General features: G+C 42.2%; 54 protein-coding genes and 3 riboswitches (1 of these 57 only partly in view). Of the genes, 23 read left to right on the plus strand and 31 right to left on the minus strand.

Annotated elements, in window-relative coordinates; translation table 11 throughout:
- Window positions 1-32: 32 nt before the first annotated feature.
- Window positions 33-224 carry a hypothetical protein gene (locus BMZ58_RS17445; protein WP_075037827.1) on the plus strand — a complete coding sequence of 64 codons (192 nt, stop codon included), beginning with the start codon at window positions 33-35 and terminating at the stop codon, window positions 222-224.
- Between the two features lie 227 nt (window positions 225-451).
- On the opposite strand, the gene BMZ58_RS17455 is transcribed toward BMZ58_RS17445, so the two are convergent.
- The 7 genes from BMZ58_RS17455 to BMZ58_RS17485 form a co-directional block, all read right to left on the minus strand.
- Complete coding sequence (locus tag BMZ58_RS17455; protein ID WP_075037829.1) at window positions 452-898, minus strand: YueI family protein; 447 nt, start codon at window positions 896-898, stop codon at window positions 452-454.
- A 63-nt stretch (window positions 899-961) separates the two neighbouring features.
- Complete coding sequence (locus tag BMZ58_RS17460; RefSeq protein ID WP_075037830.1) at window positions 962-1,843, minus strand: diacylglycerol/lipid kinase family protein; 882 nt, start codon at window positions 1,841-1,843, stop codon at window positions 962-964.
- 28 nt (window positions 1,844-1,871) lie between these two features.
- Window positions 1,872-2,330, minus strand: a complete 459-nt coding sequence (locus BMZ58_RS17465) for a GNAT family N-acetyltransferase (RefSeq protein WP_075037831.1) — start codon at window positions 2,328-2,330, stop codon at window positions 1,872-1,874.
- Between the two features lie 14 nt (window positions 2,331-2,344).
- Window positions 2,345-2,620, minus strand: a complete 276-nt coding sequence (locus BMZ58_RS17470; RefSeq protein WP_075037832.1) for a GNAT family N-acetyltransferase — start codon at window positions 2,618-2,620, stop codon at window positions 2,345-2,347.
- Window positions 2,621-2,986: 366 nt separating this feature from the next.
- The gene (locus BMZ58_RS17475; RefSeq protein ID WP_075037833.1) at window positions 2,987-4,429 is read right to left on the minus strand and encodes a carbon starvation CstA family protein; all 1,443 of its coding nucleotides are present in this window, start codon (window positions 4,427-4,429) and stop codon (window positions 2,987-2,989) included.
- Between the two features lie 207 nt (window positions 4,430-4,636).
- A complete protein-coding gene (locus BMZ58_RS17480) occupies window positions 4,637-5,362 on the minus strand; it encodes a LytR/AlgR family response regulator transcription factor (protein ID WP_083412868.1) in 726 nt (241 codons plus the stop codon).
- Window positions 5,362-7,107 (minus strand): sensor histidine kinase, encoded by a 1,746-nt coding sequence (locus BMZ58_RS17485; RefSeq protein WP_075037835.1) that lies wholly within the window; start codon window positions 7,105-7,107, stop codon window positions 5,362-5,364. Before BMZ58_RS17485 ends, BMZ58_RS17480 begins: the two co-directional genes overlap by 1 nt.
- A gap of 149 nt (window positions 7,108-7,256) precedes the next feature.
- Here BMZ58_RS17485 and BMZ58_RS17490 point away from each other — a divergent pair, with 149 nt between their 5' ends.
- Entirely contained in the window at window positions 7,257-8,039 is a 783-nt protein-coding gene (locus BMZ58_RS17490; RefSeq protein ID WP_075037836.1) for a carbon-nitrogen family hydrolase, read from the plus strand.
- A gap of 118 nt (window positions 8,040-8,157) precedes the next feature.
- Here BMZ58_RS17490 and BMZ58_RS17495 read toward each other — a convergent pair whose 3' ends face one another.
- Together BMZ58_RS17495 and BMZ58_RS17500 are read right to left on the minus strand one after the other, a co-directional pair.
- Window positions 8,158-9,252, minus strand: coding sequence for a nitric oxide synthase oxygenase (locus BMZ58_RS17495; RefSeq protein ID WP_075037837.1), 1,095 nt, complete (start codon window positions 9,250-9,252; stop codon window positions 8,158-8,160).
- A gap of 66 nt (window positions 9,253-9,318) precedes the next feature.
- Window positions 9,319-10,647 (minus strand): FAD-dependent oxidoreductase, encoded by a 1,329-nt coding sequence (locus BMZ58_RS17500; RefSeq protein WP_075037838.1) that lies wholly within the window; start codon window positions 10,645-10,647, stop codon window positions 9,319-9,321.
- Window positions 10,648-10,780: 133 nt separating this feature from the next.
- Here BMZ58_RS17500 and BMZ58_RS17505 point away from each other — a divergent pair, with 133 nt between their 5' ends.
- A complete protein-coding gene (locus BMZ58_RS17505) occupies window positions 10,781-11,953 on the plus strand; it encodes a pyridoxal phosphate-dependent aminotransferase (RefSeq protein ID WP_075037839.1) in 1,173 nt (390 codons plus the stop codon).
- A gap of 41 nt (window positions 11,954-11,994) precedes the next feature.
- Here BMZ58_RS17505 and BMZ58_RS17510 read toward each other — a convergent pair whose 3' ends face one another.
- On the minus strand, window positions 11,995-12,318 hold the full coding sequence (locus BMZ58_RS17510) for a hypothetical protein (protein WP_075037840.1): 324 nt from the start codon (window positions 12,316-12,318) through the stop codon (window positions 11,995-11,997).
- A gap of 266 nt (window positions 12,319-12,584) precedes the next feature.
- Between BMZ58_RS17510 and BMZ58_RS21250 the strand changes: the two genes are divergently transcribed.
- Window positions 12,585-12,752, plus strand: coding sequence for a hypothetical protein (locus BMZ58_RS21250; RefSeq protein ID WP_167360110.1), 168 nt, complete (start codon window positions 12,585-12,587; stop codon window positions 12,750-12,752).
- Window positions 12,753-13,021: 269 nt separating this feature from the next.
- Here the strand turns inward: BMZ58_RS21250 and BMZ58_RS17515 are convergent, their stop codons facing one another.
- Both BMZ58_RS17515 and BMZ58_RS17520 read right to left on the minus strand, forming a co-directional pair.
- Window positions 13,022-14,476, minus strand: coding sequence for an aldehyde dehydrogenase family protein (locus BMZ58_RS17515; protein WP_075037841.1), 1,455 nt, complete (start codon window positions 14,474-14,476; stop codon window positions 13,022-13,024).
- A 68-nt stretch (window positions 14,477-14,544) separates the two neighbouring features.
- Window positions 14,545-14,991 carry a GNAT family N-acetyltransferase gene (locus BMZ58_RS17520; protein WP_075037842.1) on the minus strand — a complete coding sequence of 149 codons (447 nt, stop codon included), beginning with the start codon at window positions 14,989-14,991 and terminating at the stop codon, window positions 14,545-14,547.
- A gap of 196 nt (window positions 14,992-15,187) precedes the next feature.
- Here BMZ58_RS17520 and BMZ58_RS17525 point away from each other — a divergent pair, with 196 nt between their 5' ends.
- On the plus strand, window positions 15,188-16,516 hold the full coding sequence (locus BMZ58_RS17525) for a DUF2254 domain-containing protein (RefSeq protein WP_244151642.1): 1,329 nt from the start codon (window positions 15,188-15,190) through the stop codon (window positions 16,514-16,516).
- A 67-nt stretch (window positions 16,517-16,583) separates the two neighbouring features.
- Entirely contained in the window at window positions 16,584-16,718 is a 135-nt protein-coding gene (locus BMZ58_RS21660; protein ID WP_279626145.1) for a hypothetical protein, read from the plus strand.
- A gap of 186 nt (window positions 16,719-16,904) precedes the next feature.
- Here the strand turns inward: BMZ58_RS21660 and BMZ58_RS17530 are convergent, their stop codons facing one another.
- Window positions 16,905-17,330: a pyridoxamine 5'-phosphate oxidase family protein gene (locus BMZ58_RS17530; RefSeq protein ID WP_075037844.1), complete on the minus strand. Its 426-nt coding sequence runs from the start codon at window positions 17,328-17,330 to the stop codon at window positions 16,905-16,907.
- 381 nt (window positions 17,331-17,711) lie between these two features.
- Here BMZ58_RS17530 and BMZ58_RS17535 point away from each other — a divergent pair, with 381 nt between their 5' ends.
- A complete protein-coding gene (locus BMZ58_RS17535) occupies window positions 17,712-18,554 on the plus strand; it encodes an alpha/beta fold hydrolase (RefSeq protein ID WP_075037845.1) in 843 nt (280 codons plus the stop codon).
- Between the two features lie 92 nt (window positions 18,555-18,646).
- Here BMZ58_RS17535 and BMZ58_RS17540 read toward each other — a convergent pair whose 3' ends face one another.
- Window positions 18,647-19,330 (minus strand): class I SAM-dependent methyltransferase, encoded by a 684-nt coding sequence (locus BMZ58_RS17540; protein WP_075037846.1) that lies wholly within the window; start codon window positions 19,328-19,330, stop codon window positions 18,647-18,649.
- Window positions 19,331-19,503: 173 nt separating this feature from the next.
- A riboswitch (cobalamin riboswitch) is annotated at window positions 19,504-19,678 on the plus strand.
- 143 nt (window positions 19,679-19,821) lie between these two features.
- Here BMZ58_RS17540 and BMZ58_RS17545 point away from each other — a divergent pair.
- From BMZ58_RS17545 to BMZ58_RS17580, 7 genes are all read left to right on the plus strand, one after another.
- Entirely contained in the window at window positions 19,822-22,035 is a 2,214-nt protein-coding gene (locus tag BMZ58_RS17545) for a ribonucleoside-diphosphate reductase subunit alpha (protein ID WP_083412870.1), read from the plus strand.
- Between the two features lie 16 nt (window positions 22,036-22,051).
- Window positions 22,052-23,089, plus strand: coding sequence for a ribonucleotide-diphosphate reductase subunit beta (locus BMZ58_RS17550; protein WP_075037885.1), 1,038 nt, complete (start codon window positions 22,052-22,054; stop codon window positions 23,087-23,089).
- Between the two features lie 290 nt (window positions 23,090-23,379).
- Window positions 23,380-23,712 carry a P-II family nitrogen regulator gene (locus tag BMZ58_RS17555; protein ID WP_075037847.1) on the plus strand — a complete coding sequence of 111 codons (333 nt, stop codon included), beginning with the start codon at window positions 23,380-23,382 and terminating at the stop codon, window positions 23,710-23,712.
- Window positions 23,713-23,741: 29 nt separating this feature from the next.
- Window positions 23,742-25,154, plus strand: coding sequence for an ammonium transporter (locus BMZ58_RS17560; RefSeq protein ID WP_075037848.1), 1,413 nt, complete (start codon window positions 23,742-23,744; stop codon window positions 25,152-25,154).
- Between the two features lie 236 nt (window positions 25,155-25,390).
- Window positions 25,391-25,486 carry a putative holin-like toxin gene (locus BMZ58_RS17565; protein WP_075037849.1) on the plus strand — a complete coding sequence of 32 codons (96 nt, stop codon included), beginning with the start codon at window positions 25,391-25,393 and terminating at the stop codon, window positions 25,484-25,486.
- Window positions 25,487-26,063: 577 nt separating this feature from the next.
- Window positions 26,064-26,630: a sigma-70 family RNA polymerase sigma factor gene (locus BMZ58_RS17575; protein ID WP_167360111.1), complete on the plus strand. Its 567-nt coding sequence runs from the start codon at window positions 26,064-26,066 to the stop codon at window positions 26,628-26,630.
- Entirely contained in the window at window positions 26,623-27,261 is a 639-nt protein-coding gene (locus BMZ58_RS17580; protein ID WP_075037852.1) for a hypothetical protein, read from the plus strand. The genes BMZ58_RS17575 and BMZ58_RS17580 overlap by 8 nt, the downstream gene beginning before the upstream one ends.
- Window positions 27,262-27,445: 184 nt before the next feature.
- On the opposite strand, the gene BMZ58_RS17585 is transcribed toward BMZ58_RS17580, so the two are convergent.
- From BMZ58_RS17585 to BMZ58_RS17630, 10 genes are all read right to left on the minus strand, one after another.
- On the minus strand, window positions 27,446-28,087 hold the full coding sequence (locus BMZ58_RS17585; protein ID WP_075037853.1) for a uracil-DNA glycosylase: 642 nt from the start codon (window positions 28,085-28,087) through the stop codon (window positions 27,446-27,448).
- Between the two features lie 211 nt (window positions 28,088-28,298).
- The gene (locus tag BMZ58_RS17590; RefSeq protein ID WP_075037854.1) at window positions 28,299-29,285 is read right to left on the minus strand and encodes a sodium:calcium antiporter; all 987 of its coding nucleotides are present in this window, start codon (window positions 29,283-29,285) and stop codon (window positions 28,299-28,301) included.
- Window positions 29,286-29,443: 158 nt separating this feature from the next.
- Window positions 29,444-30,949: a phytoene desaturase family protein gene (locus tag BMZ58_RS17595; RefSeq protein WP_075037855.1), complete on the minus strand. Its 1,506-nt coding sequence runs from the start codon at window positions 30,947-30,949 to the stop codon at window positions 29,444-29,446.
- 716 nt (window positions 30,950-31,665) lie between these two features.
- Window positions 31,666-31,887: a hypothetical protein gene (locus tag BMZ58_RS17600; RefSeq protein WP_075037856.1), complete on the minus strand. Its 222-nt coding sequence runs from the start codon at window positions 31,885-31,887 to the stop codon at window positions 31,666-31,668.
- 312 nt (window positions 31,888-32,199) lie between these two features.
- Window positions 32,200-33,438: a dicarboxylate/amino acid:cation symporter gene (locus tag BMZ58_RS17605; RefSeq protein WP_075037857.1), complete on the minus strand. Its 1,239-nt coding sequence runs from the start codon at window positions 33,436-33,438 to the stop codon at window positions 32,200-32,202.
- A 443-nt stretch (window positions 33,439-33,881) separates the two neighbouring features.
- Window positions 33,882-35,567, minus strand: a complete 1,686-nt coding sequence (gene acsA / locus BMZ58_RS17610) for an acetate--CoA ligase (protein WP_075037858.1) — start codon at window positions 35,565-35,567, stop codon at window positions 33,882-33,884.
- Window positions 35,568-35,782: 215 nt separating this feature from the next.
- Window positions 35,783-37,561: a PLP-dependent aspartate aminotransferase family protein gene (locus BMZ58_RS17615; RefSeq protein ID WP_075037859.1), complete on the minus strand. Its 1,779-nt coding sequence runs from the start codon at window positions 37,559-37,561 to the stop codon at window positions 35,783-35,785.
- A gap of 269 nt (window positions 37,562-37,830) precedes the next feature.
- Window positions 37,831-37,941, minus strand: a riboswitch (SAM riboswitch).
- Window positions 37,942-38,015: 74 nt separating this feature from the next.
- Window positions 38,016-39,161, minus strand: coding sequence for a trans-sulfuration enzyme family protein (locus tag BMZ58_RS17620; protein ID WP_075037860.1), 1,146 nt, complete (start codon window positions 39,159-39,161; stop codon window positions 38,016-38,018).
- Between the two features lie 58 nt (window positions 39,162-39,219).
- Window positions 39,220-39,822 (minus strand): NUDIX hydrolase, encoded by a 603-nt coding sequence (locus BMZ58_RS17625; protein WP_075037886.1) that lies wholly within the window; start codon window positions 39,820-39,822, stop codon window positions 39,220-39,222.
- Between the two features lie 260 nt (window positions 39,823-40,082).
- On the minus strand, window positions 40,083-42,230 hold the full coding sequence (locus BMZ58_RS17630) for a bifunctional diguanylate cyclase/phosphodiesterase (RefSeq protein ID WP_075037861.1): 2,148 nt from the start codon (window positions 42,228-42,230) through the stop codon (window positions 40,083-40,085).
- A 112-nt stretch (window positions 42,231-42,342) separates the two neighbouring features.
- Here BMZ58_RS17630 and BMZ58_RS21255 point away from each other — a divergent pair, with 112 nt between their 5' ends.
- On the plus strand, window positions 42,343-42,513 hold the full coding sequence (locus tag BMZ58_RS21255) for a hypothetical protein (RefSeq protein WP_167360112.1): 171 nt from the start codon (window positions 42,343-42,345) through the stop codon (window positions 42,511-42,513).
- 99 nt (window positions 42,514-42,612) lie between these two features.
- Window positions 42,613-44,076 (plus strand): hypothetical protein, encoded by a 1,464-nt coding sequence (locus tag BMZ58_RS17635; protein ID WP_167360113.1) that lies wholly within the window; start codon window positions 42,613-42,615, stop codon window positions 44,074-44,076.
- Window positions 44,077-44,162: 86 nt separating this feature from the next.
- On the opposite strand, the gene BMZ58_RS17640 is transcribed toward BMZ58_RS17635, so the two are convergent.
- A complete protein-coding gene (locus BMZ58_RS17640) occupies window positions 44,163-44,927 on the minus strand; it encodes an alpha/beta fold hydrolase (RefSeq protein WP_075037863.1) in 765 nt (254 codons plus the stop codon).
- A gap of 189 nt (window positions 44,928-45,116) precedes the next feature.
- Here BMZ58_RS17640 and BMZ58_RS17645 point away from each other — a divergent pair, with 189 nt between their 5' ends.
- Window positions 45,117-46,127, plus strand: a complete 1,011-nt coding sequence (locus tag BMZ58_RS17645) for a DUF3231 family protein (protein WP_075037864.1) — start codon at window positions 45,117-45,119, stop codon at window positions 46,125-46,127.
- A 196-nt stretch (window positions 46,128-46,323) separates the two neighbouring features.
- Here BMZ58_RS17645 and BMZ58_RS17650 read toward each other — a convergent pair whose 3' ends face one another.
- Complete coding sequence (locus tag BMZ58_RS17650; RefSeq protein ID WP_075037887.1) at window positions 46,324-47,100, minus strand: acetoin reductase; 777 nt, start codon at window positions 47,098-47,100, stop codon at window positions 46,324-46,326.
- Between the two features lie 284 nt (window positions 47,101-47,384).
- Between BMZ58_RS17650 and BMZ58_RS17655 the strand changes: the two genes are divergently transcribed.
- Complete coding sequence (locus tag BMZ58_RS17655; RefSeq protein WP_075037865.1) at window positions 47,385-47,963, plus strand: SCO family protein; 579 nt, start codon at window positions 47,385-47,387, stop codon at window positions 47,961-47,963.
- A gap of 113 nt (window positions 47,964-48,076) precedes the next feature.
- Here the strand turns inward: BMZ58_RS17655 and BMZ58_RS17660 are convergent, their stop codons facing one another.
- Window positions 48,077-48,979, minus strand: coding sequence for a DUF1002 domain-containing protein (locus tag BMZ58_RS17660; RefSeq protein WP_075037888.1), 903 nt, complete (start codon window positions 48,977-48,979; stop codon window positions 48,077-48,079).
- 810 nt (window positions 48,980-49,789) lie between these two features.
- Here BMZ58_RS17660 and BMZ58_RS17665 point away from each other — a divergent pair.
- Together BMZ58_RS17665 and BMZ58_RS17670 are read left to right on the plus strand one after the other, a co-directional pair.
- Complete coding sequence (locus tag BMZ58_RS17665) at window positions 49,790-50,176, plus strand: DoxX family protein (RefSeq protein WP_075037866.1); 387 nt, start codon at window positions 49,790-49,792, stop codon at window positions 50,174-50,176.
- A 43-nt stretch (window positions 50,177-50,219) separates the two neighbouring features.
- Complete coding sequence (locus BMZ58_RS17670; RefSeq protein ID WP_075037867.1) at window positions 50,220-50,744, plus strand: type 1 glutamine amidotransferase domain-containing protein; 525 nt, start codon at window positions 50,220-50,222, stop codon at window positions 50,742-50,744.
- A gap of 43 nt (window positions 50,745-50,787) precedes the next feature.
- On the opposite strand, the gene BMZ58_RS17675 is transcribed toward BMZ58_RS17670, so the two are convergent.
- Window positions 50,788-51,954: an acyl-CoA dehydrogenase family protein gene (locus tag BMZ58_RS17675; RefSeq protein WP_075037868.1), complete on the minus strand. Its 1,167-nt coding sequence runs from the start codon at window positions 51,952-51,954 to the stop codon at window positions 50,788-50,790.
- A gap of 463 nt (window positions 51,955-52,417) precedes the next feature.
- On the opposite strand from BMZ58_RS17675, the gene BMZ58_RS17680 reads away from it, so the two are divergent.
- The 3 genes from BMZ58_RS17680 to BMZ58_RS17690 all read left to right on the plus strand — a co-directional run bounded on the left by BMZ58_RS17680 (window position 52,418) and on the right by BMZ58_RS17690 (window position 55,574).
- Window positions 52,418-53,275, plus strand: coding sequence for a dimethylarginine dimethylaminohydrolase family protein (locus BMZ58_RS17680; RefSeq protein WP_075037869.1), 858 nt, complete (start codon window positions 52,418-52,420; stop codon window positions 53,273-53,275).
- A 190-nt stretch (window positions 53,276-53,465) separates the two neighbouring features.
- A riboswitch (purine riboswitch) is annotated at window positions 53,466-53,567 on the plus strand.
- 127 nt (window positions 53,568-53,694) lie between these two features.
- Window positions 53,695-54,285 (plus strand): xanthine phosphoribosyltransferase, encoded by a 591-nt coding sequence (locus tag BMZ58_RS17685; protein WP_075037870.1) that lies wholly within the window; start codon window positions 53,695-53,697, stop codon window positions 54,283-54,285.
- The gene (locus BMZ58_RS17690; protein WP_075037871.1) at window positions 54,282-55,574 is read left to right on the plus strand and encodes a nucleobase:cation symporter-2 family protein; all 1,293 of its coding nucleotides are present in this window, start codon (window positions 54,282-54,284) and stop codon (window positions 55,572-55,574) included. The genes BMZ58_RS17685 and BMZ58_RS17690 overlap by 4 nt, the downstream gene beginning before the upstream one ends.
- An 84-nt stretch (window positions 55,575-55,658) precedes the next feature.
- Here BMZ58_RS17690 and ytvA read toward each other — a convergent pair whose 3' ends face one another.
- The 3 genes from ytvA to BMZ58_RS17705 form a co-directional block, all read right to left on the minus strand.
- Window positions 55,659-56,456, minus strand: a complete 798-nt coding sequence (gene ytvA, locus BMZ58_RS17695; protein ID WP_075037872.1) for a YtvA family blue-light photoreceptor — start codon at window positions 56,454-56,456, stop codon at window positions 55,659-55,661.
- Between the two features lie 93 nt (window positions 56,457-56,549).
- Window positions 56,550-57,119, minus strand: coding sequence for a nucleotidyltransferase family protein (locus BMZ58_RS17700; RefSeq protein WP_075037873.1), 570 nt, complete (start codon window positions 57,117-57,119; stop codon window positions 56,550-56,552).
- Window positions 57,116-57,671, minus strand: the 3' portion of a protein-coding gene (locus tag BMZ58_RS17705; RefSeq protein WP_075037874.1) for a LysR family transcriptional regulator. 296 nt of this gene lie beyond the right edge of the window; 556 of the gene's 852 nt are visible here — the last part of the coding sequence; its start codon lies off the right edge, out of view; the stop codon is at window positions 57,116-57,118. The genes BMZ58_RS17700 and BMZ58_RS17705 overlap by 4 nt, the downstream gene beginning before the upstream one ends.

A 57,671-nucleotide genomic window follows, 5' to 3' on the forward strand; every position in this document is an offset into this window, starting at 1 on the left:
TATATTGAAAGTACAAAGGAGGTGGAACAGAGATGGATTTCAACAACCGTGTGTTCCTGTTTTTGGCCGCTTTACTGTCGGGTTACGCCCTCTACAACCTTGGTGACACAGCTGGAAACTTTTTCGATCAATTCTTGTTCTATGCCGGCTACATTGCAATGATTCTATTTTCTTTTGCTATTATTATCGTCGGGCTGGCAAGATTCTTAAGTCAGTATAAGTAAAGAATGGCTCCCTCTAGGGGGGACGTGTTTGAAAAAGGCTGCGGAGTCCGCAGCCTTTTTTATGCTCTCGAAAGTTATAAAGTTCAATAATCTTGGATATTTTCCAGAAGGCGGAAACCGAATCCAGTGCTCAGCCAATCACATCATAAGAAAACCATCTTGCGAAAGGGAAGGTCGCCATAAATTTACATATGCATTCTTGTCTACTGGTGCGTCCTATTCCTTACTTATTCTGAAGGTTTGAAAAGTGATTTGAAGAAACCTTTCATCCCGTTCTCTCCGGTAGAATCTTTCTTCTCTTTTTCCTCCACCTCAATAGTGACTGTTTCTTTCTCGATGGCATAGTCGAGCGTTAATACAGCGCCAAGATCCGTTTCTGATTCTTGATTCGAAATAGTAGTGTGATGAATATTATATTTATCAGCGATATCCATATAGGGCGATAAAAAACGATAGCTCACATTCCCGTTCAATAGCAATTTAGCCTCCGGATATTGCTTCATATTTTCAGCCAGTTCCTCGTTCCCCAGTTCTTGCATGACTTGCCCTTTGGTTAACGTTAGCAAAGCCCGTTCCCTCAAGGTGCCAAGGAACTTTTTTCTTTCTCCTGGTTTTGTTTCTCTGCTTCCATATATACCTTCTTGTAAGTAATCTTCCATATTTGGTTTCTTCATAAATTCACCTCATTCCATCCTAGTATGACACAGAAAAAAGGCTGCAACCTTGGCAGCCTTTTCCTATTCTACTACGACCCTAATATGGGAAGGAAGGACAGATAACTCCACAGGTAAGGAATCCCCCTCTTCCCCATCCACGTTTGTTACTAAGTTCTCTTCAGAAGAAAGTTTGATATGGTCTGCCTTAAAATATTCGACATCTTTTTCGTTTTTCAATTCTCCTCTTAGTATCGCCGACACAATAGAGGCGAGACGGATCATATTCACCTGGGTAACAACATAGCAATGAATTTTTCCGTCATTCACCTTTGCTTCAGGGGATAATTTCTCAAAACCACCTGCTGAATTAGTCAGAGCCGCTAGAAAAAGAAATGAACCTCCTTCCCAAACCTTCCCGTCATACTCAATACGGATAGGATAACTACTATTATTGGATATGGTTTTCATCCCTTCCATAATATAGGCCAATGGTCCGAATTTTGTTTTTTGTTGAGGCTTCACCTCGTAGGTGGCTTCCGCAATCGCTCCAGCTGCTACGATATTGACGAAATATTGGTCATTAAAACGCCCGATGTCTACTTCTTTCGCACGATTTGATTTGAGAATATCAATTGCTTTTTCCACATCAAGAGGAATATCGAGGGCTCTGGCAAAATCATTGACCGTCCCTAAAGGTATAATACCTAACAAGGGACGGTGTTTTTGATCGACCATACCATTAATTGTCTCATGGAGAGTTCCGTCCCCACCTAAAGAGACAACAAGGTCAAACTCATCTTTACAGGCGTTTTGACAATATAGCGTTGCATCCAATTCTTTTTCCGTCTGAGCAACGTTTACATCATACCCTTTATCAAACAGGATTTTTTCGATTTTTTCAACATGATCCAATGCTTCTTCTTTCCCTGAGGAGGGGTTAACGATAAGCATGGCCTTTTTCATTAGAATTCCTCCCCTAAGCCTGGTGACTTCATTCCTTTTGTTTATGTTCAAAAAGCGTGCTGACAGGAGTGAACCCGCTCTTCCGAATAAATTCGCTTATTCCGTTATGATAGTCGTCCAGATTCACCTGGATGGCCTCAACCCCCTGACTATGCATCCAATTCATTAATTGCTGAAAAAGCTCTGTTCCGATGCCTTCACGACGATAAAACTCATCAACAAAAACTTCCCTTACGTATCCATATTCGTCTGGACCCCCATGTTGATCGATAACTCCAAGCACATATCCAATCATACGTCCGTCCATGTCTGCAACAAGTAGTTTCTGCTTTGGGTTATTCGCTAAAAGTTGATCTGCCGCCCAATATTTGCGATCTCTAAGTTGTTCATTCCTCTGGCGGCTGGTTTTGATGGAATGTAGAAAATCGATGCTATACCTCGTGAAATGCATGAGATCCTTCTCTTCAGGTTCCCTGATTTTCACCATCAGAAACTCCTCCTCTACTTGTTTAACACCACACGGTACTCTGGGGTTTGTTCCATCACTTCCCTAGCGAAAGAGCAAACGGGGTCGATTTTCCATTTATTTTTTCTAGCGTGATTGACAGCATAATCGACCAACTCACGCCCTAGCCCTTGTTCACGTTCGGAAGGGTCAACAAATGTACTAGTAATAATCATCGTATTATTTTCCTCTTCAAATAGAAGTTGAGCTTTGGGATCTTCTTCATCCCCTATATATAATTTACCTTTTTTCACGTTAATTTCTTGTTCCATAATCGATCTCTCCTTTCTTTATAAAGGATACCCTCTCACTCTTAAGAAAAACCTTCCCTCAAATACAGATTTTATAATCTCCCCTTTTGGATTATGACTCCTGCTGGAAAGTGTTCAAATCGCCATGGTGACACGACTGGCATAAGCAAAACACATAATGTGCCTTTTCGGATCTTGGATGTTTTGCTTATGATGCGAGTGTCTGGGCGATGGAGCTAGACGAGTAGCTTCCAAGGTCCCTTTCGCACTCTCCCATATGTCTCGATACCGGCTCTTCTAGAATAGGGAGCTTTTTGGGAAGCAGAATTCAGGATTGTTCACCTATAAAAAAAGCACCCAACGCTATGGCGCAGGGTACTTTTGGCATTATGCCGTTTGTTTCAAATCTTCTTCCAATGGAATATCTTTTTGTAAACCGCGGCGGGCGGCGATAAAGAACACAGTCACTACAACGACAGTCAAGACAGCAGCAATGACATAGGACACGTCCAACGGTAGACCGAAACCGATCGGTGCATTAATGATATAGGTGAATGTCGCCATTGTCATGAATGTTGCTGGTATAGCGGCAATGAAATAATTTTTACGAGACAAGAACAAGTACATAGCTCCTACCCATAGTGCAATAACAGCTGTTGATTGGTTCGCCCAGGAAAAGTACCTCCAAAGCAATGTAAAATCAATCCGCGTCAATACAAAAGAGATGACAAACATAGGAACAGCAATCCAAACACGACTCATCACTTTTTTCTGAGGAATTTTCAGATAATCAGCAATGATCATACGGGCACTGCGGAAAGCTGTATCACCGGAAGTGATTGGAAGAATAATTACTCCCAGCACCGCTAATGTCCCTCCTACTGCTCCAAGCATAGCAATGGATACTTCACTGACGACAGCAGCTGGTCCACCACTAGCCAGCACCTCGTTCAGTCCTGTAGAACCATTGAATAGGCTCATGGCAGCCGCAGCCCAAATCATAGCGATAATTGCTTCTGCTATCATCATGCCGTAGAAAATACGACGTCCTTGTTTTTCCTTTTGTGTCGTTCTTGAGATAATTGGTGATTGTGTTGCGTGAAAACCAGACAAAGCACCACAAGAAATCGTTAAGAACAACAGCGGGAAAATCGGTGCATTATCGGGATGCATGTTTGTCAGGCTCAATTCAGGAATCGGCGCACCCGTAACTACTAGAGAAACCCCAACTCCGATGGCACTGATTAATAGAAGTGCTCCGAAAATCGGGTAAAAACGTCCGATGATCTTATCAATTGGCAGCATCGTAGCTAAGAGATAATAAGCAAAAATAACAAGCAAAATAATCGGAAGAGATAACCAGCTGCTTGTCATGTTGTGAAGTAGGTCCGCCGGGGCTGTCACGAACACGGTTCCAACTAGAACAAGCAATAAAATAGCAAAAGCATTGACAACATGTTTCATCACTTTCCCTAAAAACTTTCCGGCAAGTTCAGGCAAGTGAGCCCCACGGTTGCGGATCGAAATCATTCCTGTCAAATAATCGTGAACAGCCCCGGCAAAGATAGATCCGAGCACAATCCATAAAAAAGCTACAGGACCATACAGGGCACCCAAAATAGGACCAAAAATCGGACCTACCCCCGCTATATTCAAAAGTTGAATCAGTGAGTTTCTTTTTTCTCCCATCGGTAAGTAATCGACTCCATCACCGTGAGAATAGGCAGGAGTTTGGCGATCCGTATTAACACCAAACGTTTTCTCCACATATTTACCGTACGTAAGATAACCAACTATTAACAGTACTATACTAACTAAAAATGTAATCATGGTATATCCTCCTTCATTGCATTTGCAACCGCTTACAAGAAATATACCAAGATACCGCTTTCATTAGGGAGGTTTCTGTTCAACATGTAAGATCTCATGTCTAACATGTTGAATATACGGATTGAAAAACATAGAGTTATAAGAGAAAAACCAAATTAAGAGAACGCCAAAGAAGGAAACCTGGTCTATTAACTACACCTTACGTTTTTATAATTCCAGTTTATTCCTCAAATCTCTCACATAATTCCTGCTGACAGAAAGTTTCTCATCAGTACTTTTAAGCTCCAGTTGATATGCCCCATTGAACCATGGAGAGAGGCGATATATATAATCGAGATTTACGAGATAACTTTTATGAATGCGAAAGAAGGAAAAACCTCGGAGACGTTGTTCCACATCTTTAAGCGCATCCTTCGTTTCGTACACTTTTTCTCTTCCGACAATTTTGGTGACACGTCCTTCTCTATACACATAAATGATTTTGCCAGGGTCAATATATTCAATGGTACCGTCTACTTCGACCGCAAATTTGGAAGGAGTGTAATCAGGCTTCCTTTCATATGGATGTAATTTTTTCTGGATTCTCTCGATTGTTTCCCCCGACTGCTCTTCATCAAAAGGTTTCAGTAAGTAATCAACTGCTTGCTGGCGGAAGGCTTCGACTGCAAAATCCGGATATGCCGTCGCAAATACGATTTCCGGCACTTTCTTTAATTCTTGCACCGCCTTGGCAACAGCCATGCCATCCATCTTTGGCATTTCTACATCTAGAAAAAGGACATCGGGCTGTAACTTCAATGTCTCCATGACAGCTTCCTCCCCAGACTTTGCCTGTCCAATGACTTCGATGTTTTCATATGGTTCTAATAAAAAAATCAGCTCTTCTCTGCTGAAACGCTCATCATCGACGATGAGCGTTTTTATTTTTTCCATCAACCCTCTTCCTCCTCTTTTTGCATTGGAAGTGTAAAGAAGACTTTCGTTCCTTTTCCTTCATCACTTACAAAGTGCAGCTTTGAATTTTCTCCGTGCATATGTTCCAACCGTTTATTAACATTATACAAACCGAAACCAGTCCCTTGTTTTGATTCTACTGACTGTTCACCCAAAAGAGTGATCCGTTCTTGGTCAATCCCTTTTCCATTATCTTTTACTACCACTTCAACCTCGCCATCACGCATTTTTATCATGATTTTAATTTCTGCATAGGCATCTTGATCTTTAATCCCATGTTTTATGCTGTTCTCCACAAGCGGCTGTAAGGTAAGGGGAGCAATTTTGGCAGACAATGCTTTCTCATCAATCTCATAGTCTACATGCAACCGATCAACAAAACGGGTTTCTTCAATTAATAAATAAGATTTCACATGCTTCAATTCTTCTTTTAAGGATGTCCATGTTTTCGTTGTAGCCCCTAAATTTTGGCGAAAAAATTTCGATAGTGCCATGAGTAAAGTCCGCGCTCGATCAGGTTCTGTACGTGTCAAAGAAACGATGACATTCAAAGAGTTGAAAAGAAAATGCGGGTTCACCTGGGCCTGTAATGCCTTCACTTCAGCCTCCCTGGCAAGCTCTTCTGCTTTTTCTGCATCCGCGAGTTCCAGCTGCTGACTCAAGAGAGCACTTAAGCCTTGAATCAACTCCAGCAAGACATTGGAGATTTCTTTTTCTGTCGTCACATAGAACTTTAATGTCCCTACCACTTTTTGCCGTTTTTTCAATGGTACAATCACTGCGGCCCCAAGCGGACAATTTGGATGCTGACAATGAATCTCTTCGTGACGGACGACCACCCGTTTTCCTGTATTGATGACTTCTCTTGTTGCATCTGTTTGAATCGGTTCTCCGGATTTATGATGATCATCAGCTTGACCAACATGAGCCAGAATATGTTGCTCATCGGTCATTGAAATGGCACTCACTTGAACCTCACTAAAAATGATCTGACATGCTTTTTCAGCAGATTCTTTCGTTAAGCCTTTCCTCAAGTGAGAGACCGTATATTCTGCAAGTTTGAGAGCTTTCTGGGCTTGCAGTGCTCCCACTTTCTCCTCTTCATGCAAGACATTACGGATAATCAATAAAAAAAGCGCCGAACCCACACCATTTGCCACAATCATCGGTAACCCAATTTCCTGGACAAGTGCCCACGCACGGGAAAATGGACTTGAAACAAGTAGAATAATGCCCATCTGAACTGTTTCTGCAAGTGCACCGACGAAGAGTGCTGTCTTCAACTTCAGCGGCTTCCCTTTTTTATGGAATATACCTGCAATCACTCCAGCCACCACGGCAGATATGCCGCAAGCAACCCCGGTAAAGCCACCTAATGAAACCCGATGCACTCCAGCAATGATACCCGCACCGATACCAATCCGATAACCACCAAACAGCCCTGCTGCTACAATTCCGATGACTCTGGAGTTTGCAAGAGCTTCCGATTCCACGAGGTTGTACGCCCACCGGCCGAAATCTAATGAAGTTGTATTATAGGTGATTCCTGTGTATGTACCGATAATTCCAAACAAACCAAAAAATCCGATAGCCATATAGCGTTGCCTGTGGTCCAAAGTCTTCTGATCGATTAACTCCCTGAAAAAGCGGAAGCGGGTGATAATAAAAGCCACTGTAACAATAATGCCTAGCCGCTCCAGCATAGGAAGAAGCAATTCAAACATAGCTTCCCCTCCCTTTACTCACGATATATAGTCGAACCTTTTATGGAATCATATTCATTAACTCTTATTGTAGCATGGTAGCAGAGAATGATACGAAAGGAGAAAGCGTCATAATTTTCTGATACAATGTAAGGTAATGAGGTGATAGAATGACAAATAAACTAGCGATTATACAAATGGATATCGCATTTGGAAACCCTGAAACGAACCGGAAACGAGCGACAGAAAAAATAAAAGAAGCAGCAGCAAATGGTAGTGAATTCATCTTGTTGCCCGAACTTTGGACGACAGGCTATGACCTATCCCGCTTCGATGAAATCGCCGAAGACATGACAGGTCCGACACACCGATTACTGCTCGACTTGGCTCGTGAACATAAAATAACCATCGCAGGGTCGATAGCGGAAAAGGATGGAGGGAATTTTTACAACACTTTTATAGCCTACGACAAGGATGGCGAACTCCTGATAAAGTATAGGAAAGTGCATCTCTTCCGCTTGATGAATGAGGAGAAATTTTTAGAATCAGGAAACACGAAAGGAAATTTCAAGCTTGGGAGCTTTCCTGTGGCTGGAGTGATTTGTTATGACATCCGCTTTCCTGAATGGATGCGCACCCATATGCTGGACGGATCACGTGGGTTGTTCGTTGTCGCTGAATGGCCGAAGCCTCGTGTAAACCATTGGCGTAACCTGTTGATTAGCCGAGCGATTGAAAACCAATGCTTTGTTATCGCTTGTAACCGGGTTGGCTCTGACCCAGGCAATGAGTTCGGCGGACACTCCATCGTCGTCGACCCGTGGGGAAATGTTGTATCGGAGGGTGGATTTGAGGAAGAAATTGTTTATGCAGAGGTTGATTTCACTGCGGTAGAATCCATCCGGCAACAGATTCCGATTTTCCAGGATCGCCGTCCCGACCTCTATGAATGATAAGACCTAGAGGGACGAAGAACAGAACCTGGATGATAACAGATAAAGACAACAATAATCACCACCATTTATTAATCACCGTAAAATATGCCTAATACGAAAAAAGCTTCCAGCTGGATCACCAGTTGGAAGGCTTTTTTTCATATACGGGTGTTTGATAAAAGTAATTCGGTGTATCCATTCGATTTTCGTAGGACGCATGGAAAATGTGTGTCGCAGCCGGAGAAACGGGGGGAATAAGCCACGTCCAGTCTCCAGTTGTCTGGCGCCCGCAAGCCTGTTCCTTTTTCTCAAACTGTCGGAACTGTTGAGCGGCGGTATGATGATCGACGAGACTCACTCCTTCCGACTGGTATGAATAGAGGACCGCTTGATTCACTTCGATCAGCGCACGATCTTTCCACAATGAATTATTACGTTTCGTGTCAAGTCCCATCGCTTTTGCTACCACAGGCAAAAGATCGTACCGGAAATCATCTGCAAGATTCCGTGCCCCGATTTCTGTTTCCATATAAAATCCATTGAATGGCGCAGCCGTGTATTCCAATCCACCGATTTCAAGGCACATATCAGATATGATAGGTACCGCGTACCAACGAAGGTCCAAATCTTCAAACCAATCATATTCTGGATGACGGAGCGGGACTTCGAGTATCTTTTCCTTTGGTATATGGAACCATGCTGGCTCATGATCACCAACCTGGATTACTAGAGGCAGAACATCAAAAGGAGTGCCATCCCCTTCCCATCCTAACCGCCGACATTGTCGGGTGAACTCGATGGAAGCAGGATCTCCGATAACCTTTTCTCCCTCTTGATACCCCGCATATCGGATGAGTTGATGGTTCCAAATGCGAACGGCTTTTTCTGGTGTTTTCGGTTTGAATATGGTGATAGTAGAACGGATCCGACCTCCATTGGTGGCGAACTCCAAATGGTCGAACATCGCATCACGAATTTCCTCTTCTGTTTCCAAGTGACGAGCATCGAATACGTTCAGACTGTTCCAAAACAAGCGCCCAATACAACGATTACTGTTTCGCCATGCCACTTTAGCACCGTATTCAAGCTCTTCATAGGTGTGTGTATAACTCCCCGTTTCAAAGATTTCACGCTCGACCGCGATAAGCCTTTCCTCTACAGAGGGAACGTTTTCCTCTGTATGATACTGACGGATGAATGCCTCTGCCTCTTTATATAAATGTGTCTTCACAGTACGAATCCTCCTGTATGGTGCTTCACTCTTATCCTACCATACAAACGTACTATTCTCCGCGTATCAATCTGCCTTTCGGGCTGCCTGTTGAACCGGATCCCAAACACTGTTATATGGAGGAGCATAGGCAAGATCCAAATCTTCCAGCTCATCTATCGTCATCTCATGGAAGAGAGCTGTGGCAAGAACATCAATGCGCTTATCCGTCCCTTGCTTCCCAATGATCTGAGCGCCGAGTATTTGACGTGTTTCTTCATGATAAATCATCTTCAATGTCATCGGATCATCTTTTGAATAATATCCTGCTGCGTGCGTCGAGTCGATGGTTATTTTATTATACGGAAGCCTTTCCTTCTCCGCCTCCCGTTCAGATAAACCGGTACGAGCAAGAGTTAAATTGAAAAATTTCAAAATCGCGGTTCCTACGATGCCCCTGAATGAGCGCTTCTTGTCAACCATATTCAGACCGGCAATCTGCCCTTGTTTATTGGCGTGTGTTCCTAAGGGAATATAATCATCCTTCTTCTTGATTCGATGATATTGCATGGCACAGTCGCCAGCTGCGTATATATCGAGGATGCTCGTTTCCATGAAAGCATTAACCGTTATGGCGTCATTCAGCCCTTTATAGATACCCGTCCCTTTCATAAAAGACGTGTTCGGCGTGACACCTACAGCCACAAGGACAAGATCTGTTTCATACTTCCCTTGATCAGTGATCACTTTTTCTACTTTTCCATCCCCTTCAAAACCTTCCACTGATTCTCCTAAATGCACTTCCACACGGTTCCTTTCAGCTTCCTCAAGAATTAATTCTCCCATATCTTCATCAAAATTCTTCGCAAGCTGTGGCCCACGATCAATCAGTCGGACTTGTTTCCCGGCTTGTCTAAAACTTTCGGCCATTTCAAGCCCAATATAACCTCCGCCGATGATGGTAACGTGATTTACGTTTTCGGTTGTAGCATTGATAATCTCCTCTATATCAGGAATGGTTTTTAAAGAATAGACACCTTCAAGGTCACTCCCTTTCCACGGCGGCATGACCGGCGCGGCCCCAGAAGCTACGAGAAGACGATCATATTTCAATTCATAAACTTGTCCTTGCGAATCTTTTGCATACACAAGTTTTTGCTCACAGTCTACTTCGGTAACCATATTTTTTGTCCGAACGTCGATACCATATTTATTCCGGAAAGTCTCCGGTTTACGAGCGATCAGGTCATCTGTCGACTCTACGTCCCCGCTCAAAACATAAGGAAGCCCACATTGCCCATAGGAGGTTATTTCGCCTTGCTCCAAAACAGTAATATCGTGGCCTTCACTATTTCGTACAATCTGCATTGCAGCACTCATGCCAGCCGCATCTCCCCCGATGATGACAAAATTCATTCCAAACACTCCTTCGTCTAGCATCTATTCTTTTATTCTTTGCCTTTATGGTTCCCACTCAAACTTCTATCATGTTACACTATCGTTATTACTTTTGTTCGACTTTTCAAAAAAATACGTTGAGGTGAAGATTATGAAGCAGTTTAATACATCCAAAGCATTACAGCGATTGCCAGATCAGTTTTTCGCAACTATGATTGATAAATTAGATCTATATAAAGAACGCGGTTATGACACCGTGAATTTAGGTCAAGGGAATCCAGATCAGCCGACACCCGACCATATCGTCGATTCACTTAAAGAAGCAGCCGAAAACCCTGTTTATCATCAATACCCACCTTTCCACGGTTTTGATTTTTTCAAAGAAGCTGTCGCTGAATTTTATAAACGGGAATATGATGTCACTCTTGATCCAAAGACGGAAGTAGCGATTATGCCAGGCAGCAAAACAGGTCTTGTGGAACTGAGCCAATGCTTCCTCGACCCCGGTGATATCGCCCTTGTTCCAGACCCTGGTTATCCAGATTACTGGTCAGGGATTGAAATGGTCGGAGCTGAAATGAAATCCATGCCTCTACGAGAAGAAAACCAATTTTTGCCGAACTATGAGGAAATTGATTCGGAAAGTTGGGAGAAAGCGAAGCTTATGTTCCTGAATTATCCAAATAATCCTACAGGCGCAATTGCAGATGCTGCATTTTTCGAAAAAACGATTGAAGAAGCAGAAAAACATGACGTCTGTGTCGTCCATGATTTTGCATATGGAGCGATCGGATTTGATGGTACTAAACCACTGAGCTTCATGCAGATGGAAGGTGCTAAAAACGTGGGTGTCGAAGTTTATACAATGTCTAAAACCTACAATATGGCCGGATGGCGTGTCGCTTTCGCCGTCGGCAACCCTAGTGTAATCCAAGCTCTTGAGGTGATACAGGATCACTATTTCTGCAGCATTTTCGGCGGCCTGCAAAAAGCATCAGCCACCGCCCTGCTAAGCTCCCAGCAATGTGTTACAAATCTAGCGGAAACATATGAAAAAAGACGCGACCTCCTTGTCGGCGGATTACAGGAAGCAGGATACCACGTGGCACCATGTAAGGGGTCATTCTTCGCCTGGCTTCGAGTACCTGAAGGCTTCACCTCACAAGGATTTGCGGATGAACTATTAGAGGAGACCGGTTTATTCGTGGCCCCCGGGATCGGTTTCGGTAAACATGGAGAAGGTTATGTGAGGATCGGGTTAAACAATTCCGAAGAAAACCTTCGTGATGCCTTGAGAAGATTCAAAGCTTTTGCGGAAAAATGACAAAAGAGGGACTTTCCTATAAACAGGAAGTCCCTCTTTCTTTAGCCAACATATGACTTCAAAAATATGATTGCCTCATCTTCAGACTGAAATTTGAATGAGTACCCGTAATGGATCAGATCTGAACCAGTATTGTGCCTTTTAGGGAATTTAATAAAAGAAGTATTGTGGTTTAACCCCGAAGATTGTTCCATAAGCTTTTCACTCTCTTCCACCCTCTTTGGATTCAGGACAGTCGTAATTTCTTTGTTTGGTAACAAATAGAATACTTCCCCAGTAGATTTCCCCACTAATTCCACGGATTTCGTACTTTCTTTTGTGATGATATAGCCGTTATTTATTAGTTCTTGTTTTAATCTTTCCATAAACAACCCTCCGCTTCCCTTTCATTAGTACTCTTTTATTTTACACCAAGGGGTGATTTATTGGAGTGTTAGATTGATCGACATCAAAACAAGTCCCTAGAATGTAATTTTTTCCTTCAAATGGACAGAAAAATTGTTCACTTTTCGAAAGTAAACTAATAAAGTGAGTTTTTTCCTAAAATAAAAATATATATTGAATACTTGCTCCATTTGTATTTTAATTATCATATACAAACATACTACATAGGTTGTACAGGAGGGATTACATGTACGCATTGGTAAGAAAAGATCAACATAAGATAGAGTTTTTAAAAGACCCAATCGATCGTCGTGACAAGATTTTCCCCCATGAAGAAGAGGCAGCAAAATATGCCCAAAAGTTAAACCTATATATACAAACGGGAGCGAAGTGGGAAGTCGAAAAGTATATATAACCCCCTCAATAAAGGTCCCTATTCTTAAAGATCAGTTCGAGATATCCGGGGCAGTGCGAATGGGGTCTTGGAAGCTACTCGCCTAGCTTCATCGCCCACCCTATAAAAAGCGAACCTTTTCCCCTAGCCCCTAAAACACTCCCGATATCTCGGAATCGTGTCTTCCAGAATACTGCCATATTGTTGAATAATTGTACTGCAGCGACAGAAGAACATTAACTAAAAAAGGGAAGCTACCCTGAGTTGGGTGGCTTCCCTTTTTGGTATTATTAAAACGGAAATTCACGATAGCCGTTCATGACACCAACCGTTTTAACGGTGGTGAATTTATCTAACGCCCATTCTCCACCAAAACGGCCGATGCCGGAGTCTTTTTCACCACCGAAAGCGACGTGGGCTTCATCGTTGACGGACTGGTCATTTACATGTACCATACCCGTTTCCATTCGTTTAGCAACTTCCACCCCGCGATGCACATCCTGGGTGAAAACAGAGCCACTCAATCCATAAGGGGAACTGTTGGCCAATTCAATCGCTTCTTCTTCCGACGAAACACGAATAACCGCAGCAATAGGACCGAAGACCTCATTATTTGCAATCGGCATGTCTGTTGTAACACGTGACAAAACGGTTGGTTGCATCACAGTCCCATCTGCCTCCCCGCCTGTCAGAATTTCAGCACCTTGGTCAATACTCCCCTTCAAGTCTTCCTGAATCCGTTCGACAGCATCCATATTAATAAGAGGGCCAATCACTGTATCCTTTTCTGAAGGATCACCTGCCTTCAGGCTTTCTACTTTTTCTTTAAACCTCTCAATGAATCTCTCATGTACCTGCTGGTGGACGATGATTCGATTCAATGACATGCAAATCTGTCCCTGATGGAGAAATTTCCCGAATGCCGCTGCTTCTACCGCTTGATCGATATCGGCATCTTCGAGGACAAGCATGGCGTTATTACCTCCCAATTCAAGGGCTGTATCCTTGATGTACTTGCCTGCAAGTTCTCCAATATGACTACCTACTTCCGTAGACCCTGTAAAGGATATTAACTTTGGAACAGGATGGGTGACGAATGCATCACCGATTTCTGAACCACGGCCCACCACTACATTTATGGTACCTTCAGGAAAACCCGCTTCCTCAAACAGATCAGCAATTAAAAGGCCGGATGTAACTGGTGCATCAGAGGCCGGTTTGACAACGACCGTGTTTCCTGTGGCAAGAGCTGGTGCAATCGAACGCATCGCCAAGTGAAACGGGAAGTTCCACGGTCCAATCACCCCGATGACACCTTTAGGAGAACGATAGACTCGATTTTCTTTCCCATTTGTATTCGATGGTAAAATCTGTCCACTCATCCTCGTCGTAAAGCTTGATGATTCACGGATAATCCCAATTGCTGCCTGAAATTCAACTTCCGCTTTTACGACCGTACTTCCTGCTTCCTTCACAAGCCAATCTATGATTTCATCTTTCCGTTCATGGATGACTTTCAAAAGCCGATCAAAATAGGCCTGTTTTTTGACAGGGACTGTCGCCATCCAGGACTTTTGTGCATCATTCGCTGCCTTGTATGCTTCCTCCAGATCCTCTTCATTAGCAGAAGGGATCTGAGCGATTGTCTGCTGTGTAAAAGGATTGATATTATGGACAACTTTCTCACTCGAGCCATTTTTCCACTGGCCATTAATATATTGTTTCGTAAATGTACTAGGACTCAATTTTCAAACCTCCATTCGGAAATTATAAACAAAGTTCTCATTCCCGCTTTCAGAGGCTGCAAAACGAATCACTGAACATCCATCAGCATATCTACGTGAGGAATTCCATCTTCCAGGTACACCTCGGAAACTTCTTTGAATCCGAATGATCCATAGAAATGGCGCAAATGTTCCTGGCCGTGAAGCCAAATATGGTCGACCTTATAACCTGTATGCAAAACTTCTATTGCCTTGTTCATCACTTCTCTAGCGTAACCTCCTCCCCGGTACTCTTCCATAACAAGTACACGGCCGATACTATAGTACTCCTCTCCATCTGCCGGCGGAACAATCCGGCAATAAGCAGCCAACTTCCCTTCGTCTTCCAGCCAAATATGTAAACACTCTTCATCACGGCCATCCACTTCTGGATAAGGGCATTCTTGTTCCACTACAAAAACGGCTACCCTGACTTGGAGAATTTCATATAATTCTTCCTTAGTTAATTCTTGAAACGTCTTTTGAACCCACTTCATAAATGAATCCCCTCCTCTACTTACATTTCAATATAACCTAACAAAAAACCAAAAACAAAACTTTAATAGAATAGTATTTTCGGTTTTGAAACAAGGAGATTAGGGGAAAATACGACTATGCTCAACACATAGAAGAGAGGAGGAAAACAAGATTTTCATTAAATTATTGCCCGTTTCACTTAGAAAATATCTACAAATGTCTAAGCGACAACGGAAACACGAAATGCAGATGACACTATGGTATATGCCTTTGTTATATATATCGATGTCTGTATTGGTTGTGATTATCACTTTGTTGCTTGACATTGTTTTTCAAATAGAACAATATACATTTGAATTTTTCAGGATTAATGCGGAAATTACACGAATGCTTGTCAGTACATTAATTGGAGGTATTTTGACACTGAGTGCCTTCACTTTAAACTCCTTGCTCGTTGTTTTGACAACGTTCAGCGGCCAATTTTCTCCACGTATGCTATTGAACTTTGTGGCAGATAAAAGAACCCAGCATGCACTTGGTATTTTTAATGGAAATTTCGTCTATGTGCTTCTTGTCTTTCTTTTCATCGGAAATACCGAATACGAATCTTTCGTTGCTGTACCGATTGTAACTATTTTCCTTGCTTTCACTTCATCGGTCACGTTCATTTACTTCATTAATCATGCGACTACATGGATGCAAGTCCATAATATCACCGACACGATGAAGAAATCTTCCCAGCAAATCATCAATCAGACGTTACGAAAAGACTTGGAACAATATCGAACAAAAGAGCCTGGAGATCTAATGGAAGAATATAAATCAGAGGCTCAGCAAGTCGAAGCTATCACATCAGGTTATATTCAACTCATCGATTACCGAGCCATGATTGAAGAAGCGCGCAAAGATAACATCCTTATCCAGTTCCATTCTCAAGTCGGGGATTACATCTTAAAGGGAAATAATCTGTTCAGTTTCTGGGGGCCTGATGCCCACAAAGTGGACGAAGAAAAATATTGCAAGATGGTATCCATTGATTATAAAGAAACAGAATTGCAAGACATTCAAATGGGGATGCACAAGCTTGCAGAAATCGGGATCAAGTCCCTTGGTAATGATGACCCGAAATCTGCTATCAATACCATTCATCAAATGGCTGAATTAATGCTTACAGTGGAAGATTTCATCACTTTCACCCCATATTTAGTGGACAACGAGAAACAAGTACGCATTGTCCTTTTGTCAGAGTCATTTGAATCTTATATTTACCGCGGTTTCGGTTTTATACGGCACTATGCGCGCGACAACCATTTAATTATCACAGAACTCGTTGATTCTCTCGCCATGGTCGCAGCATCCATCGATGAATCCAAACACCAAATGCTCTGGGAGTTCGCTTGTAATACGCTCGATCATATTGAAACAAAAGTCATTTATCAGCTCGATAAATCCATTTTATTGGAGTCCCTGGAACGATTAGCGAAAATCACAGGGAATAAACTGGATTATTATGCCATCTACCGCCGATTCTACCCCGTTAATTAAAGGTGAGATTTACCATTTTCCTTAAGAGGGAAATATCCGATGGAAGAGGGTTTCCACACATGTTGTCGTGCCAGCGAATGCCTCGAAAGATACCATCTGTAATGTAAAATCTGAAGTGAAAGACATCTTGCAAAACATCCAGTTTGAGCATGTGACTATTCAAGTTGAATATGAAGATGAAAAGTGTTCATTGGATCAATAAAGGATTTTAAGCTCGTTATATTGGCTCCCAAACAACCCATTTATTTAAAAAATTCATTTCAATGCTTTTTTGGGGATAGGGGGTCGGGGGATGACTCGTTTTCCCACCGACCATTCTCTCGTAAAAATGCCTTGAAAATGAGAAAAGCAAAAAAGTGGTCAGCCGGGAAGCTGACCACTTTTCATATTAAAGATCCAATTGTTCTGGAGTGTTCGAATCCGCATTCATATAGCGTATATATTCCGGCATGATCTCTAAGACAATGTATTCCGGGTCTTCTTTCCCCTCGAACCAGCGATTCATCTGATCACTCCAAAGTTTATCCTTGATTTCCTGGTCCTCACGGATTTTAGCCTGACCTTGAACTTCCAAGTATGTGTCCCCATACCCTGTCCCTTCATATCCAATAAGAATATGGACATGAGGATTTGCCTCAATCTCTTCCGCTTTATGCGTCTCACGGTTGGTCGGAGTGTAAAAAGTGAACTCATCATCTTTCCAGAACGTCATATATCGTGTATGTGGTTTATTGTCTTTGACTGTAGCTAGTGTCCCTATTTTATGTTGCTCCATGACTTCATAAATCTTCTTTTTCAATTCTTCTTGGGTCAAAGAAAAGCTCCTTTCCATAATCCTTTTTGTACTATTAGAGTTTTCCCTGAAATATGGGAGATAAACCATACAATGTTTAAACAAAAGGCGCAAGCGCCCCGGGAGACACGAAATGCATAAGCAAAACATCTGACGGAGGATGATCTCCCCTTCCACAAGACAGATCGCTTATGTCGCGAGCTGCCGGGCGCTGGAGCTGTATAGGATCACCTGTGTCTATTTCCTTTCTACACCGCCAATTTTTACTTTTTTATCTTCTGAGTAAACGCGGGCATCATAAAAAAGACACATTGTCATTATTTCTTCATAAAGATATCAAAAAGTAACACCATATGTCCTTTACACTAATAAACAGATCAATTTTTTCAGGAGGAACACCTTATGCTAACAAGAAAATGGACGCCAATTTTAGTAGGGTCCCTTTTGATCGTATTAATTTTCTTCCTATTTAATTCAAGACTAGGAAGTTCTGAACCCATCGACCGTGAAGACCTTACTCCCACTTTATTTGTGCACGGGTTCAAGGGGGGGCCAAGAAGCTTTGACACGATGATTGATCGAATGCAGAGTCTCCAGTGGGGAGAAAAACATGTGAAAATATATGTATCAGCAAGAGGGGATGTGACCATACGTGGTAATTTCACTGGATCCTTTAACCCTTTTGTGCAAGTACTTTTTGAAAACAATCGGGCCAGCATTAACAATCAGACCCTTTGGCTTTCTGACATTATGCGCCGTTTGAAAGCCGACTATGGCATACAGCAAGTAAACCTTGTCGGTCACTCCATGGGCGGGCTTGCTTCGGTGAACTATTTACTGAATGAACATCACTATTCGGTACCACGAGTGGAGAGGCTTTCTGTCATTGCAAGCCCCTTCAAAGGTATTAAAAAAGAAGGCTATTTTGCCTCCAATTATGGTGCAGCAACCACAGACTTACATCCAGGTTCTGAAGCACTCGATCAGATGGTCGCTAAAAAAGATCAATTTCCAAATGATATTGATGTCTTCGGGATAGCTGGCGTAATCAATAGGGATGATCCCGAATCCGAACACTGGGATGGACTCGTCCATGCCTCAAGCGTAAGTGGGTTAGAGGAAATTGTTCCGTTTGGTCAATATAAGGAAAAACGTCTCTATAACCCACTGGCTACACATTCTGGCCTTCACGAGTTAGAAGAAGTCGACCTCCTTTTAAAAGAATTCCTTTGGGGGGAAGAATGAAAAACAGAAAGCGGAAAGAAAAAAATGTATGACCAGGTCATACATTTTTTTCCAATTGAAAAGCACCTTCCGTAACTAAGGTGCTTTTTGGTTTATTTATTTTTCTCGAAAATGAAAATCCACATGAATGTTAATGCCTGTTGCAACTCCTCGTCAAGCGAAGACAAATGAGTTTCCATGACCCCTCGTTTGTATACTCCTTGCCCATTCACATACGTCCAACCTGTCTCCTCTGCCATTTTTTTCAATTCCCACGGCATCATTGTATTACAGATTACTTTTTCTCCATAAAGCCTCCGATAACTGTTGATTCTAGGCATCGCGGTCGGGCCAAGTAATCCAATACATAAACGCCCTCCTGGCTTAAGAATTCGTTTCATTTCTTCAAGTCCTTTATAAGGAACTTCCGTCCATTCCAGGGAGTTTATGGCCATTGCTGCATCAAAAGTTCCCTCTTCAAAAGGGAGAGCTGTCAAATCTCCTTGCACAAAGGAAATCCCTTCTTCATTAATACGAGAGGTGGCACGATCGACCATGTCGGAGGACAAATCAAGCCCTGTGACTTTAAATCCTTCTTGAAATAATCGATATGCTCCATACCCATCTCCACAACCAAGGTCTGCTATAGCACCAGTTTCAATATGCTTTTTCAAAAAAGGAATAATGGTACATCTGCTTCCTTCATCCCACATCTCCCGACTTTTTGAACTCCACATTTCTGCTCTATCATTCCATTGCATTTCCGCTTCTTTGTGCCAATTGAATGATTGATCCATCCGATCGTCCCCCTTTACTATTTTAATGTACCTCCCTCCATTATAGCGGATTAAAAAGGGGATAAAAGCTCTAATCTGGTCGTCCCCAAGAAAAAAAAGTTGCATGATCACACCTTGTCAGTTATGATAGAAACACAATATAAGCTAAATCAATGATTTAAAATAACTATATATAGTATTAACGAACAAAAGATGCCACTAGGCTTAAAAGGGAATCCGGTTAAAATCCGGAGCTGCCCCCGCAACTGTCGCCACTCGCGAAATGGACATTCCACTGTGTTTTTGCACGGGAAGGACCAGAGTAAGACCGAGTGCCAGCCAGGAGACCTGTCTTCGTTCGTCACAGTTTCAACTTCTTCGGGGATTGAGAAGATGAAACGATGGAATGAAAAGAGGTATCTTGTCGTGTTTTCTTTTCGTTCCACCGTTTCATCCGCTCATCCTTGATGGGCGGTTTTTTTGTGCTTTTTATAAGGAAAAGGAGTGTCGAAATGGAGTTATTAAAGGAAAAAACAAACTGGAAAATGATTTTAGAACAGTGGAAAAGTGACTTTCCTCATTTAGACTTGGATCGTTTAATAGATAAAACACGTAAACATGACACTATTGAAAATGACTTGATTCTTGAATGCTTAGCAGAAATTGATGAAACAGAACCGGATTGGACCTATGTGGCTAGTCGTATCCACCTTCAACAAATGTATCAAGAATCAACCATGAACCGGAACACCGAAGGTCCCTATGAAAACTTCGCGGATTTGATCCATCTTTTGATCGATGAACAAATTTACACCAAGAATCTTCTTACATACTATACCGAAGAAGAAATTACGGAAATCGGGAAAGCTGTAGTACCGGAACGAGATTATTTCTTCACTTATATCGGTCTGAAAACAATGAGTGACAGATATTTAGCAAGAAGTAAAGATAAGAAAACTTTTGAATTACCTCAGGAACGGTTCATGATTATCGCTATGGTATTGATGGCACAAGAAGATAAGGCGAAACGCATACACCTTGTCAAAGAAGCCTACTGGGCATTAAGCCATTTATATATGACTGTCGCAACCCCGACGCTTGCCAATGCCGGGAAACGCTATGGTCAACTCAGCTCGTGCTTCATTGATACTATTGACGACTCTTTACAATCCATTTATGACAGTAATACAGACATTGCCAACTTGAGCAAGCATGGTGGCGGCATCGGCGTCTATTTAGGGAAAATCAGAAGCCGCGGAAGTGACATTCGAGGTTTCAAAGGGGTATCCTCGGGAGTTTTACCTTGGATGAAACAGCTTAACAATACAGCTGTAAGCGTGGACCAGCTTGGCCAACGTCAAGGGGCTGTCGCTGTTTATTTGGATGTTTGGCATAAGGATATCTTTCCTTTTCTTGATAGTCGCTTGAATAATGGGGATGAACGGCAGCGCACCCATGATCTTTTCACCGGAGTTTCGATTCCTGATGTCTTTATGGAAGCTGTTGAAAAACGAGAAGACTGGTACTTGTTTGACCCGCATGAAGTCCGGGAGGTCATGGGCTTTTCATTAGAGGATTATTTTGATGAACAAAAAGGAGAAGGGTCCTTCCGCGAAAAGTACGCCCAATGTGTAGCTCATCCCTATTTGTCTAAAGAGAAAGCACCGGCCATCGAAGTCATGAAACGAATAATGGTCAGCCAACTTGAAACTGGAACACCCTATATGTTTTACCGTGACGAGGTGAACCGGATGAACCCGAACAACCACAAAGGGATGGTCTATTGTAGTAACCTTTGTACAGAAATTACACAAAACCAGAAACCTACTGTACAGGATGAACAATTCGTAGAAGACGGTAAAATTATTACAGTTCAAACACCAGGAGAATTTGTCGTTTGTAATTTGTCCAGCATCAATCTCGGCCGTGCTATACCCGATGGCATACTGAAACGATTGATTCCTATTCAAATAAGAATGTTGGATAATGTCATCGAATGTAACACGATCCCTGTTTTACAAGCCCAATTGACGAATCAATCCTATCGTGGAGTCGGACTTGGAACATTCGGATGGGCGCATTTATTAGCCCAGAAAAAGATCGACTGGGAGTCTGAGAAGGCACTTGATTATACGCATGAAGTGTACGAGGCCGTTTCCTACCTAGCCATAGAAGCTAGCAGTGAACTGGCAAAAGAAAAAGGAAGTTATCCGTTATTTGAAGGATCGGACTGGCAGACAGGGGAGTATTTTGTTAAACGGACGTTTGACCAAGACGGCTCTTGGAACTGGCAAGCATTAAAAGACAAGGTTTCCAGAAATGGTATGAGAAACGGCTACCTCATGGCTGTTGCTCCTAATTCGAGCACTTCACTAATTGCTGGCAGTACTGCGAGCATCGATCCGGTGTTTAAAAAGTTTTACTCAGAAGAAAAAAAAGACTATAAAATCCCTGTTACTGCTCCTGATCTGACACACGAAACTTATGGCTACTACCCTTCCGCTTATGATGTTGATCAGCATGCGAGCATTAAACAGAATAGTATCCGACAGAAATATATCGACCAATCCATATCTTTCAATTTATATGTTCGCAATACAATCCAGGCCAAAGAATTACTCTCCTTGCATCTCGACGCCTGGAAACTCGGTCTTAAAACCACGTATTACACACGTTCAACTTCCAGCCAGGGAGAATTTGATGATTGCGAAAGCTGTTCATCCTAATAAGGAGGAATTTTTTATGGAAACCATACACAAAAGGAAACTCGTCGACTATGAAGCCCCAAATGCGTCCACTGGTATGATTAATGGAAGAAGTTCTAACATATTGAACTGGGATGACACTCGATATCCCTGGGCATACCCTATGTACAAAACGATGCTTGCAAACTTCTGGATCCCTAATGAAATAAACATGAGCAATGACTTGAAACAGTGGAAGGAATTAACAGATCAAGAGCAAGTCGCATTCAAAAAAATCATCGGTCTGCTCGCTTTCCTTGATTCCATCCAAACGGATTACTCGGGTAAAATCGCCGACTATCTAACAGATTCCAGTTTATCTGCCTTGATGCAAGTACTGGCTTTTCAGGAAGTCGTCCATAATCAATCATACTCTTATGTACTTTCATCTCTTGTCGACCAGCAAGAGCAGGAAGACATATTTGAATATTGGAAGCACGATCAAGTACTCCAAGAAAGAAATCAGTTCATTACTGATGGGTACCAGGAGTTCATTGACTCTCCTTCTGCAGACACATTTTTAAAGTCGATCGTTTATGACGTTGTTCTTGAAGGATTGTTCTTTTATGCTGGCTTTGCATTCTTTTATAACTTGGCACGTAATCAAAAAATGGTATCAACAAGTACAATGATTAATTACATTAACCGTGATGAACAAATCCATGTAAGCTTATTTTCCCGTATTTTCAATGAAACTTTAAATGAGAACCCTGAACTCGATAAAGACTACTATCGTACATTTGCAACAGAAACCTTCCATAAAGCGGCCCAACTAGAAATCGAATGGGCTCAACATTTAATCGGGAATCAGTTTCCGGGGATCCCCCTAGAAGACTTGAAGGATTATATTCGTTACATTGCAAATAAACGATGCAGTCTTCTGGGGTGCGAGAAACCATTCCCTTCCTATCAGAAGAATCCACTCAAATGGATTCGTGCTTATCAGGAAGTCGATGAAGGAAAGTCTGATTTCTTTGAACAAAAATCGCGTCAATACACAAAAGTATCTGAAACCAACGGCTTCGACGACTTATAAAACGAAGTATAATGGAAATATTTACCTGACCTGGTCATCCATATTTTGGATGACCAGGTCAGGTTTTTATTTATCTCGTTTAATAAAGCCATCCCTCTCTGCTTTTTTCCATGAACCACAAAAACCACAGTATATAAAAAAGAATTTAACATGTTAACTTTTCTAACATATAAAATGAAAATGTGTTGATTTTTCAGAATCTTTCCTTTATAGTTATATTTAATTACTTACTCAATGTGTTAGGAAACCTAACATTAATTAAAAGGAGGATTTTAAATCTATGAAAAAAAGTGGAGGCAATCATACGTCCTGAAGCGTTTCAAGATTTAAGACAGAAACTTGACGACCTTGGCGTAAAAGGCTTGACAGTATCTGAGGTAGCCGGATGCGGGCAACAAAAAGGGCAGGAAGGAATTTTCCGAGGCAGCCGATTCGAAATCAAGCTCTATCCGAAAGTGAAAGTCGAAATGGTAGTCGAAAATCATGAACTCGGACCCATCATTGATATCATCATGGAGACCTGCGCTACGGAAGAAGTCGGGGACGGGAAAATCTTTGTTTCTACGATTGATGAAGTGTTTCGTATTCGTACAGGAGAAACTGGAAAGCAAGCATTAATATAATCTATTATCCCGAAAGGAAGAATTCATTTATGAAAAAAATCATCCCTCTGTTCCTATTCGCTTTACTCGGTTTTCCTATGATCGCAAGTGCAGAAACGGCGGTAACTGCTGAATCTGTCCTACAGTCAGTCGACATGGCTTGGGTTATGATTGCCGCATTCTTAGTATTCTTCATGCATGCAGGATTCGCAATGGTTGAAGCTGGTTTCACCCGCTCCAAAAATGCCCTGAATATATTAATGAAAAACTTTATGACGATGTCAATTGCCGCTGTCCTCTATTTCATCGTTGGTTACGGAATCATGTTCGGTATTTCTGGTGGAGGAATTATCGGAATTGATGGATTTTTACTTAGTGGTCAAGAAGATCAAATCGGTTTCTTTGTTTTCCAGGCAGTCTTCGCAGCAACTTGTGCGACCATCATTTCGGGTGCGGTTGCTGAACGGATTAAGTTAGGCTCTTACCTTCTTCTGACTATTGCAATGACCGGTTTTATTTATCCCGTTGTCGGTCACTGGGTTTGGGGTGGAGGCTGGTTAGCTGAACTTGGCTTTGTCGACTTTGCAGGTTCTACAGTTGTTCACTTGACCGGGGCTCTTGGTGCCATCATAACCGTTCTGTTCCTCGGGCCACGCCTCGGTAAATATAGCGGAAAAAAAGTCAATGTCATTCCAGGCCATAACATCCCATTAGGCGCCCTTGGTGTATTTATTCTTTGGTTCGGATGGTTTGGATTTAACGGGGGGAGTTCATTAGCCGCAGACCCATCTCTCGTTCCATCTGTAATCGCAACAACCTTACTTTCTGCATCCGCAGGTATTATCGGATCCGCTTTTTATTCCTATGCAAAATTCAAACGCATCGATGCATCCCTTACTTTGAACGGAGCTTTAGCTGGTCTTGTCGGAATCACCGCTGGCACTGCCAATGTTTCCCTGCTTGGAGCAATCGCTATTGGTTTGATTGCTGGCATTATCCTTGTTGAAGCTGTGCAGTTCCTCGACCAAGTTGCCAGAATCGACGATCCTGTCGGTGCCATTGCCGTTCATGGAATTTGTGGAATTTGGGGTACAGTTGCCGTCGGCTTGTTCGCGGTTGAGGGCGGACTCTTCTACGGTGGCGGCGCTGGTTTACTTGGTATCCAAACAATCGGTGTCCTTTCTGTAATTACATGGACGGTTCTCACCACAGCCGTCGTTGTTTTCATCATTAAAAGCACAGTGGGTATCAGAGTTTCTCGCCAGGAAGAAATCTCTGGCCTCGACTTTTCCGAACACGGATCTCAAGCTTACGAGACGAGTCGCGGTATCTTCAACGAAAACATCAATCCAAAAGTGGACGGAGACTTCGGTGTTGGTTTACTTCACAGACTCGATGGCTTGAACTCCAATGGTACGGACAAGGAAAAATCAACGGAAGGAAAAAGAGTCCAAGAGGTGTAACACTTTACAAACCCGTAATAATGATCTCTATAGATTCACCTTGGTCCTCCCTACAAACTCCAAGGTCAATCATAAAAAGGCAGGCTCACGACCTTTGATGAGCCTGCCTTTATTAGTTCCTTCTGTCTATTTTGCGAACATACGTTCTTATTTATCGCAAATTATGGTATCCTTGTAGGTAGATACCGTTCTCTATTATATAAAAAGCTAGTGATAGAAAGGGTGTGAGGCTATCGATGAGCACATATGAATCTCTCATGATCATGTTAGCGTTTGGAACGTTCATCATTACACTCCTTGCGCTCATCATAAAAATGAACAATAAAAAATAGACCCTCACTTTATGTGAAGATCTAACAGTTATACGAACGGTATCGAGGCGGCAGTTGCAGCTGTCGCCATTTCACTTTTTATTATAGCATAAATCCTCGAGAACTGAAGGGATATCCTTTTGCATCCTTAATAAAAAAACTCCTACAAAAAAGCCTATTATTCGGCAAGTTCCACGTGAAACATATTTTACCTGTTCATTCTTATTCGCTTCCTCCATTTTTTCAGCTAAGGAGGTAAGAAGCCTTTCATAAACCCCTCTATACAAACAGAAGAAGAAACAGATATATTTCATCAGCTCCTCACATAAAGATGCCCTTGTGCGATACGGAAGTGGATTTCTATCCGTACATTTGATTGAGAAAACCAACGTTTGCATTATAGTTATAAGTATTCAATAGGAAGCCATTTGTCGTGCCCTTAGAAGGTAAGATCAACCCCCGGACATACTGATTATGGGGAAATTCATCTGGACACTGATTCTTACAAGGAAAAAGATGATGTCATCTAGAATGTGAGATTAAGATAAATAAAACCAAATACCGAGAAGCATCGTCTAATCAAATGAGGTGGGGAAAATTGATACGCAAACAGCGCACAAAATATACAAATGTACCCGAGAGAATCGATGAAGACCGTCTGGAGCAATGGATTCATGAGTACGGGCACGATCTCAAATGGCTTGCCTATTCATATGTAAAAGATTATGCCATCGCGGAAGATATTACACAGGAAACATTTATTAAAGCCTACCAGAAATACTCTACATTCAAAAACGAATCAACCGTCAAGACATGGTTGTACAAAATCACGATTAACGCCTGCAAAGACCATTTGAAAAGTTCCTATATGAAAAGGGTTATTAAAAAGGGAACGGAAATATTCCGATCGATCCCTTCTACTAGAGAAACACCGGAAGAGTTGATCATGCAAAGAGACGAAGATGAGGCATTGGTTGCCCACGTCCTAAAGCTTGAACACAAATATAGAGAAATAATCATTTTATATTACTTTGAAGAGTTCGACATCAAAGACTTGGCAAATGTACTGATTATAAGCCCCAATACTGCTAAAACAAGGCTTCGACGCGCCCGCCAACTTCTACAAGAACGGTTGACATCGGAAGGGAGTTCCCAGAGTGAGTGATTTGATTGATCGCAAGTTAAAGAAAGTGAATAAAGACGTGAAATATGATGAAGTCCCTTTTGATCAACGACACATGCACAAGTCTATATTACAGTCGTTGAGAAGAAAGCCAAAAAAGAAAGCCATTTGGATTAAAAAGAGCAGTCCGCTACCCATCGCAGCCATTCTGCTATTCTCCGGATTGCACTTCTCCCAAACGGAACCAAATACCGAAACGGCAGGTTTGATGACGGAAAGAATACCCGCTCCTGAACTGAAGACTGCAACAGTACAACCTGGTACCTCTTCAGCTAAACAGACGAGCACCCACCATACAAACACCTCCATGATGGTTCGTGAAACCTATGTTATTCACGAAAAAAAACATTTCATTCAAACAGGGAAGCGCGTCACTACCGAAGAACTTGGAGAAGTCATCGGTACCGTGGAACATCAGCCCTCAAATGAGTCATTGGAAAGTGTAGCCCGCTTCCTACCCGAAACGAAAATCTACAAGATTAAAGGGGAGGAAACAAAGGATAGAATTGCTGTTCAAAGTTGGCGCAGCAACGGAATTGGCTCAACTTCTGTCAGCAGGCAAGGTTATTTTGTCTTCGAAAAAAGCCCCGCTATGCCCCAGGAAGATAGTTGACCCTCTTTATATAACCAATATTAATCGAGCCACCTCTTCAAGTGGCTCTCTACCCTATAAACATATATCGTTTTTGATTATGTTTTCCGCAGAATCAACTTCCAGGATACGAAGAAAGTTATAGTTAGAGGAAGCCTCTCTCTTTCCCAGAACCCAACAGCACCTAGAAAAAATTTTTATAATCTCAGGAGTTAACATTACCTTGTTTAAAATACTCCCTTAGTTGATCAAGAGATTTATAGATATCTTCTTTGATCTTCGGATTATAGAATACAGCTGCAGGGTGGTAAAGTGGAATAACAGTAAATTCCTTCTCTGTTAAAACATAACCCTCCCCCTCCTGCTTTCGGATCGGTGTATCGATCGGCTTTCCAATCACTTCACTAATTCTCCCTGTATCCCCGGTCAGTCGTTCATAGGCCACGCCTCCAAGGGCAATAATCACATCCGGATCCATCTTCTTGATTTGATAATCCAACAGCGCTGCATGAGCAAAAATCTCCTTCTGATTCGGTTTCCGGTTAGCTTTTCGTGTTCCACCTGTTCCTTTTTTATTCGTTTTCACCCATTTATACGGCCTGCTTCTTACAACGCTCGTAATATAAACACTTTCCCTGGAAAGGCCAACATACGCGAGCTGTTTATCCAGTTCGTCCCCAGCCCTCCCAATAAACGGTTCTTCTTTGAGGGCTTCATTCTCTCCTGGAGCTTCACCGACTATCATCACTTGCGCCCGGTCATCTCCTTTACCGAGTACAAAACCTTCCACATCATAGGGAACAATCCTCTTTTTTGCTTCTCTTACTAGTTCTTCAGGCCATTCCATGTCTCATCCTCCTTTTCCCAAAACTTATTCCATGTACGTAAACTCTCAAGAACAGAATCTAATAATAAGTCTTCCACTGTAACGCGCCAACAACACTTTTGAACCTTATCCTTTCTATACTTGGCAAAAATATAAAATGAACCGACTGATGGATAATGGATTGCATTTGAAACGTGTGCATGACGATAAAAAACAGCCAACAGGCTGCTTATTATTTCATTTGAAACGCTAAATAAGTGGTTACGAAATAACTGATTATTATCAATAGTGAGGGAATCAGGTAGTTCCATGCTTTAACTTTTCTACGAGTAATACTATAGATGACGAGTAGAATGAAAATTATAGAAGTTATCCCGGTCAACATATTAGCAGGCGAAGATTCTTGCAATAAGTTACCTCTGAAATAAATAAAATCCGTGATGGCTAGAATCATCAAATTAAAAGCATTACTTCCTAACAAAGAGCTGATCCCTAAATTGAAGTTTCTCAATTTAAGGGCTGTCCCTACGCTGACTGCATCCGGTAAGGAGGTACTGATTGCAACTAAAAAGGCACCTATGAAAGATGCCCCTATTCCTGTAATGACAGAAATTCGCTCTGCCGTCACTGTCAAAACACTACCTATGACCATAATAAGAAAAGCATAGAGGATAAAGCGCGCTAATACTTGCTTATAAGAATAATGTTGATACCTTTCATTCTGCCTCTTGACTTTCCTTCCCTGGTATTCCGTTCGATCATTGATAACTTTCGATCCGATAAAATAAAGCAGGACAATCGCAATCGATGTATAACTGACATGAAAAACGTGAGTCGGCAAAGTAAAAGTCAATCCTGCTATCACAATAAGGGTCATCAATATAACAAGCCATCCATATAATTTACTTTCAACTGTCGCATGGGTGAGAATTTGATACCTTCGATATACGACATCAAAGATTGCAAGCCCCATAATGTTGAACAGGTTACTTCCAATTAGGTTTCCGACAGCCAGGTCAGGGCTGTCTATAATAATCGCCGTCACACTCGACGTCAATTCTGGTAACGAAATCGCGATACCAATGACCGCTCCCATAAATGCAGATGATGCCCGTGTTTTCTCTTTGACTGCATCCCCGAAAACCGCAAGCCTCGAGGCTACAAAAAAAGTACAAATTCCTGATATAAAAAATAATGCGAAGATCATCCAATCACTCAATACGAAAACTCCTTAAGTCCATCAACTTCGAAATAGCATTTTACAACAATACCCCTAGGAGCCTATCGATAAACAGTTAATAATGACCAATAACACAACTCTTCCATCCCTATGTAAAAAAAAATGAATGCTCAGAGCTACCTGCTCTGAGCACCCTCTCATTGATGAACTGGTGAATTTTCCTTTTCCCTGATCAAATCCGCTGTTAGTTGACCAGAAAGTGTTACCATCGGGACGCCACCCCCGGGATGTGTTGAACCACCGACAAAATAAAGGCCATTATACACTTGGCTCTTCGATGGTATTTTAAACCCGCCATTCGATTTCCGATCAGCAGCGATTCCATAGATGGATCCGCCATTAGGCCCATATAGGGTCTCCAGGTCTTCCGGAGTGAAACGGTATTCAAACTCGATAGAATCACGAAGCCCTTTCATTCCCATTCGCTCGAGTTTGTCTAAAACTGTTTCCCGATAAGCATCCCAGTCATTCGGTTTACGCTTTTTATTCTCAAGAGGAGGAACATGGGTCAATACAAACAAGTTGTCCTTCCCTTCCGGAGCTTGTGTTTCATCAGAACGAGCAGAGATACCAATATAAATAGTAGGGTCATCCGCCGGCTTTCCTTCTTCAAAAATCTGTTTGAACTCTTTTTCAGGGTCTCCGGAGAATAGGAAATTATGGTGTTTCAACTGATCGAACTTACGATCTGTCCCCAATAAAAGAACGAGCCCTGAAACAGTTGGTTCGAATTTCTTTTCCAGTGATTTCTTTTCCTTCTTCACCTTAGAGGTTTGAGGGGCAAGTTTCCGATAAGCAGGTATGGCTTCCAGGTTCGACACCACTACATCCGCTTCGTGTATCGTTCCATCTTCTGTTTCTACACCGATAACTCGATCGCCTTCCACCACAAATTGTCTAACAGGAGTATTAAGTTCCACTTCTATTCTCAGTTCCTCCATAAGACGACCCATACCTTCCGCGATTTGGTACATACCACCTTTCACATAATGAATACCTAATCCGAGTTGCACATAGACAAGCTGATTCAAAATTGCCGGGGTAGCATAAGGGTTGGACCCTACATACATGACGAAATAATTGAATAGCTGTTCCAAATATTTATTATTAAAATGTTTGTGTGTCGCTTTAGCAACTGTATTGAGAGGATCCATTTGGAATAACTCACTCAACTTATGGTGTTTTTTCAGGTCTTTCAAATCTTCGATACTATACTTGTAGAAACTCTTTCTACAAAGTTCATACATATCCTGACTATAAGATAAGAAATCTGTCAGTTTCCGGTTCGGGCGATCGGTGACCTTTGCCATTTCATTCAGCATGTTCGGAAGATCGCTCGTTACATCAATTTGGGTACCATCTTCAAAAAAAGTACGCCATTGAGGTTCCACTCGTTCAACTGTAATATAATCTTCCAGACGCCGATGGACACTTTCAAAAAGTTGTTCAAGTACCCATGGCATCGTCAAAATAGAGGGTCCCGTATCGAAGGTGAACCCTTTCCCTTCCCGCCTATTCAATTTACCCCCGATATTGCTGTTTTTCTCAATGACCTTCACATCGTAACCATCAGCTGTTAGTCTGATGGCCGCTGACAACCCTCCTAATCCGGCACCTACCACAATCGCTGTCTTCTTTTTCAAACCGTCCACCTCCAAATTAATAAACAAAAGGAATCAACCGATACTGTCTACACTTTGCCTTTCCCATGGCTCTCCACCAACATAACGTCGTCTTCCAGTCAAATTCTATGTAGCGATGCGACGATGGTGGGTATTCCGCATAGGAACGCAGCAATCAGGGGTGCAAGATCCCTACAAGAAAATGAAAATATAAAATAGCCTCGTGTATAACGAATAGCTTCACCTTCGATGCATTCCTATACTAATCGACATCTCTCTAACGGGAGGGTCATTTTTCGTAATTTCTCTCCCATAGGAAAGGGAATCCCTGAGCGAAGCCGGCATGAAGTACGGGTGACCAACACTAGATCGACCGACGGTCAGACATAGAGCAAGGAACGCTTTACACTACCTTTCATCCTTCCCTTTGCCCCCTCCTGATAAACCGTTCAAGCGTCTCCCACACTAAATGCCGGAAACTTTGACCTGCAGGATTCTCGCAGAATCTTTTGTAATCCTTTACAATATCACCAACACCTTTTATCCGAATTAAAGATAAAATGGGATGCGGAGGGAAAACCAATGGATATGTTTTATAGTCTCTTTATAATTTCAGTGGTCATCGCAACTTTTTTCGTCATATTCAAGAAGCTTACAAGAGCGACCTATTGGACGATGGCAATTATCGCTATCCTTTATAGCGCTGTTTTACTTTTCAGTTTTTTATTTAATTTTCCTTAGAGTTCCTTCCTCTGTTTGTTAATCGCCTCTCTGATATGGTAAAGTTCTGCATACATAGCTGTCGCATATACACTAAGAATACTTAAGAACATCGACAGCACGAACACGGAGCCATCAAGCCCAAAACCAAGCACCGATGAAAAGCCGACAATGGCACCTATAATGATTCCGATTCCTGTCAAAAAGATTATCTTTTGAAAAGTTACTGAATAAAACACCGTATCACCTCTTCCAAATTATCTATCTACTACTATACCCATAAGAAGCTATCGTTACACGTTAACCATCAATCCAATCCTTCCATTACTTCGTTCTTCTCTATTGCAAATAAACCCTTTCTAAAAAACATAACCTCCACGACCTCTTATCCATAAGGTTTACTACATTACTTATAACTGCAGAAACCCTAACAAATTCATTTCCTTGTATTCCCCCCATGTAAAAGCACCGTCTTCGTAAATATTCGGCAAACCTGAAACAATCTTTAACAAAAAAAGTGCACCCCAGAGGGATGCACTTTTTACTATACTTTATGCTTGCATACGTTCGGCATCTTCTTCAATGCCATGTTTTCTTTCCGATTCAGCTACAACGACTGCACATGCTGCATCACCAGTAATATTCAAGGATGTCCGCAGCATATCAAGCAATCGGTCAATACCGATGATTAAGGCGATCCCTTCAACTGGAAGGGAGACCTGGTTGAGTACCATAGCAAGCATGATCAATCCGACACCTGGCACACCAGCTGTTCCAATACTTGCAAGAACGGCTGTTAGAACAACCATAACCAATTGAGCAAATGAAAGGTCAGAACCATATACCTGAGCGATGAAAATCGTCGCCACACCTTGCATGATCGCCGTTCCGTCCATGTTAATGGTTGCACCTAAAGGCTGGACAAAACTACTTACCGGCTTCGGCACTTTCAAGTTTTCCTGGGCGGCTTTCATGGAAATCGGCAGTGTTGAACTACTGCTGGATGTACTGAATCCAACTGTCATCGCAGGGAAGAAACCTTTAACAAATTTAATTGGGTTCATCTTCCCTAAGAAAGCAACCGCGGATCCATAGGTTACGATTCCATGGATAACCAATCCAAGGATGACGACAACCATGTACATGACCATCCCTTTCATGCCATCGATTCCCATTGTTCCAATTGCAGAAGCAAGGAGACCGAACGCACCATATGGAGCGAACCGCATGATCAGGTTAACAAGGAACATCATAATTTCATTACCTTGTTCAACAAGCTTATAAATACCTTCAGCTTTCTTACCGAGCATAGCTAAAGCAAATCCGATAAAGATGGCAAAAGCGATGATTTGAAGCATATTTCCTTCAACCATAGCCTGAATAGGGTTTGTCGGGATTATGCTTGTAAAAGTTTCGACAACACCAGGTGCTTCCTGAGCTTCATATTCTGCACCGGCAGGGTCGATGTCGATATTACCCGGTTGGAAAAGATAAGCAAGAGAAATGGCAATAGAAATGGCGATAGTTGTTGTGACAAGGAAAAACCCGATTGTCTTTCCACCGATGCGCCCTAATTTTTTAGGATCACCAAGGGAAGCTGTACCTAGTGTGATAGAGAAGAATACAATCGGTACGACGAGCATTTTAATAAGATTTAAAAATACAGTTCCTAAAGGACTGAATATATAAGCATCTAAAGTACTGAACAGATCTGGTGCAGCTAAATGCAGAGCCAAACCTATAACAGCACCAAGAATCAAACCTATAAAAATCTTAGTTGTTAGTTTCATGACGCAACCTCCTGAAGACATTATGATAACGCTTACTTGTTATTTTGTTTTAAAAAATGAAAAATTTCAAAATGGTAGCACACCTATTCAGAAAAAGCATAAAAAAACCTTACAGTATTGGGGTCCTTACCTAGCACCTATGCTGGATGTATACCTGGACTCTTTTGATGCTTGCAACTAACGCAGAGGGAATTGTGCTTTATAAATCATATCATAAAATGAGTGAAAGTTGAATAGAATTTGCTGGTAGTTTCTTAATACAACTATTAAAGCAGCGTTGTTGTACAACTTTCAATGGCCATTGAACCGCTAGATTAATAGTCATTTCTAGATTATGAGAATGTTTAGAATTTATTACATATTCGTGAATTCTTTACTAAGTATGTATATAATCTTATCCTGTTGCATAAAAAAACGACCGGCTTTATAACGGTCGTTTTCTATTAAGAACAAACACTATCTTTCTCCTTTAATTTCCGGCGCAACACTTTTCCACTGATTTGAGTCTTCGGAAGTTCACTAATGACTTCTATTTCTCTTGGAGCTGCGTGGGCTGCAAGATTAGCTTTGACAAAGGCCCGGATATCCTGCAAAAGCTTTGCTTCATTTTCAAAACCATCATTCAGGACAATAAAAGCTTTCACAATTTCCCCACGGATTTCATCTGGTTTACCGATGACTCCTGATTCGCGTACAGCAGGATGTTCAAGCAACTTACTCTCCACTTCAAACGGGCCGATTCTTTCCCCTGATGAATTGATCATATCGTCACTTCTACCTTGAAAAAATACATACCCATCTTCATCTACATAAGCCAAATCTCCAGCTAAATACCATTCTTTTCCATAAGGGAAATACGAAGCGAATTTTTCCGGATTCTTCCACACTTCTTTCATGAGTGAAGGCCATGTAGCTTTGATAGCCAGATGACCAGTTTCAAAAGCTGGAAGTGGATGTCCATGGTCATCTAGTACAGCAACTTCAATCCCCGGAATAGGGCGTCCCATAGAGCCTGGCTTGATGGCTCGCGTAGGTAAGTTCGCAACAAGCTGAGCTCCCGTTTCGGTCATCCACCACGTATCGTGGATTCTTAAGTTCCAATTTTCATAAGCCCAATGAATCACTTCAGGGTTAAGTGGTTCCCCGACACTTAATATGTGCCGAATTCGGGATAAGTCATAATTATGATGCAAATGGTCCGGTTGGGCTTTCAACATCCGGAATGCAGTTGGTGCGCTGTACCAGACGGTGACTCGCGCCTTTTCCAACACTTCATACCAAGCTTCCGCAGAAAATCGGCCTCCATGTATGACTGTTGTTACCCCATTCAGCAATGGAGCAAAAACTCCGTAAACTGTCCCGGTCACCCACCCAGGATGGGCTGTACACCAATATACATCATCTTCATGAAGGTCCAGGACCCAACGGCCTGTCTGGTATTGTTGAATCATATTTCGATGCGCATGAATAATCCCTTTCGGTTTCCCTGTGGACCCACTTGTATAATGGATGTTCAGTCCGTCTTCGAGATCCACCCATTCGGTGGCCAATTGATCGCTGTTTTTTTTCGCTTCCGTCGTAATAGATATATTGACACCATGTTTTTCATTTGTGGTAAATACTTTTTCAAGACTTGGGATTTCCTCCCTTTTGACCCGGTCCAAGAATGTGTCATCTGTGATAAGAAATCTTCCTTCACAATCGTTGATTCGATCTTTCACAGCCTCTTCCATAAATGCTTCAAATAGCGGTCCGACGACCGCCCCTATCTTAATAGCAGCAAACATAGCGATATGACAATAAGGATGTTTCGGTAAAAAAACGAACACAAAATCACCTTTATGTACTCCGTGATTTTTTAATACGTTTCCCCAACGATTGATTTCTGCTTGCAATTCAGAGAAAGTGTAGATCACTTCTTCTTCATCGGCAAAATAATGGAGCGCAATATGGTCACCTTTTCCCTCCAGCACATGCCTGTCAATACATTCATGAGCCATATTGACTCTGCCGCTTTCCTTCCATGTAAATCGATCATGCACTTGCTCCCAATCGAAAGGATCCCCTTCTTTCCACTCTTTCTCTATCTGGTGTCCTGATGTTTGAGGTGGGATGATTGATGCTGTCATTGTGACTTTCCTCCTTAGGCCTTCGTAAAATCCAATTCTCGCAATACTTCCTCTTTCAATTCTGCAAGATGGACGGCCTCCCGTTTTCTAGGTTTCGGCCTGGCTCATCGTCTACTTACTAAATTAGGTTCCCTGTCGGCGCGACCAGCCGACGGGGAACCTAAAGTGATGGAGGTCCTTTTCATTCCCATGTTCGTACCCCCTCCATTTAGCTTTTATATTTCACACGCATAAGTGTCGATCGTACCACGCAGTCGTTGTGCCTCTTTATACGTACAGCGATTATGAACGACTTCCAACCCGGCTTCGCTTGCAATTTGAGCGGCTTTCGGTGCAATGACCCCTTCTTGCAACCAGAACACATCTGGTCTAACTTCCGCTGCTTCCTTAGCAATCTCAATGGCAGCTTCCGGGCTGCGGAACACTTGAACCACATCCACTTTGAACGGAATTGACTTCAAGTCTGGGTAAGCCGTCTCTCCCAATACTTCCGTTTCTCTTGGGTTTACCGGTACAATTTGATAGCCAAGTCGCTGCATTTTCCTAGCCAGACGATGGCTTGGTCTCGATGGTTTGCCACTTAATCCCACCACCGCAAGTCGTTTCGGTCGGGTTTCCCCATCTTCTTGTGTTTTCGAAGAGCTCAATGCCCATTTAATGACACCTTCATCATTTTCTGTAATTGCAGTATCCTTACTATCACGACCTGTTGCTTTGGCTATCGCACGATCAAGGTCATTGATTAGGTCTTTGCTCGATTCTAGACCAATCGATAAACGGATGAGTTCTTCTGTCACCCCGCTTGCAGCCAAATCTTCTACAGAAAGCTGCTGGTGAGTGGTAGAAGCTGGGTGAATGATCAGGGATTTTGCATCGCCGACGTTAGCAACATGAGACCAGAGGGATATGTTATTGATTACCTGACGTCCTGCCTCACGACCACCTTTTATTCCAAAGTTGACAATCGACCCATATCCACCCTCTAGATAACGGTTCGCAAGTTCGTGTGCTGGGTGAGTTTTCAAACCAGGGTAAGAGACCCATTCTACATCAGGGTGCCCTTCTAAGTATTCAGCAACTTCCTGAGCATTGTCACCATGGCGAGCCACACGTAAATGCAGTGTTTCTAGTCCTTGCAGAAGTAGAAATGCGTTCTGTGGGCTCAAACAGGAACCGAAATCTCTCAGTAACTGAACCCGCAATTTTGTAATGTAGGCAAGTGTCCCGAAGTCTGCTGTGTAGACGATTCCGTTGTAACTATTATCAGGCTCCGTGAAGACCGGATATTTTCCATTACCCCAGTCGAAGCGCCCGCCATCAACAACGACCCCACCGATGGTTGTACCATGACCACCGATCCATTTTGTTGCGGAATGAACAACGATATCAGCTCCGTATTCAATCGGGCGACAAGTATAAGGGGTAGCAAATGTATTATCGATGATGAGCGGAACCTCATTGTCATGTGCAACTTCGGCTACTTTCTCAATATCCAACACATGTAAGCTCGGATTACCTATTGTTTCAGCAAAAAAAGCTTTTGTCTTATCGTTAATCGCTTTCCGGAAGTTCTCAGGGTCTTCAGGGTCGACAAATTTAACTTTAATACCATACCGCGGCAAAGTGTTGGCGAATAAGTTATACGTCCCTCCATACAAATTAGAAGCAGCTACTACTTCATCTCCAGAACCTGCGATATTGAGAATAGACAATGCGATTGCTGACATCCCAGATGCGGTGGCAACGGAAGCCACCCCGCCTTCCAACAGTGCCATCCTTTTTTCAAATACATCTACGGTCGGGTTTCCAATTCGCGAATATATATTTCCAGGTTCATCAAGCCCAAACAATCCTTGCGCATGCTCTGTATCGTGGAAAACGTAAGAAGTCGTTTGATAAATGGGTACGGCACGAGATCCTGTCGTCGGATCCGGCGACTGCCCACCATGTAAAGAAACCGTTTCAATGTCATAACTCTCAAATGATTTTGTCATCCTAACTTCCTCCTTAAATGCTTTCATTCGGATATATACTCAGTTTTTAAGTTACATATAGCTTTTGGAACCAGATGTTTAACCGAAAAATAAAAGCTTATGTAAAGCCCCGCCATAACGATACTGTTACAGCAGGAATTGATTTAAAGTCTGGTGAGAATAGGTACTTGGGTTTTCCTGGTATTCTTATTCCAGAGACTTTCTTCAATTCTCAGACAATCAAAAAACCCTCTTCTAAATAAGAAGAGGGTTGATCATATCGGTTCCTCCCCTTATCTGCCAGATCACCAGAATCTGTAGGACTTGGCACCTTTTCAAACCGTTGTTTGAAGGTTGCCGGGCTTCACAGGGCCTATTCCCTCAGCCGCTCTTGATAAGAGACATATTCATTTAAATGGATTATGTTGAGAATTATAAAGGATAGTAATCAGAAAAGTCAACGATTTTAGAATTTTTATTCTATTGAGTCAGCAATAGTCGAGGTCAACTGCTGGATAATATCCTCATGATCTTCAATTCCAATCGATAACCGGATGACATAATCATTGATACCAATCTTCTCGCGCTCCGCTTCTGAGAGTGCACGATGAGATGTTCGAACAGGGTAAGACACTGTCGTTTCTACGCCGGCAAGGGTAGGGGCGATTTTAATCCAGCCCAATGTTCGGAAAAATGTATCAATATCGACGGCATCAGAAAGCTCAATGGTTACGATTGCGCCGTGGCCTCGTTCAGAGACATACGCTGGATAGTAAACGGTATCAACTGCATCGTTTTCACGGAGCGCCTCCGCTACCTTTTGCGCATTGTATGATTGTTGCTTCATCCGAAGACCTAACGTTTTGGCCCCACGTTGGGTGAGCCAGGCTTCGAAAGGGCTTAAGTTCGCTCCCAAAGTGACCATCTTTTGTTTAGCTGCTTGAATCAAGGCTTCGTCACCTACAAGCACCCCACATGTGGCATCACTATGACCACCGATATACTTTGTACCACTGTGTACGACAAGATCAATGCCGCTCAAATAGGGTTGTAACAGATAAGGCGTGGCAAACGTATTGTCGACCATCGTTTTCAATCCTTTTACACGAGCAAGACCCACAATTTTTTCTAAATTTTCTACACGCAGGAACGGATTCGAAATCGATTCCGTATAGAGCAGTTTCGTTTTATCCGTGACCGCCTTCTCCACTTCTTCCACATCGGCAAAGGAAACCATTGTCACGCCGATTCCAAAGTTCGGAAATTCTTTAGTGATTAATTTATGGGATCCTCCATAAACATCTTCGGCAGCGACGATATGATCCCCAGGCTCAACGACAGCGAGTATCCCTGCGAGGATGGCGGACATTCCTGAAGATGTAGCCACACCTGCAGGCGCTTCCTCAAGCTCCGCAACCGTTCCGGCAAGCTCATCTGTATTAGGGTTCCGTTCACGCGTATATAAGTAAGGGCTCTCTCCTTCATAATAGCTTTCCAAATGATCAAGGTCTTTGAATGTAAAAGCGGACGTCTGATAAATCGGTGTACTTTTACTATTTGGGACCTGCCGCTGATCTGCTTTATGATGAACGATTTTTGTTTCGAATGATGGTTTCGTCATAGTTCGTCTCCTCTCTTTTCACTTAATCAAAAATTATATAGAAGATGCGTGAATTTTGTCAAAGTTTTGTGATATAGCTGTGAACGGAATGTAAGATATATTGCATATACCCATACTCATGAGGTACGAACGATTCCTTGGTCAATGTTTGATCTTTTCCATTTAAAACAGAAATAGCTGTAACCGACGTATTTTCACCCTTTAGCATCGACGCGACCTCCTTCAACGAGACACGAACGACATCCTGCACTTCTTCTCCTACACTGAAAGTAGGGAGGGAAGTACAAGGGAAAAAATAAAGTCGGCAAATCTCACGGTCGTCCCATTTTCCATGCGACAGTTGTTCTCTATACCTTCCTATAGATAATAGATCCTCCGCCTTCAGCTTCAACCCTAACTCTTCTTCAATTTCACGAAGACCGGCATCCATCAAATTTTCCTCTGCTTCGATATGGCCGGCTGCAGTAATATCATAGAGTCCAGGGAAATCTTTTTTATCCCACGCTCGCTGTTGAAAGAGAAGGTGTATATCACATTCATTTCTCAAAAACATCCAACAATGAAACGTCTCATGCCAATCCCCTTCACGGTGTACGTCCTCTCTTTCTTTTATCCCGATCGGCTTTTCTTCTTCGTTGAAAACAGTCAACATTTCTGCCATTTTCCATCTTCCTTTCTTTGTGTATTTAATAGTCAAAAGCCCTTCTTTTTCCAAAACAATCAAGAACACATAAATTAAAATCTGGAACCTCTTCCACAGAAGAAGTTCCAGCAAATAATGTTTCTATTAAAATTCCTTTGTCTCTATGGGTGAAGTGCGAGAGGCGATATTCTGCATTTTAAGCTTATCTTTGTCTTTCCAAAAAGTTTTTCTATTCTTTCCAGGGGTTTTATTATATCCATCTCCACTCCCTTTATTGACTAGAGGGTCACAAGATGTGCAGGGACTGGCTTGCTGAAGTAATACCCTTGATATTCATAGCACCCCTTTCTTTTCAAATAAGAGATGTGTTCCTTCTTTTCTACACCTTCCGCAATCACTTGTAAGCCGAGGCTTTTTGCCATACTGATAATGGCATTGACGATAGCGACGTCATGTTTTTCCTCTCCGATTTGCCTGACAAAAGAACGGTCAATTTTAATGGCGTCGATAGGTAACCGATTTAAGTAACTGAGCGAAGAAAAACCCACCCCAAAGTCATCTAAGTGAACTTTTATCCCCCTGTTACGCAGACGTTCCATTGTTTCAATACTTCGATCAAAATCCTGAAGGACCATTGTTTCGGTAATTTCTATAATCAGACTTTCTGGAGAGAGGCCGGAATCTTCTAAAGCCCGGAAAACTTTCTCCGGCAGCATCGAATCCACAAATTGTTGTGCAGACAGGTTTACAGCCACCTTCAAATCAGGCTGACTTGCTTCCACCTGCCACTTCCTTGTTTGATGACACGCCTCTTGTAACACCCATTCGCCAATTTCTATAATCATTCCCGTTTCCTCCGCTAGACTAATAAAATGATTGGGGGAAAGCACCCCAAAGTCCGGATGATTCCATCTTATCAGCGATTCATAGCCGAACACTTGTGAGGTCCGTGCGGAGACTTGCGGCTGATAGTGAAGGACAAACTCGCGGTTATCTAAGGCGTGATGTAGAGATTGTTTCAAATGGAGCTCTTCTCGCATCTGTTCACTCATCCGTTCCTCATAAATCGCATACCTATTCTTTCCATCTCTTTTTGCTTTATGCATCGCTGCATTTACATTCCGTAATAAATCCTCTCCACCTAAACCCTCTGGAAGATTCAAGGGTTTAAATACAGCGCCTATGCTTACCGTGCTATAAAACTCTTTTTCACCGATCAAAAATGGGCGGCGCATAGAAAGGATGACATGGTCACTCAGTTCACGAATATCCTCCATACTTCCGATATGTTTAATTAGCACAACAAATTCATCACTGCTGATTCTTGAAATGATAGTATCGTACGGAGCAAATGTCTGTCTTAGATAACGGGCGAATTGTTTAAGCAGTTCGTTTCCTTTCGAATGTCCCCAAGAATCGTTGATCAATTTAAAGTTATCAATATCCAGCAAAAGGAGCGCTAAATTTTTCTCCTGATTTGGTGCTGAGGATATTTCTTCTTCGATTCTGTCTGAGAGATAACTCCTCGTCAACAAACCTGTCAATGGATCATATAGCGACAGTAGCTGTAATTGCTTTTCTGCCTGCATTCTTGACAATTCATTCGCTGTTCGATCTGCAAAAATTTGGAACAAAGCCTTACCGAGTGGTCCACTCGTTTGAGTCCCACTATCCATTATCGCGAGGATACCGATAACATCGCCATCCGGGTTCAGCAATGATTTCCCAAGGTAACTCTCCACTCCATATTCTTGCAGTAAAGGATCCTCAGGAAAAAGTGCCCGCACCTCACTGGAGTAACAACAGTCATGAATGTTTGTTACTTTTTCACACGGAGTCCCTTTTAGTTGATAATGAACACCAGATGTAATTTCACCTTTATGATACATAGAGATGGCAGTGACTTCATCTTTTTCAGCTCCTGTCAATTCCCCGACCAAAACCGAGTCGACCTCCAGAACTGTCGCTAAGTATTCGACAAGAAAATCGAAAAAACCCTGCCCGTTATAAGAAAGAAAGGCTTCACCTAACTCGATCACTGATTTTTTAATTCGATCCAGCTCTTCCTTGTGAGCAATATCCGGAGCATCTACTCCTGTATAACCGATTAAACGGCGATCCCCGTCGTAAAAAGGTGTAACAATATCTTTCCTCCATTTATAGTGACCATGCTTCAGCAATCGGTAGCTAATATAAAAAGGCCGTTCTTCCTTTCCCTTTATCATTTCCCTATGATTTATATAGAGTATATCTTCTTTATGTAGGAGTCCATTCAATTCTTGACGATTCAGGACGATCGAAGCAATTCCCAATTCTTTTCGTAAACTTTCACTCACATAGATATTCTCTTTTTCTATATCAAAGAACCATATAGGGATGGAAAGCTTGTTGAGAGTATCCCAAGGATGTTCCATTGTCTGAGCCATTCCGTTCACCTACTCTATATAATATAATCTACCCATCCTAAATATCGGAAAATTACAACTAAAGTTTAATTCTTTATACTCGAGGAAAACTACCTAAAAAGGAGGAATTATTTTGGAAAATCGAAAGTTAAGGCGTGGGAAGGTAGAGCAGACAAATGAGATAGCCGAAGTTTTCAATCGTAAAATGAGCTACAACCAAGCATTCTCCCATCAGACAGAAGATAGCGAACCCCACTCTGAAAGTGAGGCCCTATACCACCATTATTCTGATGATGAAGATTAGTGGGTGATCTCCGATGTGAGGTCACTTTTTTTATGCCTTACTCCCTTAATTACCGAAAATTCTGTTATTATAAAAGTAATTACCGACAAATTTTAACAGATGTTTAACAGAAAGGGTTATTTTTATATGAACAAAGGCACCAATAAGAGCAAGTGGATTTTGATTGCCGCTTCTCTAATTATCTTTGTAGTGGGAGCTTATCTTTTCACCGACAGCGGGGAAGATAAATTGGTACTCAGCACAGATTCCAAACCGATGCGAAAAGCGAAACCAGTAGATCTCGAAGATTTTCCACTTCAGTGGAATGAAGTCAAGAGCTATGAGGAAGTGAACCAGTTCTACGAAGAGCGGATCCAAGGTTTAAAACTGGCCAGGGAGGAAGGGCTGACCACCTACCCAAAAGAGTCTTTCCCCATTCCAGACAAAGACGGTCGGATGCAAGTAAATGAAGTCTGGCATAGTGGACATATGATTCATATTTTGTATAGTATCGACCTTTCCGCTTTAACAGAAGAAGATCCCGACGGGGAAGGGAGTCCGTATCTTTCCCGCCCCCCTGCTCTTGAGGCTGTACATATAAAGGAGTCAACAGAAACGAATGAGCAATCATTTGAAAGTCATTCCAGAGAGTTGAACCCCCATGAGACTGTCGTTTTCGAAAATCGTGTCTACAGTCTTATCCAAGTTCCTCCAATAACAGAGGAGTGGGGATACAATTACACTCGTGAAGATATCGGAAACTATGACGAAGAATTTTCAACTTCCTTCCGATTGCGTATAGACCTTGAAACTATAGAGACAGAAGGCATTCCTATACGTTACAAACATGACCTTGAAGGACACGTCCTCGATACTTTCACAACTGATGAGGTGTACGAAGACGGAAATGTAACCATTGAACCGCTCGAAGTGAATATCGGTGTCGCTTCCAGCCATGTCAAAATGAGAGTGGAAGCAGAAGACGAAGAGATTGGGCAATCCATTCAGGCCGTAATTAAATCAGAGGAAGGTGCCCGTCATCCAATCTCTCTTTTCCTTAGCCCGACACAAGAAGGAAATATTTATGAATCATGGTTTCATCCAGCTTCGGAGCTCCCAGGTGATGTAAGTATGGAATTAGAATCCATTCACCTCAAGGATGAGACTCCCTATTCCTTTGATATCGACATGACTCAGTTTGAAGATGAGCGTAGAGTTTCTAAGACCTTTGATAAAAAAGTTGGCGAAGCTTATGATACAGATATCATTCTTAAGCGAGTGAATATCCATAATCGCCAACAGATGGACATTGAACTTAGGTATGAGCCGCACGAAGAGCAACAAAATAAAAAATTGGTCGGGGCTCAAGTGCATAGACTAAACACTACTCCAGAAGAACAAAAAAAATATGGAGAAGTTGTTAGTGATAATGGAAAAACAGCAGAAGCAGTAATTTGGGGGCATGACCAACAAGGAAATATTAACTTCCCACTCCGACCTTTCAGAAACTCAGAAAACCTCACCATCACTGTAAAAAGAACGATTTACTCTCAGCGGCTTGACCATACCTTCGATTTTCAATAAGGAGAAAACAATGGATCTTCAGAGATATTTAATTTGATCCACAAACCTTGAATGGATACGAAAAAGCAGAGGCTCCTCTGCTTTTTCTATGCTTTCTCATGTACAAAACGTACTAATGCAGCATTGAATCGATCAAAGTGGGTGGCCGGTGATTGATGGTACGCATGCTCGATGACTTCCAACTTCACGTCCGGACACTTTCGGTAATATTTCGCGTGTTCATTGATCCAAAATTCTTTATTCCCATACACAAGCAACAATGGCATGGACAACTCACCTAAACGTCGGCTGCAATCAAACGAAAGGGCATGCTTGTAATAGGTATACCACGCTTCAGGGTCGGATTTTGCCATGTGTTCATTCAACTCACGTTTAATTTCCATATTTTTAAAATGGGAGTGGCTAAGTAATTTCGCCAATGTTTCTGGACTTTTTTCCACCCAGTACATCCCCCCTAAAAATTCAAAGCGTAAGCCTCCTGTCGCCACTTTCGGGAATCCACCAGCAAGTATGACCGCCTTCGTCCGTCCTGGAAAAGTAAGGGCGAATTCCTGGGCAACCATTCCCCCGCATGAATAGCCGACAATGATGGCTTTTTCCAGTCTCAGGTGATCGAGTAGTTGTACAATTTCACGAGCATACATCGACACGTCAGGGGCGTGAGAAATCACTTCCGAATCCCCATTCCCACTCAAATCCGGAAAGATAACCCGGAACTCCCGCGCTAATGAATGTTGCATTATGAACACTTTTCTCCCCATTCCAGGGGGATGGATAAAGATCATCACTTCCCCGTTCCCGCGATCATCATAATATAATTTTTTCCCTGATTTTTCTGTATAAAAAGGCATGATGTCATCCCCTAATCGATAGTCATGGACTCTTAGATTTCCCTTATTATAAGAATTTATGCCGTAAAAAAAAGCAAGGGAATGATGGTATGCCTATTTCTACATCAAAATATTCTCTTGCTTGTGAATAACCATTTCAATTTATGGAATAATATGTAAATAGGAGTGCTTTCAGGAAGGAACGAATATATGAAAATTTCCCATAATGCGAATTTGACCTCTTCAGAACAAGCGAATCTATGGAACACCTACATAGCTGACACACTATCTTTATGTGTACTAAAACATTTCTTGGCAACGAATCACACACCTGAAATTGATACTATCCTAAAATATGGAATATCCATTTCAGAGAATCACCTCCAAGAAATCACCACCATCTTTACTAGCGAAAATATCCCTGTTCCGCATGGTTTCAATGAAAAAGATGTTGATCTAAATGCCCCCAAACTATGGTCGGACACCTATTACCTCAGGTACCTTGAATATATGGGAAGAACCGGACTGTCCACATACTCATTAGCTAAGTCTATAGCTACAAGAAAGGATATAAGGGTTCTATTTAAAAAATGGATTGATCAAACCGATCGATTATTTGATATGGTCACTGATTTATCTTTAGAAAAAGGAGTTTACGTCAGACCCCCTTATACAGCCTACCCGACAGAGGTCTCTTATGTGGACGATGAGCGGTTCCTTGGTGGAATCGTAGGGGAGAAAAGACCTTTGCTCAATGTGGAAATCGCCCATTTGGGGACTAATATCGAAGTGAACAATGTAGGAAAAACGTTACTACTAGGCTTTAGTCAAGTGGCCCAGTCAAAGAAACTGCGGGAATATTTCAAAAAAGGCTATGATATAGCAGGCAAACATGTATCTGTATTTCTGGACCTCTTAAAGAAAAATAATACATCACATCCATCATCATGGGATGGTGAAGTTACTGCATCAACGAATTCTCCATTCTCTGATAAATTATTACTTTTTCATACTAATATGATAGGAGCTGTCGGGCTAGCGGATTATGGAACAGCTTTGAGTGCAAGTTTGAGAAAAGACTTAGGACTGAGCTATTCCAGACTGATAGCAGAAAATGCCCAATATGGAAATGAAGGAGCAAAGTTATTAATTAACAATGGCTGGATGGAAAAACCACCTTCTACTATTGACAGAAAGAAATTACAAAAGAAACCCAAATGAGCTTCCCCTGAATGTACAAAATCCCCTTTCGCCTTCTCAGATGAACACGGAAAGGGGATTTTGTAGTTTTTTCGCCTTAACAATTGGGACTGTGCATACATAAGCACCGTCCTCTATTTAATAAAAATTGAGGGAATCTCACTATCCATCTCTGTAAAAAAACTAGTTCAAAGGATAGCTCGTTAAGCATGAAACCTTAACTGAACTCAATGCCACCATCAATCATAACCGCCTGACCTGTCATATAATCAGAATCGGAAGAAGCAAGATAGGATACAAAATTAGCAACATCCACTGGTTCTTGCGTCCTTCCAAGGGTAATCCCTTCGGCGAACTTCTCAAACGCTTCTCCAGGTTCAAGTCCCATATATTCAACCATTCTGGCATCAATACGGTCCCACATGGATGTACCAACAATACCAGGGCAGTAGGCATTTACATTAATATCAAATTGCGCTAGCTCCTGAGCTGCTGTTTGAGTTAGACCACGGACAGCGAATTTCGTTGAAGAATATACTCCGAGGAAGCTATAGCCTTTATGGCCTGCGATACTGCAAGCGTTAATGATTTTCCCACGTCCATCCTGTTCTTTCATTTGCTCTGCAGCTGCTTGAATACCGTAAAGTGTACCGAACACATTAATATCGTAGATTTTCTTCAAGTCCTCTTCTGTTACTTCTAGTAAAGGGGCAACCTGATCGATACCAGCATTATTGACAAATACATCCACGGAACCGTATTTCTCTACTGTTTGCTTGACTAAGGAGAATTGATCGTCTCTTTTGCTGACATCCCCCTCGACTGCAAAAGCTTCTTTGCCCTGGTCTTGAAGTTCCTTTGCAGTTGCTTCAGCGGTTTCTTTATTGACATCATTGATCACAACTTTAAATCCGTCATTTGCCAATCGTTCTGCAATTCCTTTTCCAATTCCTTGACCTGATCCCGTAATAACTGCAACTTTTTGATCAGCCATCATCTACCTCCTCCTTTAACTTTCCATACACAGTACAATTTACCCACTTCACCCTTCATAAAAACCAGGCAAGGTAGTCAGGGTCCTAAAAAGGAAGAACCATTCCATAAAACCGGATTTTTCTCGGAATAATTATAGGAAATCACAAACAGTCTCTGTGCTTAACTCTCTATCTTCCCAAACTTTTATTATGGACAAAATTATTAAGTCCCTGGCCAATTGACCTCCACTTAATGCAAGCGTAAACTAGACTTGTAAATTGAAATCAGGGAAGGAGAAACATTATGAAGCGTTTCCTTTTACTTATCGCGTTTGCATGCCTGGCGATATTGATTGCTGCATGCGGCTCGAATGAACTTGAAGATACATTAGATTGGGAAGTCCAATCCTTTGAAGGTACGACACAAGAAGGGGAACATTTTTCCACCGATGATATGGAAGGAGAAGTATGGCTCGCAAACTTCATCTTTACGAACTGCAACACCGTCTGCCCGCCTATGACACGCAACATGGCTCAGGTCCAAGAGCAGTTGAAAGAAGAGGGGGTTGATGCACAAATCGTCTCGTTCAGTGTGGACCCTACAGTCGACCACCCTGATGTATTGAAAGAATTCGGTAAACAACATGGGGCCGATTTCAGCAATTGGACTTTCGTTACGGAATATACCCAGGAAGAAATCAAGAACTTCGCTCAAGAAAGTTTCCAAACGATTGCAGTTAAAACAGAAGGAAACGATCAAGTCGATCACGGGACATCTTTCTATTTGATCGGGAAAGATGGGCTTGTGAAAAAGAAATATATGGGCAACATGGAAGTGCCGTTTGAACAGATCGTTGAAGATACAAAAACACTTGCAAACTAGATGATGAACTCCCCCTCCCTAAAAGGCGTGGGAGTTTTTCACTGGATAAAAAAACACACCAAGCCGCCCGTCCACAGGAAACTTGATGTGATAGAGTTTGTATAATAAGCTCGTCAGTTAAATAATGAGCTGATAAAGTTACTTAATGATTTAAAGAAGTCTTGAATAGCGTTTCGCAAATTATTCCAGAATCCATCATCATTAATCAAATCCTGGATATTCCCGGTTAAGTCGTCTAGCTGATTACGTACTTGATCGAAGTCAATGTTCAAATTGCGCATCTGTTCGAACAAGTCGATCAGTCGTTGACGTTCTTCTTCGCTCAGCTCAATGTTCAGCGATTGAATCTGTTCCTGAACAATTTGCTCAATTTCTTCTCTAGTCGCCGGATCCTGTTCCGCGATTTGCTTTTTGATTTCCGTTAATAGTTCACTGATCTTGTCGCGGTCGATCCCTTCTTCTTCGGCGATATCAGTAGCAATATCAAGCTCATCACTTGCAACTTTCATCCGCTCTTCATCGAGTTTTACGCCTTTTGCATCATAAGCTTTGTAAATACCCGTGAGTGCGGAATGTCCACTTACTTTAACAGAGGAGGCCACAAGCACATCCGCATTTTCCACCCCCGCCGTTAACAATGCATTTGTGTACATTTCTTTCGTCACCTGTGTTATGTTAGCAGGTGTTACGATATCGATATTCAAACCGGCACCATTATCCTGGTGGATGATTTTTACGGAAGAGTACATATTCGAATTCGGATTTCCACCGATGTAATTAGCTAGGTCCTGACCGTTGACGGTGAATTCATCGACCTGTTCATGTTGATTCACTTCAAGTAAATCTGTCACTTCCGCTTTTTGTGACGGAGAAAGGGCTTCACCATAAACAACAATCGGCAGTCCTAACTTCTCATTAATACCTTGATCCCCTGTCGAAGCGAAGGTGTTTGACGGCAGTGCAAATGATGCAAATAAAACAACGATCAACATCCATAAACCGATACGTGATTTCATTTTCTCGACCCCTTGTAAACGTGGTAGATTCCCCATTACGTTATGCGGAACCTCCTATCTATTATACCCGCTGCGAATCTGCTCTTTCAGAAAAATAATCGTAAATGTACGGGTTGTCTTAATAGACGTAAAAAGTCATATAAAAGTTTCAACCTATATAAAAAGATTTATCATAGGGAAATCTTCCTTCATAATAATTATAAATCCTTCCTACACAAACTGGCAGTATTCCGGAAGACTCAGTTTCGAGATAAACGGGATCCGTTGCCGTATGAAGCGTAAGGGGTGGTGAGGAAGCTTCCTCGGGCGGTCTGCCGCACTACGGGATCTCGCCTACCTCCTTCTCCCACGGGAGTCTCGCAGCTTCTCCACCACCCCATTCAAAGTTAATGAGAAACGAATCCCTTTACCAGGAAGGAGCGTCTTCCAGCATCCCTGTCCTATGGGAATATAACGCTCTATAGCAAGGTTTCCAACATGGGAGCACCTTATGCTCATCAGCGTGTCCCCCTAATAATTTCCACTTTTTCTTGAAGCGGTTTTGAGAATCGATCTTGGCAAGGTGCAGAGGGGAATGGCGAGACTCCCGCGGAAAGTTTTCAAATGTGGAATCGATTGGCATAAGCAAAAGATTCACGGTATGTGCTCTTTCATTCCATGGATCTTTTGCTTATGACGCGAGTGTCTGGGCGACGGAGCTGGACGAGTCATTCCCCGCCGCACCTATCCACCCATAAAAAGTCGCGAAACTGAGTCTTCAAAATAGGGAGCTTTTATGGAAGTGTAGGATATAAAGAAAGGATAGATATTATGAGTATTCTCCGCCAAATCGGTCTATATGTATTTGCAATTGCCTTGTTCTATGCGGGTGTCACTCACTTTATGTATGATCACGGATTTGCTGCTATGTTGCCGGATTGGATGCCACTTAAACTGATTATTGTCTATGTGACAGGCATCACAGAATGGCTTCTTGCCCTTTTGCTCATCTTCCCACAAACTCGAAGAGCTGCGGGCTTTGCAACAGCGGCTTTTCTTCTGATTGTGTGGCCGGCAAATTTTTATGCTGCAATCTATGCTATCCCTGCCCCGTGGAGTGAAGAAACAAACCAGACGGCACTTTGGATCCGGATCCTTTTCCAACCACTTTTGATCTGGTGGGTTCTCGTCGTATCCAAAAATTCGAATCAAGTGTGATCGTTTGATAAAATGGGAATAGGGAAAGACAAGGAGGTTGAATATGCGATTAGAAGGAAAGAAAGTCATTGCCTTAGTAAGTAAGGATTTCGAAGACCTCGAACTGTGGTATCCGCTTCTCCGCCTTCAAGAGGAAGGAGCGACGGTCCATCTCGTGGGTGAAGAAGCAGGGGTTGAATACCCAGGGAAATATGGTGTCCCTGCAACATCTGACCTTGCCTTTGATGATGTGGATCCTGCCGACTATGATGGCATCCTCGTCCCAGGAGGTTGGTCTCCGGACAAATTACGCCGTTATGAAAAAGTGATGGAAATCGTTCGCCACATGGACGAGAAACGCAAGCCGATTGGTCAAATATGCCATGCTGGCTGGGTGCTTATTTCAGCAGATATTTTGAAAGGGCGCAAAGTAACAAGCACCCCAGGCATTAAAGATGATATGATGAATGCAGGAGCCGAATGGTATGACGAAGCGGTAATTCAGGACGAACATATTGTTTCCGCGCGTCGTCCACCTGATTTACCTCCATATGCGAAAGCCTTTGCTGACTTACTCGCAGAGAAATAAACGCAACAAAACGCTCAAAGCATAAAAGCTTTGAGCGTTTTGTTCATTCATCATCAGAGATGGCTTGTTTCGCAAGCATAGTTACTACTGCATCGTCCATAGGTGGGTTATGCAACCCAGCACGTACGTCCCGGTAATATTTTTCAAACGGATATTTTTTCGACAAACCTCGACCACCAGCAATACGCATCGCGAGATCGACCACTTCATTTGCCGTATTTGTCACCGCAAGCTTCACAGCAGCTAAATCCGCTCCCATCCCTTTACGTTGGTCAGGGTTTTCATCCCATTTTTCAGCTACTGAATAAAGAAAAGCATGAGCCTGCATCAATTTCCATTCCATCTCGCCAATTTTATCCTGAATATGAGCGACTTCAGAAATCGGCGTATCTAAGCTGTTAGGTTGAAAGTCTTTCGCAAAAGCGATGGCATCATTCCTAGCGGCAACCGCGATACCAAGGTAGCACGCAGGAATATGAAGCAGCCAGCCTTTCGGTAAAGGTTTGCCTTCTGATTTTACTTCTACTAGATCCTCTTCTCTCAGTTCCACATCTTTGAGAACAAGATCATCACTCGCAGTTCCACGCATCCCGAGAGTATCCCATGTTTTATCTACTGACACACCTGGTTGATGGCGGTCAATCAAAAACCAGCCAACCGTATCTTTATCTTCAACATAAGCGGAAACGATATAATAGTCAAGATGTTCAGCCATTGAAGTGAATGATTTTCTACCATTTACAATATAACGGTTCCCGCGTTTTACTGCTTTCGTTTCGGGAACTCCCCCTCGTGTAGGACTGCCTGTTGCTGGTTCCGTTGCCGCGCGGTTGACGACTTTCTGTTCTCGCACCACTTCTTCTACTAAATGGTCGTAAGCAACTTTCTCCCAAAGATTATCCTGAGAAAGTTCCATCATGACTCCCATATGCCAGCCAATAGACAATGCAACTGCACCATCGCCTTCCGCAATCTTCTCCTGCATCAATAAAAACTCATATAAAGAAAGATTTTCTCCACCTTCCTCTGAAGGCAGTGAAAACGAAGGATACTTTTCCTCTTTAATCACCTTTAACGTCTCATAGGAGAAAGACGCACTTCTATCGGTTTTCACGATATGCTTTTGCGCTTCTTCTGATATACGAAGAGCTTTTTCATAAAGCTTTTCGTGTCTAGCGTTTTTAATCAATGATTTCCATACACCAGCCATTTCAACCACTCCCAATTCTTTATATATAAATCATACCTAACAACTCGGGATGATTCCAATCCCACGCTTATCCCTTTTCTTCACCAATCAAACGAAATCTTATCGTCTATAACTAACTCTAAAAGTTTTTATTGACCCCTAGGTGATGAATCATATTTCCTCGACATTTCCCGGGAAATGTCGAGGAAAGTCAATTACAAATAACCGCTAGAAAAGTACAAAATGTTGTTGATGTTATGGTATTTTTTTAAGGCGACCTCCTTTTCGAATGACTAAATAAACGGCAGCATAGCTTAAATATACATATATTTGTTAAGACCCGGAGGCGCAAAAACTTCCCCTTTATTCTGTCCGTAGCGGTATAATCATCATAAGGAGATACAAGAACTTGCACTCCATCTCCCTCCCCGTTTCACCCTTTCTTTTTAAGGGAAGATAAGGTATTAGATAAAGGAGGATTTCTATGGAAGGAATAGCCACCAACCAGAGCACTTATTGTGAGTCTGAATTCACGGACCTTGAAAAAGTGATTGTCGTTAAACCTTCTTATATGAAAATCACGGAAGTCATCAATGAAACACAAAAGCATTACAAAAATACGAACATTGATATATCATTAGCTTTACAACAGCATAAAGCATTTGTCCAAACACTTAAAAACCATCAAGTGGAGGTCATCGAATTACCAGCAGACCCCTCTTTACATGAACAGGTCTTTACAAGGGACATCGGTTTCGTGATCGGCAGCCAGCTCTTTGTCAGTTCCATGAGCGAAGCCGTCCGACAAGATGAAACGTCCGCCTTACGCCAATGGATTAAGGAAAATAATGTACCTTTCCAGGATGGTCTTCCCGCTTCTATAGAAGGCGGAGATGTCCTTTTAGATGGATCTAAACTTTGGATTGGAGAAACCAACAGAACTTCTAAACAGGCCATACTAGAAATTCAACAAAAACTACCGTCTTATTCTGTCCAGTCGCTTCTCCTTGATGAAGGGATTCTCCACCTTGATTGTGTTTTCAATATCATCGATGAAGAAACAGCTCTACTCTATCCACCAGCTTTTACAACGAAAGGGCTGGAATCTATAGCCGCTCACTACGACACTATTGAGGTGAATGACAAGGAACAATTCCAGATGGGACCGAATGTACTTCCCCTTGGAGATGGAAAAATAATCAGTCTTCCTCAGAATGAGAGATTGAACAAGGCTATGGAAACGAAGGGATTCACAGTAATCCGTGTCGAATTCTCAGAAATTATTAAATCAGGAGGTTCTTTCCGGTGCTGCACCCTTCCTTTAAAAAGATCAGGTCAGTAAAGAACGCTATGATGATAGAGAGGGTTGGCTTACGACTTCAGGCGAGGCATTCATTGCTGCTCTTCCCATTTCAAGAGCTCTAAAGATTAATACACTTGTAATCACCATTATCCCGATTCATGAATTTTTATAATTTTTTATGGTATAACAAAAAAACATTGATTCCGAACAATATCGTGATATACTGTTCATATCATTCGAATATTCATTTCATATAATAGTGGGAATATGGCCCACAAGTTTCTACCGGTTCACCGTAAATGGACCGACTATGAAAAGCAGTAAATGATCAGGGATTTCTTTATCTACAAATCCTACGATCATTCTCTTTGTTATTTTCCAAAGCGCGAAAAGACTTGCTTTCCATAGTGGAAACAAGCTTTTCGTGCTTTTTTATTTCCAGGAAAGGTGTGAACGTAATGGAACGGTTACAGGAGAAGATTATCAATGAGGGAAGAGTGTTATCTCCATCGGTCATCAAAGTGGATTCATTTTTGAATCACCAGATCGATCCGATATTAATGAAAGAAATTGGAGAGGAATTTGCAAGATTATTTGCTGATGACGGGATTACAAAAGTATTGACGCTCGAGTCTTCCGGCATAGCACCTGCTCAGATGACGGCTCTCTCGCTTGGTGTACCAGTCATTTTTGCTAGAAAAAGAAAGTCACTGACGCTTAGGGACCACCTATATACCTCTAAGGTACACTCCTTCACAAAACAGGAGATAAACGAAATATCGGTATCGAAAGACTATTTATCCAGTGAAGATCGTGTATTGATTCTTGATGATTTCCTTGCCAATGGCCAAGCAGCAAAAGGACTGATCGATCTTGTCGAGCAAGCAGGGGCTTCAGTTGCAGGCCTCGCCATAGTGATTGAAAAAGGATTTCAGGAGGGCGGCCAACTTCTACGTCGGCAAGGAATTAGGGTGGAATCACTCGCAACGATTACGTCTTTAGTAAATGATACGATTACTTTCAAAAAAGAGGAGGCCCCTTTTGTATGAAAACGACAGCTTTAGCAATCCAACACTTGTTAGCCATGTATGCTGGTGCAATTCTAGTTCCACTGATTGTCGGAGGAGCACTTGGTCTTTCATCTGAGCAACTCACCTACCTTGTTGCCATCGATATTCTAATGTGTGGGGTCGCAACTATTTTACAAGTCGTCCGCAATCAATTCTTCGGAATCGGACTGCCTGTTGTACTTGGCTGTACGTTCACAGCGGTAGGACCTATGATTGCCATCGGTGGCCAGTACGGCGTTTCCGCCATCTATGGTGCAATCCTAGTATCAGGTTTGTTCGTTATCGTCATCAGTCGCTACTTCGGGAAGTTGGTCAAATTTTTCCCACCAGTCGTGACTGGAACAGTTGTTACTATTATAGGAATTACTCTCATTCCTGTAGCCATCAACAATATGGGCGGAGGTCAGGACGCCGCCGACTTTGGGTCATTCTCTAATCTCGCTCTTTCTTTCGGTACGCTTTTATTCATTGTCTTAATGTATCGCTTCACAAAAGGATTTTTGCGCTCTATTTCTATTTTGATCGGTATTCTCGGGGGCACACTTGTGGCTTCATTCTTCGGTAAGGTCGACTTCTCTGCTGTCAGTGATTCCGCGTTTTTCCATATGGTCGAGCCCTTCTACTTTGGCACCCCGACATTTCACTGGTCTGCGATTCTTACAATGGTATTGGTGGCGATGGTTTCTCTCGTCGAATCAACTGGTGTCTACTTTGCACTAAGTGAAATGACTGATAAAGAGATTGATGAAAAAGATCTAGCAAATGGCTATCGAGCTGAAGGAATCGCGATACTTTTCGGAGGGGTCTTCAACGCGTTCCCATACACTGCCTTTTCGCAAAACGTAGGTCTTATGCATATGACTGGGGTGAAATCCCGCCGTGTGATTTTTGTCATGGGAGGCATGCTAGTCGCTTTAGGATTCATTCCGAAGATAGCTGCCTTTACAACAATAATACCTACGGCCGTCCTAGGAGGTGCTATGGTAGCAATGTTCGGTATGGTCATCTCTCAAGGCATTAAAATGTTAAGTCGAGTGATGGCTGATTCCCATGAGAATTCAATGATTGTCGCTTGTTCCGTCGGTATGGGCCTAGGGGTAACAGTTGTACCAGAATTATTCGCCAAACTTCCGGATAGTGTTCAAATTTTAACAAGCAACGGAATCGTGGCCGGAAGTGTAACAGCGATTGCTCTAAATATCGTATTCCATATGCTCCCGACCCGCCAAAATAAAAAGGTTGATATATTACACGAAAAGAGTGCATAGTTACTGACCAGGTCATACAGAAAATGGTAATTATGATTCACACAAAAGAAAGAAGGTCCGCTCGATGAGTGGACCTTCTTTCTTTTAGTTATTTATTTCGTGTCTTAGCGTTTCTAAAGCTTGCTTCACCGTAGCATATGTCTGTAATGACAATTCACCAAAGTCTGCATAAGGTGCACTCTGGATGGCAAATGTAGGTTTAATCCCTGTAATGACAAGTTTCGTCCCCATCAGATCCAGGAGCTGATTCATTTGATAAATGCCCATATGCACGGCCTCATCATAGGAATATACTGCAGACATATCTAAAATTAAATAGTCTTCTTTCGATTCTTTCACATGATGACTGACCGTTTCTAGCATCTGGTGTAACCGGTCATCATCAAACGTTCCAACAAGTGGAAGAACAGAAATGCTATCTTGGATCGGCACAATCGGAGTCGATAACCGTTTCACCTCGGACAAATAATGGCCAAGTAATTCCTCCTGCTCCCGGCGATAGGTGACATCTTTTTGGACACCGACAAAATACACTTGATCCATCTGTTCGATATGGACAGGGAAGATATGTAACTCATTCCAAAACATCGACCCATCTTTGCGATAATTCTTCAATTCGACGTGGACGGTTTCCCGTTTTTCAAGACCATTGCGAATTCGCTCTACATCAACAGAATTTGTTTCTTCTCCTTGAAGAAAGCGACAATTCCGGCTCAAAATTTCCTCAGCTTCATACCCCGTCATTTCCTGAAACCCTTTATTGCAATATACCATTGGATTATCTTCTTGTTCCGGGTCTGTAATTACGACGCCCGTTCCCACGCGATCGATCGCTGCTTTTATAAATTCGTTTTGCTGGATTTCTTCTAACCTAGCAAACATTTGCTCCTCTTTCACGGTTCACCAGCACCTCCGAATTCGGTATGAATACTATAATAATAAAATGAACGCCTTTCCTCATGCAAGACCTCTTATTTACCAGGGGGTAATGGTAAGGTCCGGCCACCTTGCTTTCCATTTCTCTGCCTTTTTCCTATAAACATCCTCTGTAATTAGACGTTTATTAGGCCGAACGACCATAGCGAACAAATCTTCCAAACCAAAAGGTGCATAAATACTGAATTCCCCTGCCCTCCCCCTTTTCACTCCTACTGCAGATGCAGTTGTGGGCCATGTGTCGATCGCTGCTTCTGCAGAAGTATACGGACTTATTGACTTTCCGAACTTTTCTTCATACCAGAAATGAACCAGGGCTTCATTCGTTACATCTATCGAGAAAGGTAAGTCACCTAACCTTTTGTTCAACCTCTCCTCTAACTTTTGCTCCTCATCCAGTGTCCCTTTTTCATCAAAATAGATGATGTCTGCATCGCCGATTCCATAGGACGGGGGATAGCCATGCAAATAGTTCCACACAGATTGGGTGATGACTCCTGCACCAAGATAGTAATTTTCAAGAAAAGGATCGACGGCCTCAAAAATAGGATGGATGTATGGTGTCCAATTTAAGGAAATAGACAGTAGCTGCTTTTCTAACTCACTCATTTTGACCCCTCTTCCGTTAAGTGTTTGATAAAAGCATCCACTTGAGGCAAGTGACTGATTCCTGATTTCATACAAGCCCATGTCTCTCTTGTAATTGCCCCCCCATCCCTATGTAAAAGTTGATATTCATAATCGTCTTTCCCTTCCTGGATAATGCTCTCAGGCAGGACAGTCATTCCTAGCCCACGCTTCATCATTTGTTTTGCCGTTTCAAAATGATCCACTTTAATCAAACGTTTGACCAAGAGCGAAGGATGGCTCTCCATCCACTGTTCAATCAACCTCTGGAAGTCTGGATCGCTTTTGAACTCTATGAACGGCCGTTCTACATCCTTAGAAAATGGAAGTAAGTCTAACAAATAAAGACGATCACTGAAAAGATGAAGAGACTGATAGTCTTTAAGCGGCTCGCCACGAACGATAGCGATATGATAGTCATCAGCGGATTGACGGATTTCTTCACTTACTCCTGTTACTAAGTCGATCGTTACATTAGGATACTCCTTCGTGAACGACTGAAGCAATTCAGGCAAAAAATATTGACTATAAAGG

Origin of the sequence: Halobacillus dabanensis (assembly GCF_900114165.1) — a bacterium.
GTDB classification, from domain to species: domain Bacteria; phylum Bacillota; class Bacilli; order Bacillales; family Halobacillaceae; genus Halobacillus; species Halobacillus dabanensis.

Bases quoted from the DNA above. Each gene is read 5' to 3' on its own strand.
- BMZ58_RS17445 (WP_075037827.1), top strand. From the start codon at position 33: ATGGATTTCAACAACCGTGTGTTCCTGTTTTTGGCCGCTTTACTGTCG.
- BMZ58_RS17560 (WP_075037848.1), top strand. From the start codon at position 23,742: ATGAAAAAAATCATCCCTCTGTTCCTATTCGCTTTACTCGGTTTTCCT.
- BMZ58_RS17525 (WP_244151642.1), top strand. From the start codon at position 15,188: ATGTCTAAGCGACAACGGAAACACGAAATGCAGATGACACTATGGTAT.
- BMZ58_RS21250 (WP_167360110.1), top strand. From the start codon at position 12,585: ATGTACGCATTGGTAAGAAAAGATCAACATAAGATAGAGTTTTTAAAA.
- BMZ58_RS17510 (WP_075037840.1), bottom strand. From the start codon at position 12,318: ATGGAAAGATTAAAACAAGAACTAATAAATAACGGCTATATCATCACA.
- BMZ58_RS17615 (WP_075037859.1), bottom strand. From the start codon at position 37,561: ATGACAAAATCATTTGAGAGTTATGACATTGAAACGGTTTCTTTACAT.
- BMZ58_RS17500 (WP_075037838.1), bottom strand. From the start codon at position 10,647: ATGAATTTTGTCATCATCGGGGGAGATGCGGCTGGCATGAGTGCTGCA.
- BMZ58_RS17640 (WP_075037863.1), bottom strand. From the start codon at position 44,927: ATGCCTTTTTATACAGAAAAATCAGGGAAAAAATTATATTATGATGAT.
- BMZ58_RS17630 (WP_075037861.1), bottom strand. From the start codon at position 42,230: ATGGCTCAGACAATGGAACATCCTTGGGATACTCTCAACAAGCTTTCC.
- BMZ58_RS17565 (WP_075037849.1), top strand. From the start codon at position 25,391: ATGAGCACATATGAATCTCTCATGATCATGTTAGCGTTTGGAACGTTC.
- BMZ58_RS17650 (WP_075037887.1), bottom strand. From the start codon at position 47,100: ATGGCTGATCAAAAAGTTGCAGTTATTACGGGATCAGGTCAAGGAATT.
- BMZ58_RS17480 (WP_083412868.1), bottom strand. From the start codon at position 5,362: ATGGAAAAAATAAAAACGCTCATCGTCGATGATGAGCGTTTCAGCAGA.
- BMZ58_RS17700 (WP_075037873.1), bottom strand. From the start codon at position 57,119: ATGAGTGAGTTAGAAAAGCAGCTACTGTCTATTTCCTTAAATTGGACA.
- BMZ58_RS17545 (WP_083412870.1), top strand. From the start codon at position 19,822: ATGGAGTTATTAAAGGAAAAAACAAACTGGAAAATGATTTTAGAACAG.
- BMZ58_RS17470 (WP_075037832.1), bottom strand. From the start codon at position 2,620: ATGGAACAAGAAATTAACGTGAAAAAAGGTAAATTATATATAGGGGAT.
- BMZ58_RS17585 (WP_075037853.1), bottom strand. From the start codon at position 28,087: ATGGAATGGCCTGAAGAACTAGTAAGAGAAGCAAAAAAGAGGATTGTT.
- BMZ58_RS17475 (WP_075037833.1), bottom strand. From the start codon at position 4,429: ATGATTACATTTTTAGTTAGTATAGTACTGTTAATAGTTGGTTATCTT.
- BMZ58_RS17645 (WP_075037864.1), top strand. From the start codon at position 45,117: ATGAAAATTTCCCATAATGCGAATTTGACCTCTTCAGAACAAGCGAAT.
- BMZ58_RS17460 (WP_075037830.1), bottom strand. From the start codon at position 1,843: ATGAAAAAGGCCATGCTTATCGTTAACCCCTCCTCAGGGAAAGAAGAA.
- BMZ58_RS17675 (WP_075037868.1), bottom strand. From the start codon at position 51,954: ATGGCTGGTGTATGGAAATCATTGATTAAAAACGCTAGACACGAAAAG.
- BMZ58_RS17485 (WP_075037835.1), bottom strand. From the start codon at position 7,107: ATGTTTGAATTGCTTCTTCCTATGCTGGAGCGGCTAGGCATTATTGTT.
- BMZ58_RS17535 (WP_075037845.1), top strand. From the start codon at position 17,712: ATGCTAACAAGAAAATGGACGCCAATTTTAGTAGGGTCCCTTTTGATC.
- BMZ58_RS17660 (WP_075037888.1), bottom strand. From the start codon at position 48,979: ATGAAATCACGTATCGGTTTATGGATGTTGATCGTTGTTTTATTTGCA.
- BMZ58_RS17635 (WP_167360113.1), top strand. From the start codon at position 42,613: ATGTTTAACAGAAAGGGTTATTTTTATATGAACAAAGGCACCAATAAG.
- acsA (WP_075037858.1), bottom strand. From the start codon at position 35,567: ATGACAGCATCAATCATCCCACCTCAAACATCAGGACACCAGATAGAG.
- BMZ58_RS17465 (WP_075037831.1), bottom strand. From the start codon at position 2,330: ATGGTGAAAATCAGGGAACCTGAAGAGAAGGATCTCATGCATTTCACG.
- BMZ58_RS17655 (WP_075037865.1), top strand. From the start codon at position 47,385: ATGAAGCGTTTCCTTTTACTTATCGCGTTTGCATGCCTGGCGATATTG.
- BMZ58_RS17665 (WP_075037866.1), top strand. From the start codon at position 49,790: ATGAGTATTCTCCGCCAAATCGGTCTATATGTATTTGCAATTGCCTTG.
- BMZ58_RS17540 (WP_075037846.1), bottom strand. From the start codon at position 19,330: ATGGATCAATCATTCAATTGGCACAAAGAAGCGGAAATGCAATGGAAT.
- BMZ58_RS17670 (WP_075037867.1), top strand. From the start codon at position 50,220: ATGCGATTAGAAGGAAAGAAAGTCATTGCCTTAGTAAGTAAGGATTTC.
- BMZ58_RS17490 (WP_075037836.1), top strand. From the start codon at position 7,257: ATGACAAATAAACTAGCGATTATACAAATGGATATCGCATTTGGAAAC.
- BMZ58_RS17605 (WP_075037857.1), bottom strand. From the start codon at position 33,438: ATGAAACTAACAACTAAGATTTTTATAGGTTTGATTCTTGGTGCTGTT.
- BMZ58_RS17520 (WP_075037842.1), bottom strand. From the start codon at position 14,991: ATGAAGTGGGTTCAAAAGACGTTTCAAGAATTAACTAAGGAAGAATTA.
- ytvA (WP_075037872.1), bottom strand. From the start codon at position 56,456: ATGTTTGCTAGGTTAGAAGAAATCCAGCAAAACGAATTTATAAAAGCA.
- BMZ58_RS17685 (WP_075037870.1), top strand. From the start codon at position 53,695: ATGGAACGGTTACAGGAGAAGATTATCAATGAGGGAAGAGTGTTATCT.
- BMZ58_RS17625 (WP_075037886.1), bottom strand. From the start codon at position 39,822: ATGGCAGAAATGTTGACTGTTTTCAACGAAGAAGAAAAGCCGATCGGG.
- BMZ58_RS17680 (WP_075037869.1), top strand. From the start codon at position 52,418: ATGGAAGGAATAGCCACCAACCAGAGCACTTATTGTGAGTCTGAATTC.
- BMZ58_RS17690 (WP_075037871.1), top strand. From the start codon at position 54,282: ATGAAAACGACAGCTTTAGCAATCCAACACTTGTTAGCCATGTATGCT.
- BMZ58_RS17620 (WP_075037860.1), bottom strand. From the start codon at position 39,161: ATGACGAAACCATCATTCGAAACAAAAATCGTTCATCATAAAGCAGAT.
- BMZ58_RS17550 (WP_075037885.1), top strand. From the start codon at position 22,052: ATGGAAACCATACACAAAAGGAAACTCGTCGACTATGAAGCCCCAAAT.
- BMZ58_RS17455 (WP_075037829.1), bottom strand. From the start codon at position 898: ATGAAGAAACCAAATATGGAAGATTACTTACAAGAAGGTATATATGGA.
- BMZ58_RS17505 (WP_075037839.1), top strand. From the start codon at position 10,781: ATGAAGCAGTTTAATACATCCAAAGCATTACAGCGATTGCCAGATCAG.